Below are 57,671 nucleotides of genomic sequence, written 5' to 3'. Positions count from 1 at the left end.
CCACGTTGCTGGCTCGGCGCGGTTTCAGGGCGGAGTAATCCCAATCGCGGAAGAACAGGAAGTTATCCTCAATCCCGATGCCGCCAAAGACGTTGGAATAGCCTGCCCGCAGTGACAGCGCATCATTGACGTCATAGACGATGGAGAGATTGCCGCTCAGCCCGGAGCTGTCCTGCTCATAGGGGCGACCGCTTTGGCCAAAATCCTGCCCGGTGAAGGCATTCCAGTCATAGCGCAGACCGGCGGAGACCTTGAGCCGGTCACTGGGTTGCAGGCGGGCCTGCGCAAAGACGCCGATGGTCTGGCTGGTCTCGGAGGGGCGGTTGGTGCCCCAGTAGTCGCCGCTGGCGGAGCTTTTCTGGTCCTGAAAATCAATCCCGGCCGTGATGGTGTCGCTTTCCGACAGGTGGAAGCGGTTCTGGAAGGTCGCGGAATAGGTCCGGGTCACACCCACGCTGGTTTCGGTGGTGCCGATGCTGCCGATCTCATTCTCGGAAAAACCGATGGTGGCCGAGGGATCCCAGTTGCCGCCGCCGTTCACATCCTCGTAGCGCAGCGAATAGACGGTGCGCTTGGTGTCGTAGACCGTGTCCAGTGGGTTGAAGGAGGCGGTGCCGAAATTGGCGCGGCGGTTGCGCAGGGCGGTGTCCTGCATCTGCTGGCCGGAGAATTCAAACCGGTGTCCGGCGTCGGTCTCATAGGCCAGTTTCAGCAGGCCGGCTGTCAGGTCGCTGCGGGTGCCTCCCACGGTGTTGCCGGCACCATCGGTGTAGTCGTCACCGGTCATGCGCTTGCCGTAGAGCAGGATCTCGAAACCGTTGGATTGCCCTGCCAGCGTCAGCGAGGTGCCGAAGGTATCGCCATTTTCACCGTAGCTGAGGCGTGTTTTGCCGCCAATGGCCTGGCCTTCGGTCAGGATATCTTCGGCATCGATGGTTTCCATGACCACCCGGCCAGCCAGCGCACCGGGGCCTGCATCGGCGGGGGCCACACCGGGGTCAACCCGCACGGATTTCATCAGGCCAGGATCAAAGGCATTGGCGCTGGCGTGGTGAAACACGCGGTTGTTCTGGCTGACGCCATCCACCTGCACCGCCAGTTTCAGCATGTCGATCCCGTTGACATAGATTTTCTGCGCGACGGGAATGGCGCCGCCAACCGAAACGGAGGCGATGCCTGCAAACAGATCCTTGAGATCGCCCATCGCGGCGCGTTCGATTTCGGCATCTGCGACATAGACGGCGGTTGCGCGGTCTGCGGCGTCGCCGTCGGCATCGCGCTGCTTCACGATGATCGGGTCCAGTGACAGGACGCCGTCGCCCTCTGCGTGGCCTTTGGTTGCGGAAAACACCGTCAGGGCCGTGCTGCACAGCAGACCGGTCAGGAGGATGGATGATTTATGTGCTGTGGTATGTGCCATGGTAACCCGCGTGATAAACTGGAGTTAGCTGGGGTAACCTGGCTGCGCCCGCTTTGGGGCTGTCGGTCTCATAGTGAGCAATGGTCCCCCGCGCAAGCAGGGCGTTAAAATTATTTCCCGCTGTCGCCCCGGACGCAGCGTCACGGGTCACCTGCGACGGGGCGCGGGCGGGAATGGTCTCTGGACTTTTGCCGCCACCCGGCCTAACAAGCGGGCGATTTTGAGCCAGCCTGATTGCCAGCCGTTATCCATCTGACGGGATTGAACACATGGCAAAATGGACGCGATTGCAGCTGGCGGCTGCGCTGATGCTTGGGCTGGTCGGCCCGGCTGCAGCAGATCAGATCACAACAGACACAGACCGCGCCACGGTGCCTGTCATGACGGCTTTGGGCATGCGGGAGCTGCCTGCGCTGCCGCAGAAAATTGTGGTGCTGGACATCGCCGCCGCCGACACGCTGGCAGCGCTGGAGGTGCCCATCGCGGGGCTGCCGTCGCGGCTTTATGTGGATTATCTGAACAAACAGCAGGCCGAGGCGGCCCCAATGGGGACGCTGTTTGAGCCGGATTTCGAGGCGATTGCGGGACTGGCGCCGGACCTGATCGTAGCGGGTGGCCGCTCCTCCCGTCAGGTTGAGGCGCTGTCGGAGATCGCGCCCACCATTGATATGACCATCTGGGGCGCGAGCCACGTTGATCTGGCGCTGTCGCGGCTGCGCAGCTATGGCGCGCTGATGGAACGCTCTGCGACGGCGGCAGCCCTAGAGGCCGCGTTTCTGGCCAAGCTTGAGGCGGCGCGGGCTGCCGTTGATGGGCGTGGACGGGCGCTGATCGTGATGACCAACGGGCCGAAGGTGACCACCTATGGCGCTCAGTCCCGCTTTGGCTGGTTGCATGGCGCGCTCAACCTGCCGGAGGCGGTGATCGAGCAGCCCGAGGCGACCTCTGGCGATGAGGCCCAGACCGCAAAGGCGGCCGAGGCCGCAACCCATGGTGAGGCGATCTCATTTGAATATATCGCGCAGGCCAACCCCGACTGGCTGATTGTCATCGATCGGGCCAGCGCCATCGGGCAGGACAATCAGGCCGCCGCCGCCACGCTGGACAATGCGCTGGTGACCGGAACCGAAGCCTGGAAAAAAGGTCAGATCATCTATCTCGACTCCGCTGCGATCTACATTGCAGGCGGTGGAATCCAGTCGATGACAGCCACGCTGGAGCAGATCCGTGCGGGCTTTGCCGTCGGTGGCTGACGCTACGGGATCCGCAATCGGGCCGGGCAGATCCGCACGCGGCGCGATCTGCCTGTGCCTGTTGCTTTTGGTGCTGCTGGCGGGACTGAGCTGCGCAATCGGGGTCAATCAGACCTCACCGCTTGCGCTGTTGCAGGACCCAAAGGCGGCGCAGCTGCTGCTGATCAGCCGCATCCCGCGCACGCTGGCGGTGATCCTGACCGGGGCCACGATGGCGGTTGCCGGGGTGATCATGCAGCTCCTGGTGCGCAACCGCTTTGTCGAACCGGGCACCACCGGCACCAATGAAGCGGCAATGCTGGGGCTGCTGGGCGCAACCTTACTGGCGCCAGCGCTGCCGATCTTTGCCAAGATGTTATGTGCGGCGGTGGCGGCCTTGTTGGGCACACTGGTGTTTCTGGCGCTGGCCCGGCGCATCCCCCCGCAGCAGCCGCTGTTGGTGCCACTGGTGGGTCTGGTCTATGGCGGCATTCTGGCTGCCGCCGCCGGTTTCATCGCGTTTCAGGCCGATCTGCTGCAATATCTCGCGATCTGGATGAGCGGCGAATTTTCTGGCGTGCTGTCCGGACGGTATGAGCTGTTGTGGCTGGCGGGGGTGCTGGCGGGGCTGGCCTATCTGGTGGCGGATCAGTTTACCATTGCCGGGCTGGGCGAGATGGCCAGCCGGGGGCTTGGCCTGCGCTACGGGCAGGTGCTCGGCTTTGGCGTGGTGGTGGTGTCGCTGGTGTCGGCGCTGGTGATTGTCACGGTTGGGGTGTTGCCCTTTGTCGGGCTGGTGGTGCCCAATCTGGTGTCGCGGATCATGGGCGACAACCTGCGTGACAGCCTGCCCTTGGTGGCGGCGACAGGGGCGGGGCTGCTGCTGGTCTGCGACATGCTGGGACGGCTGCTGCGCGCGCCCTACGAGATCCCGGCCGGCACGGTTTTCGGGCTGTTTGGGGCGGCGCTGTTTCTGGTGATGCTGCTGCGACGGCCCGCCCATGGCTGAGGTAACCCTGTTGCGCAGGAGCGGGCGGCGGCTGGTGCCGCTGGACCGCCGGTTGCTGGTACTGGCGGGGCTGCTGATTGGGGCAGCCGCCAGTTTTATCGGCTGGGGTCTGCCGTGGACCGATGGGGCGCCGTCGGTCTATATCCTTCAGCTGCGCGCGACGAAGCTGGCGGGGCTGATCTGCGTCGGCACGGCCATTGGCCTTGCGACGGTGCTGTTTCAAACGCTGAGCAACAACCGGATTCTGACACCCTCGATCATGGGATTTGATGCGCTGTTTCTGTTGATGCAGTCGGTCATGGTGATGATGCTCGGGCTGGCGACCATGGCCCAGCTGTCGGGGTTTGCGGGGTTTCTGCTGAATGCGGGTGTGATGATGGTGGCCGCGCTGCTGCTGTTCACTGGCCTGCTGCGACGCACCCGCGGTGACATCCAGTTGATGATCCTCGTCGGTGTGGTGATTGCGGTCCTGCTGCGCACCCTGGCGGTGTTTCTGCAACGACTGATGGATCCTTCGGCCTTTGCTGTGGTGCAGACGCGGATGTTTGCGCAGTTCGGCAGCATCGACCGTGGCGCGCTGATGGCGGCTGTCGGGGTGACCGTGCTGGCAACGCTCTGGCTGCTGCGGCGGGCGGCGCTGCTGGATGTGGCGGCGCTGGGGCGCGATCAGGCCCGCAGTCTGGGGGTTCGATACGACCTGCTGCACATGCAGCTGCTGTGCATTATTGCCGCGCTGGTCTCGGTCTCGACGGCGCTGGTGGGGCCGATTGCCTTTCTTGGGTTGCTGGTTACCAGCCTCGCGCACAGCCTGATGCAAAGCCATCGGCACGCCCTGCTGCTGCCCGCCTCGGCGCTGATTGCCGCCATTGTTCTGGTCGCCGGACAAACCCTGTTTGAGCGGCTTTTACAGCTGCAGTCCAGCCTTGCGATCGTGATTGAATTCTGCGGTGGCCTGCTGTTCATCCTGCTGCTGCTGAAAGGAAAACTGAGATGATCGATGTGACGGGCCTGTCGTTCACACTGGGTGACAAACCGATCCTGGACACGGTGGATGCCTGCCTTCCCGCAGGTCAGATCACGGCGCTGATCGGACCGAACGGAGCCGGGAAATCGACACTGCTGAAGTTGATTGCGCAGCAGCTGACGGCCAGCTGGGGGCGGATCTGCCTGTCGGGATGTGATCTGCGCAGCATCACGCCGGAGCAGCTGGCGCGCCGAATGGCGGTGGTCGGGCAGCAGTTGGACGTCGCGAGCCGGGTGCGGGTGCGCGATCTCGTTGGTTTCGGACGCTGGCCGCACAGCCGGGGTCGGCTGCGGGCAGAGGATCAGGCCGCAATTGCCGATGCGCTGGCGCTGTTTGAGCTGGACGATCTGCGCGACAGGTTTCTGGATGAACTGTCTGGCGGTCAGCGGCAACGGGCCTTTATCGCGATGGCCTATGCGCAGGATACCGACTGGTTGCTGTTGGATGAACCGCTCAACAATCTCGATCTCAACCACGCGCGCAATCTGATGGCGCAGCTGCGGCATCTCGCCGATACGCGCGGCAAGAGCATCGTGATCGTGCTGCATGATCTCAACTATGCGATCAGCTGGGCCGATCATGTCGTGGCCCTCGCTGCTGGGCGCGTTGCCTTTGCCGGACCGGTGGCGGAGGTGGCGACAAGCGAAAGCCTCAGCGCGCTTTATCAGACGCCGGTTGCCCTGTGCGAGGTCGAAGGCCGCCCCATCGCCTGCTATCACGGCTGACGCGGCCCGTCTGTCGAAGGTTCTTGCGCGGGATTGACTGCACCGGGGTCGGTGCGGATAGATCCGGGGTAGCAACTGACATGGGATGACGCGCCCGGATGAGACGTATTTACGAACCCCTTGCCTATACCGACCGGCCTATCAGGGCCCGGTATTGGGACCGCTTCCTGCCGGATCCTGCGCCGTGTTATGAACCCCTGCAGGATGAGGTCACGGCAGAATTTGCCGTAATCGGTGGCGGTTATACCGGGCTGTCGGCGGCGCTGACACTGGCGGAGGCGGGGGCCGATGTGGTACTTCTGGATGCGCAGCGCCCGGGCTGGGGGGCTTCGGGGCGCAATGGTGGACTGGTGTCGGTTGGCAGCGCGAAGCTGGCGGATGATGCCATCCTGCGCCGCTACGGACAGGCGGATGCGGAACAGTTTTTCGCAGCAGAGCGCGCCGCCGTCGATCTGGTGGAGACTTATGTGGAGCGACTGGCGCTGGAGGTGGATCGCCACTCGCGCGGGTATACATTTGTGGCGCATCGTCCCGACCGTCTGACGGAGCTGCATGACTATGGGCAGGAGTACACCCGCCGCTACGGGCTGCCTTATGAGTTTATCCCGAAGGAAGAGATGGCCGCGCATGGGTTGAACAGCCCGGAGTTTCATGGCGCCGTCAACTTGCCGGTTGGCTTTGCTCTGAACCCGATGAAATTCGTGCTGGGCCTGACCCGCGCGGTGGAGGCAGCCGGAGTGCGGATGTTCTCCGACACGCCGGTGCAGGCGATCACCCCGGCGGCGGGCGGGTATCTGTTGCAGGGGCCGGCGGGGCAGGTGCGCGCCCGGCACCTGCTGATTGCGACCAATGGCTATTCCTCGGATGATCTGCCACAGGCGCTGGCCGGGCGTTATCTGCCGGTGCAGTCCAATATCATGGTAACCCGTCCGCTGAGCGAGGCGGAGATCGCTGATCAGGGCTGGTGGAGTGAGCAGATGGTCTGCGACAGCCGCACGCTGCTGCATTACCTGCGCCTGCTGCCGGATCGTCGCCTGTTGCTGGGGCTGCGCGGCTCGGTTCGGGTGAGCGAAGAGAATATCGCGGTCACTAAGGCCAGGGCCCGGGCAGATTTTGACCGTATGTTCCCAGCCTGGCGCGCGGTGGAGACGGCGCATTTCTGGTCCGGCCTCATCTGCATGACCCGCAATCTGGTGCCCTTTGCCGGGGCGATACCGGGGATGAAGAACGCCTGGGCCGCGCTTGGCTATCATGGCAGCGGCGTCTGTATGGCGCCTTATGCCGGGGCGTTGATCGCTGATCAGGCGCTGGGGCGCCACCAGCGACCGCACCCGGATCTGATGCAGCGGCCCCTGCGCCGGTTTGAGCTGGGCCGCTGGCGGCGGTTGTCGCTGCCGCTGGCCTTTGGCTGGTATCATCTTAAGGACCGGATCTGATCCGACGAAGGGCCGCGCGCGGTGATGTCCAGACGCGGCCCCTGTGCTGGCTGGCTTATTCGCCTGCGTCCATCACCTGTTTGATGCCGACCTCGCCGCAGCCTTCCTCAATATTCGGATCGGGCGCGCCGGACAGGCCGATGGCACCAATCAGCGCGCCGTCGTGAAAGATCGGCAGCCCACCGGTGAGCAACAGAATATCGTCTTCCATCTTGCCAAGCTGGCTATACCCCTCGGCCTCCGGCGCCTGGTTCAGGACTGAGGTCGGGATCTTCAGGCTGGCAGAGGTATAGGCCTTGCGGAAACTGGTGTGGATCGTATTGGCACCGGTGCCGTCGCCGCGCTGGAAATAGACCAGACGGCCCTGATCATTTACAACAGAGACGGAGACCACGGTTTCGGATTTGGCGCATTCGGCGATGGCGGCTTTCGTAATGGCCTCAGCCACGGCCACGGTCAGAACCGGGCGTTGGGGCAGCTCAACTGCGCTGCTGGCAAGCGGTGACAGGGCAATCGCAATAGAAAGCGAGAGGGCGGTTATTTTCATCGTGCTCTATCCTGTGTAGCTGATGGTCAGCAGGCTAATCGGCCCGGCCCTGTTGAGACGACAATCTGGATTGGTATTGCGATGAAAAACCTGACCTCGGACCGATGGCTCGACCAATGTCTGCCACAGACGCAGGCGGCGCTGCTGGCGCAGGGACGGTCCCGGCGGTACGGCAAGGGGGAGGGTATCCATCAGATCGGCGATCCTGCGACGGAGCTGTTTTTCATCCGGTCAGGCGCGGTGCGGTTTGGCGCGGTGAACAAAGAGGGCAAGGCGTTGATCGTGCGGGATCTGATAGCGGGCCACTGGTTTGGCTTTATTGGCTGCTATGGTTCCGGCACGCGGCCAAACGATGCCTCAGCGCTGACTGACACGGTGCTGGTGCATGTGCCGCTCAGCGCGGTGGAGGCGGCCGGCAAGGCGGATCCGCTGTTGTGGCGTGCGATCAGCGGTATTTTGGCAGGCTATGTCGGTCATTTCTACAAGACCTATGAAAACGCGGTTTTTTTGCCGTTGGAGCAACGGTTGCGCGTGGCGCTGGCACAGCTGTGCAAATGGCAGGGGACCACAGCGCTGTCGATCAGCCAGAGCGACCTTGCGGCCCTCCTTGGCGTTACCAAGGAGGCGGTGGGGGTCAATCTCAACCTGCTGAAGGCGGACGGTCAGGTGGACCTTGGCTATCGCTCGGTGCGCTGTCTGTGGCTGGAGACCTGAGGCCTGAATCGGAACGCTCCGGTGCAGGCCTGCCCGTTTACATCACCCGGCTGTCCGCCTGCGCGGTCTCGGCGTGACGAAACCGGCGCGGGCGCATGGTTTCGGGGGCCACGCCGCGAAAGGCGCTGCGGCGGATCACATCGGGGGAATGACCATAGGTTTCGCGGATGTGCTGGCTGAGGCTCTGATAGCTGCCAAACCCGGTGGCGACCGCGACCTGGCGCACCGGAATATCGGTCTGGGTCAGCAGCTGATGGGCGCGCTCCACCCGCAGCGCGCGATAAACGCTGAGCGGTGAGCGGTCGAAATGCCGGGTAAACCGGCGCTGCAGGCAGCGGGTGGAGACATTGAGGCTCTCGGCCAAGGCAGCGACCGAAAGCGGCGCCTCAATGTTGTCCTGCATCACCGCAAGACATTGGGTGATCAGCGTATCGCCTGCGGATTTCTGTTCAAGGTTGAGGGCAACGCGGCTTTTGGTTGGGCGTTTGCCGGTATCAAGGCCAAGGTAATGCGCCATGCCATCAGCGGCCAGCCGTCCGCAATCGGCGGCAACGATATCCAGCAGCATCCGGGGGGTAGCGAAATTGCAGATCGCCGAATGCACCGTGCCGGAGACAGCGGTTGCGGCGCCGTCCTGATCCTGACGCAGGCTGCATTCCCCGGCTGAGGCAAGGAAATTCGGGTGGATTGCCAGATCGTGATCCTGACCTCGGGCCAGTGCATCCAGCAGGAACACCGCGCCACCAACAAAGGCGCTGCGTTCGGCCAGTCGCATCACCTGATTGACGCGGGCGCGCTCCTTTGCGGACAGCTGCCAGCGGCTGTGAATATCGCCGAGAAACACCACCAGTGAGCGGGGGCGGGCACCGGCCGGACCGCTGGAGAGCATATCCAGACCACAGATGCGCACCCGATATTGCACCCCGTCCAGCAGCTCATTTGCGGCCTCGAACAGATCGAGAATGATCTGGGCGGAGGAGCGCGGCGCGCCTTCGGGAAGGACAACGTCGATGTGGCGCAAGGCGCGGCCATGGGCAAAGGCAAAATCGGTGTCGCCGTGGCGCGGGGCGTGGATGGTCATCTGTCTGCCTCTCGTACTCTACGTGGATTGGTCCGGACAGGAGGGCCGCCGGTCGTGTGACCGGCGACACCTCGGGTCTTGGGAGGGAGGCTTATTCAGCCGCCTCTGCGTAGTCCTCCATCGGAGGGCAGGTGCAGATCAGGTTGCGGTCGCCATAAGCGTTGTCGACGCGGTTCACCGCCGGCCAGTATTTATCAACGCCGAGGTTACCCGGAGGGAAGCAGGCCTGCTCGCGCGAGTAGGGGCGATCCCACTCACCGACCAGATCGCGCACGGTGTGTGGTGCGTGCTTCAGCGGGTTGTTTTCGGCATCGATCTTACCGTCGATGATATCCTGCGCTTCCGACCGGATGGACAGCATGGCTTCGCAGAAGCGGTCCAGCTCGTCCTTGGGTTCGGATTCCGTCGGCTCCACCATCAGGGTGCCAGCCACCGGCCAGGACATGGTCGGCGCGTGGAACCCGCTGTCGATCAGGCGCTTGGCCACATCGTCAACGGAGACGCCAGCCTCGTCATTCAGCGGACGGGTGTCCAGAATGCACTCATGCGCCACACGACCGGATTCCGACGTGTAGAGGATCGGATAGGCATCCTGCAGACGCGCGGCGATGTAGTTGGCGTTGAGGATCGCCACCTTGGTCGCCTGGGTCAGGCCAGCACCACCCATCAGCAGGATATACGCCCAGCTGACCGGCAGGATCGAGGGCGATCCGAAGGGCGCCGCCGAGACCGGACCCACGGCGGTGCCGTATTCCGGGTGACCCGGCAGGTGTTCGGTCAGATGCGCCTTGACGCCGATCGGACCCATGCCGGGGCCACCACCACCATGCGGAATGCAGAAGGTCTTGTGCAGGTTCAGGTGGCTGACGTCACCGCCAATATCACCCGGACGGGACACACCCACCATCGCGTTCATGTTGGCGCCATCGATATAGACCTGACCGCCGTGATCATGGGTGATCTGGCAGACCTCCTGAACGGTGGTCTCGAACACGCCATGGGTGGACGGGTAGGTGATCATGCAGCCCGCAAGGTGGTCAGAGTGTTTCTCTGCCTTCTCCCGGAAGTCCGCGACGTCGATGTTGCCGTTGTCGTCCGCTTTGATCGGAACCACTTTCCAGCCCACCATCTGTGCGGAGGCCGGGTTGGTGCCATGGGCAGAGGTCGGGATCAGGCAGACATTGCGATGCGCCTGGCCACGCGATGCGTGGTAGTTGCGGATCGTCAACAGGCCCGCGTATTCGCCCTGCGCACCGGAGTTCGGCTGCTGGGAAATCGCGTCATAGCCGGTGATCTGGCACAGCTTGTCGTTCAGATCGTCGATCATCTGGTGGTACCCCTGCGCCTGATCCTCGGGAACGAAGGGGTGCAGGTTGCCAAATTCCGGCCAGGTGACCGGGATCATTTCGATGGTCGCATTCAGCTTCATGGTGCAGGAGCCAAGCGGGATCATCGCGCGGTCCAGCGCCAGATCGCGGTCGGCCAGACGGCGCATGTAGCGGGTGATCTCGGCCTCGGCCCGGTTCTTGTGGAAGATCGGGTGGGTGAGATACGCGCTGTCGCGCAGCATGGCTTCGGGCAGACGGTACTGCTTGTTGGAGCTGTCGTCCTTGCGATCGATGCCAAAGGCACCCCAGACGGCCTCGATGGTTTCGGGGCGGGTCTGTTCGTCCAGCGAGATACCGACCTTGGTTTCGCCGACGCGGCGCAGGTTGATGCCCCGCTGAACGGCGGCTTCCATGACGGTTTTCTGCAGGTGGCCAACTTCGACGGTGATGGTGTCAAAGAACACTTCCGGTTCAACCTTGAACCCGGCCTCTTCCAGACCAGCCGCCAGACGCGCAGTCTTGCGGTGTACGGACTGGGCAATCGCCTTGATGCCATCGGGACCGTGGTAGACGGCATACATCGATGCGATCACCGCCAGCAGCGCCTGTGCGGTACAAACGTTGGAGTTGGCTTTTTCGCGGCGGATGTGCTGCTCGCGGGTCTGCAGCGACAGGCGATAGGCCTTGTTGCCGCGCGCGTCGATGGACACACCAATGATCCGGCCCGGCATCGAGCGTTTCAGCTTGTCCGAGGTCGCCATATAAGCGGCGTGCGGGCCGCCGTAGCCCATCGGAACGCCGAAACGCTGGGTGGAGCCGATGGCGATATCCGCGCCCATTTCACCGGGGGATTTCAGCAGCGCCAGCGACAGGATGTCGGCGGCCACAACCGCGATGCCCTTGTGTTCGTGCAGGGCGGCGATCTGGTCGCTGAAGTCGGTCACGTGACCATGGGTGCCGGGATACTGGAAGATCGCGCCAAAGACGGCGCCCGCGTCCAGCTCTGCCGGTTCGGCAACCACAACATCGATGCCCAGAGGCTCGGCGCGGGTCTTGATCACGGCGACGGTTTGCGGGTGGCAGTTCTTGTCCACGAAGAAGGCCGCGTTATTCGCCTTGGAGCGCGAACCGCGATGCGCCATCGCCATGGCTTCGGCGGCGGCAGTGGCTTCGTCGAGCAGCGAGGCATTGGCCACCGGCAGGCCGGTCAGATCGCTGACCATGGTCTGGAAGTTCAACAGCGCCTCAAGACGGCCCTGCGAAATCTCGGGCTGGTAGGGCGTGTAAGCCGTGTACCAGGCGGGGTTTTCCAGAATATTGCGCAGGATCGGCGCGGGCGTGGTGGTGCCGTGGTAGCCCTGACCGATCAGGGAGGTCAGGACCTTGTTCTTGCCCGCGATCTCTTTCATGTGGAAGAGCGCATCGCGTTCGGTCATCGCCGGGCCCCAGTCCAGCGCCTCTTTCTGGCGGATGGCGGGCGGCACAGTGGCGTCGATCAGCTCATCGAGGGTGTTGAAGCCGATCACCTTCAGCATATCAGCCATTTCACGCGGGCTGGGCCCGATGTGGCGGCGATTGGCAAAGTCGTAGGCTTCGTAATCAGTCAGTTTGAAGGCCATGGGAATGTCCTAATTCGTGGTGGTCCCGCCGGACCATACCGGCGGGTAATCAAGGGAGGGATCGGGCCAGCACGACAGCCGGCCCGGCCCATCAGCAGGATCAGCCGATCAGGGCCTTGTAGCCGTCCAGATCCATCAGATCTTCCAGCTGGGCGCTGTCGGAGAGCTTGATCTTGTAGATCCAGGCCGCGCCTTCGGGGTCTTCGTTCAGGGCGCTGGGGTTGTCGGCCAGATCTTCGTTCACGGCGGTGATTTCACCATCCAGAGGCGCGTAGATTTCCGACGCCGCTTTCACCGATTCAATGACGCCGATCTCGCCGCCTTTTTCGAATTCTTCACCGCTGTCCTGCTGCTCGACAAAGACAACTTCGCCCAGCTGGTCAGCCGCGTGTTTGGTGATGCCGAGCGTGGCGGTGTCGCCCTCGACGGTGATCCATTCGTGATCTTCGGAATAATAGGTGGTCATCTCGGGTACTCCTGGAGCTTAGCGTTTGTAATTCTGGGTGACGAAGGGCAGGGCGACGATTTCTGCGTCATGGGCCTTGCCGCGAATGATCAGTTTGACCTGTTCGCCGGCTTTGCCGTGCGGGGCTGCGACATAGCCCATGGCGACCGGGCCGCCGACGGTGGGGCCAAAGCAGCCGGAGGTGATTTCACCAATGGTGTTGCCTTCGGCGCATTGGATCTCGACGTGCTGACGGGCAGGGGCGCGACCGGAGGGTTTGATCCCGACCAATTTCTTCGCAGCACCGTCGGCCAGCTCTTTCTGGATACGGTCAGCACCGGGGAAGCCGCCCTCTTCCTTGCGGCGTTTCTGGATCGCCCAGGCCAGCGACGCCTCAATCGGGGAGGTCGACTGGTCAATATCGTTGCCATAGAGGCAGAGGCCCGCTTCCAGACGCAGGCTGTCACGCGCGCCCAGACCGGCCGGCTCACAATCCTCATGGGCCAGGAACAGTTTGGTGATGCGTTCGGCGTCTGCATCGGGGATGGAAATCTCATAGCCATCTTCGCCGGTGTAGCCGAGGCGCGACAGGCGGCATTCCACACCGTCGATATCGGCGACGATGGTTTCCATGAATTTCATCTCACGGGCAGCGGGGCACAGATCGCCCACTACATTTTCGGCTGCGGGGCCCTGAACAGCCACCAGCGCGCGGTCGAAGATCTCGGTCACTTCGACGCCGTCGAGGTGCGCCTTCATGTGGGGGATGTCCTGATGACGCAGGGCCGCGTTCACCACCACGAAATAATGGTCGCCAGCGTTGGAGACGATGAGGTCATCCATGATGCCGCCGTCTTCATTGGTAAAGAAACCATAGCGCGCCTTGCCTTCCTTGAGGGTGGCATAGGCCTGCGGGCAGATCGCTTCCAGTTTCTCGCCGACGTTGTCGCCGCGCAGGATCACCTGACCCATGTGGCTGACATCGAACAGCGCAGCTTTCTCGCGGCACTGCTTGTGCTCTCCCATGATGCCCATGGGATATTGAACCGGCATTTCCCAGCCGGCAAAGTCGACCATCTTGCCGCCGAGGGCGACATGCAGGTCATAGAGCGGAGTACGTTTCGGCGCGTCGGTCATAGCGTCTTGCCCTTGAATTGGAGTGTGAAAGGAACCGGGGCGCGACGCCTGCCGCGCCCCGATGTAGATTGATTTTGGTTATTCCGCAGCGCCTTTGCTCGGTTCTTCGGTCTGCCCGTTGGAGGCAAAAAACTCCTTGGTCACCTTGAAGACAACCGGGCTCAGCAGGGCGAGAGCGATCAGGTTCGGGATCGCCATCATGGCGTTCAGCGTGTCTGCCAGCAGCCAGATGAAGCCAAGATCAGCGGTCGCACCGAAGTAGATCGCCACGATCCACAACACACGGTAGCCGATCAGCACCTTGGCGCCCAGCAGGTAGCCGACGCATTTCTCGCCATAGTAGGACCAGCCCAGAATGGTGGTAAAGGCAAAGATCGACAGCGCGATGGCAATCACATAGCCGCCAAAGCCGGGCAGGGAGGTTTCAAACGCCAGCGAGGTCAGCGCAGCACCACTTTCGCCCGATGTCCAGGCGCCGGAGGCGATGATGGCCAGACCGGTGATGGAGCAGACGATGATGGTGTCGATGAACGTACCCAGCATCGCGATCAGACCCTGGTTTACCGGACCTTTGGTCTCAGCTGCGGCATGCGCAATCGGAGCGGAGCCAAGACCGGCTTCGTTCGAGAACACGCCACGCGCCACACCAAAGCGGATCGCAGCCCAGACAGCGGCCCCGGCAAAGCCACCTTCAGCAGCGGAAGGGGTGAAAGCATAGGTGAATACCAGACCCAATGCGTTGCCCAGCTGATCGGCGTTGATGATCAGTACCAAGAGACCGATGGTGATGTAGCTGACGGCCATGAAAGGCACCAGCTTACCGGCCACAGCACCAATACGGGTGATGCCGCCAAGGATCACAGCGCCGGTCAGCGCCATCAGCACGATACCGGTGATGGACGGGTTGAAGCCAAAGTTGGTTTCCAGAACCTGCGCCACACCATTGGCCTGTACGCCATTGCCGATGCCGAAGGCCGCGATTGCGCCGAACAGCGCAAAGGCAAAGCCCAGCCAGGCCCATTTCTGGCCAAGACCATTTTTGATGTAATACATCGGGCCGCCGACATAGTTGCCCTGACCGTCCTGCTCGCGGTATTTCACCGCCAGCACGGCCTCAGAATATTTGGTGGCCATGCCCACGAGTGCGGTCATCCACATCCAGAACAGCGCGCCGGGACCGCCGAGGAACACGGCGGTTGCAACACCGGCGATGTTCCCGGTGCCGATGGTGGCGGACAGTGCGGTCATCAGCGCGTTAAACGGGGTGATCTGGCCTTCGCCGTCGCCCGCCTCGCGACCTTTGAACAGCAGCGCAAAGCCGGTGCCAATGCGCAGGATCGGCATCAGCTTCAGCCCGATCTGCAAGAACAGACCGACGCCGAGAATGAGGACCAGCATCAGCGGGCCCCAGACGATCCCGTTGATATAGCCCACAATTGAATTCAGAACTTCCATATTTTTCCTCCCTTTAGGTGGTATTCTCTGGCCTTAGATTGCCTGTCCCGGCCTTTGCTGCGGTTCGCGACCGGTGACAAGTCATTTTCTGGGTTCCGCCCCTCCTGCCGCGACCGACCAGCCGCTGGGCGGACCCCAAATGCGGGAAATTATGCTGTGCCGTCTCCCCCTGCATTGACGCTGGCGAGCTGCCGGTTCCGGGCCTCTTTCAGCGCTGCAAAATCCTCATCCGCGTGGAAGGATGAGCGGGTCAGAGGCGTCGCCGAGACACCAAGGAACCCTTTGCTTCGGGCCATCCGCTCGATCTGCTCAAACTCCTCAGGGGTGACAAAGCGATCAATCGGATGGTGTTTCGGGGTGGGCTGCAGATATTGGCCCACGGTCAGGAAATCGACGTCGGCTGCGCGCAGATCGTCCATCACCTGACGCAGATCTTCCAGTGTTTCACCCATGCCAACCATCAGGCCGGATTTGGTGAACACCTGCGGATTGGCGCGTTTGGCATCATCCAGCAGGCGCAGCGAGCTGTAGTAGCGCGCGCCGGGGCGAACACGGGGGTAGAGGTGCGGCACGGTTTCCAGATTGTGGTTGAACACATCCGGTGCGGCCTCGAACACGATCTCTGCGGCGTTGCCCTTGCCGAGGAAATCCGGGGTCAGCACCTCAATCGTGGTGCCGGGGGTCTGGTGGCGTACGGCGCGGATGGTCTGGGCGATATGCTCGGCACCGCCGTCTTCCAGATCGTCGCGGTCGACGCTGGTGATCACCACATGGCGCAGCGCCAGTTTCTTCACCGCCAGTGCGACGCGACCGGGTTCAAAGGCATCCAGCGCATCGGGGCGGCCGGTGGAGACATTGCAGAAGGAACAGCCGCGGGTGCAGACCTCGCCCATGATCATCATGGTGGCGTGGCGTTTGGACCAGCATTCGCCGATGTTGGGGCAGGCGGCCTCTTCGCAGACGGTGGTCAGATTGTGATCCCGCATCAGGCGCCGGGTCTCGAAATACTCGGCGCTCTCGATTTTCTTGCGACGGATCCACTTCGGCTTGCGCGGGATCTCGCTATCGGCCTTCTTCGACTTTTCCGGGTGGCGGAGCCGGGGCATGGGAACGTTCATCTGGGGTACCTCCTCAGGGCGAGAGATCGGGCGCTATCAGGCGTGAATGGCCCGACCCATGGCATCAAGACAGGCTTCCTTCACCGCTTCGGCCATCGCCGGATGCGCGTGGCAGGTGGCCGCCACCTCGGCGACGGTGGCGCCTTTGGTCATCGCCAGCACCAGTTCGGCAATCAGATCACCGCCATGGGCGCCGCAGATATGCGCGCCCAGGATCTTGCCTTCCGGCGTTGCCAGCACTTTGACTGCGCCGTCGGTCTCGCCCTGCGCACGGGCGCGGGAATTGGCCATGAAGATGAATTTGCCGACAATGTAGTCAGTGCCTGCGTCTTTCAGAGCCTCTTCGGTCTTGCCAACCGATGCCACCTCGGGATCCGTATAGACGATGCCGGGAACGGTATTGTAATCCACATGCCCCGCCTGACCGGCGAGCATCTCGACACAGGCAACACCGTCTTCTTCGGCCTTATGCGCCAGCATCGGGCCGGGCACACAATCGCCAATCGCATAGATGCCTTCGACAGATGTGGAGAAACGTTCGTCCACCTCGACAAAGCCGCGCGCATTGACCGAGACGCCCAACGCCTCCAGCCCCAGACCACGGATCACCGGGCGGCGCCCGATGGCGATCAGCACCTTATCGGCGACCAGCTTTTCTTCTTTGTCTTTGCCGACCCGGTCCAGCGTCAGGGTCAGCCCCTCGTCGCTGCGGTCGATGAACTTCAGCGCGCGGCCCAGCTGGAACTTCAGCCCCCGTTTGGACAGGGCCCGCTGTGCCAGTTTGGCGATTTCGCCGTCAATGCCCGGCAGAATACGGTCGAGATATTCGACCACGGTGACCTTCGCGCCAAGCCGCGACCAGACCTGGCCCAGCTCCAGCCCGATGACACCGGCACCAACCACCACCAGATGCTTGGGCACCTCTGGCAGGGTCAGCGCGCCGGTGCTGGAGACCACGTCGCCCTCGTCGATTTCCACCCCTGGCAGCGGAGTGGGTTCAGAGCCGGTGGCGATCAGGATATTCTTGGTCTCGTGGATCTCGTCACCGACCTTCACCTTGCCAACAGCAGGGATGCTGGCCCAGCCTTCGATCAGATCAACGCCGTTCTTCTTGAACAGGAAGGCGATGCCCTTGGTGAGATCGCCGACAATCTTGTCCTTGCGCGTCATCATCGCGTCCAGATCCAGCCGGGCGCCATCAATAGCAATCCCGTGACCGGCCAAATGCGACAGGCTTTCGTATTTACCGGAGGAGGAGAGCATCGCCTTGGAAGGGATGCAGCCCACATTGAGACAGGTGCCGCCCAGGGTTCCGCGCCCTTCGACACAGGCAACCTTCAGACCCAGCTGAGCCGCGCGAATGGCTGCGACATAGCCACCGGGGCCACCACCAATAACGATCAGGTCATATAGGCTCATAATCTGCCCTCCAGTTTATCTGTCAGGGAACATATGTCCCTAACCCTCCCATGAGTTTCCTTTAAGAAACTTTTCCACCATAAGCAACTATTGGTTTCACATAGAAACTTTGACCTAAGTTTGGGAGGGAGTTAAACATTGGGAAACTCAGGAGATTGCACGCCAATGGAACCCATCAATCCGGAAGACGGTGCCCCCGTGACAGAGGTGGCCGAGGCCCCGGACGGCGATGCGCTGGGGAAAATGATTCGAGATTCGCGAAAAGATAAGGGGCTGACGCTGGAGGAGGCCGCAAAGGCCGCCAATATCGGGCGCTCCACCCTGTCGAAGATCGAGAACAACCAAACCCGCCCCAGTTTCGAGATCATCCGCCGCCTGATGCAGACGCTGGATCTGCAGACGCCGCAGCTCTTCGTGCAATCCGCCAAGAGCGATATCTCCGGTCGGCGCGACTACACCCGCAAGGGCCAGGGCGAGCATCAGGAAACCGAAACCTACGACCATGAGCTGCTCTGTACCGAGCTGACCAGCAAACGGATGCTGCCCTATTTCAGCCGGATCAAGGCGCGGGATGTGTCGGAGTTTGAAACATGGATCCGCCACAGCGGCGAGGAATTCATGTTGGTGATCAGTGGTGAACTGATCCTTTACACCGAACATTACCGCCCGCTGCCGATGAAGGCCGGCGATACGGCCTATTATGACAGCGGTATGGGCCATTGCTGCGTATCGACCAGCGCGGAGGACGCGCATGTCCTCTGGGTCTCGCTGGACTGATCCCGGCCTGCTGGCATCGGATCATCCACCACAAAAACGCCGCCCGCGAATCGGCCGGGCGGCGTTCCGGGTCAGACGGCGGGTGGCTCCGGCTACTCGGCAGCGATGCCAAGCGGGGACGCGGCGCCGGGGGCGGCGCCCCGATCAAACCGTGACCAGCTGAGATCCCCGTCATAGCGCCAGGCCAGCTGCCCGTGCTCATCCATCGCAATCAGATGCAGCCAGCCATTGTCGAACAGCGCGCGCACCTGCGGGTGGCGTTCCAGAATCTGGGTCATGGCCTCGCGCGGGGCTTCGATCACCACGGTCAGGCGCAGCGGGTCATGTTGCAATGCTTCGCCATCATGCACCGACTGCCAGGGCAGGCCGGGTTTCAGCGCACCACCATTGCCCTCCAGCACGCCGATACCGCCGACCACATTGTGCAACAGCTTGTTGCCGCCGCCGAACAGGGCCGGGGCCACGCTGGAGCCATAATATTGCAGGCTGATCCAGCTGGCGACCACCACCGGCGCCGTCATGATCAATTCCAGCACGCCAAACCCCTCATCCGCCCGCCAGTCATAGCTGTGCAGGAAGGACTGCCCGTCCAGCGCAGTGCCTTCGGTCCGGCTGCGTGGCGCGGCAACAAAGGCCCGGCACCCCGCCAGCCCCCATTCGGGGCGCAGCTCAGCCCAATCAGACGAGCGGCGCAGAATATCCTTGCCCGATTGCGCCCGCGGCAGCCGTGCCGCCCGTTCACTGCGCGCCAATGCGCCAGCAGCCTTGACCCAGCGGCGGATGCGGGCCAGCTCACGCGTGAGACGCACTGCGGACCCATCGGGCAAATCCTGTTCGAACAGGGTCACCTGATCGGTGGTGGTGTGGTGCAACGCAGGCAGGAATACTGTGTCTGCGGGGATCTTGATCCCCTGATCCGACAAGGCGGCGCGCACAGATGGATCGTTTAACAATCCCGCCAGCAGCCGCGCATTCACATCGCCCGCATAACCTCCGCAAGCACCACACTGCAGGGCGCTGGCATGGGGATTGTTGGTCACATCCGCGCCATGACCCGCCAGCAGAACCACAGGGGCAAAATTGTCGGTCAGTGACATCGCTGACAGGATCGTTTTTGCCATCACGACGCGGCTGTCCAGATCCACCGACGCGTCCAGTTGCGGCGCCGGATCGGTGGCGGCGCGACCGCTGACACCAAAGGCATCGCGCAGCAGCTTGCCCGCATAAACCGGCCCCGTCGCCTCAACAAAGGCAAAGGAAGACACCGCCGCCAGCTTGAACCGACCCCAGGCGCGTCTGGCCCGCGCTGCATAGCGCCGCGCCAGATCCAGGTTGTCCGCCTCAACCGCCGATGAGGTGACGCCGGGTTTTAACAGGACCGGCCCACGGGCCTCACACACATCGGATCCAGCCGCTGAGTGCGCTGCCGCAAGGCCAAAGAACCCGGCAAACCCGATGGTCTCGACGCCGCTATCCTGCGCCTCCAGCGCGCGACGGAACACTTCGGACCGCACATCAATGCAAAAGGCCGCTTGCACTGCGGGCCGCGCATTTGTGTCGTTGTCCTGCGCGGCATCCTGCGGGCTGCGCGTTGCCAATGTGTTGGCCAATTGCCGCTGCTGTGCCCGGTCGCCAGCCTCTTGCAGGATGGCATCCATCACCTGATCGCGGGTTGGCGTCACCGGGGCTTCATGGCTGGTGATCACCGCGTCCCAACGGGCAGTGATCTGATCGCGGTACTGATGGAACAATGCCTCGTCAAACACCATGCGGATCGCCAACAGCTCAACCGTGGTGGTGTCGCTACCGCCCTCCAGTTCGGCCTGCCACGACAGGTAGCGGCCATATTGCGCCCAGCCCTGAAGGGTGATCAGCCAGCGATGAAATGCGGTTTCGGCCGCGTCAAAACTGATGCCCAGCGTTTCGGAGGCGCGACCAATTGCGCGCCAATGTGACCGGTTGGTGGCGGCAACAAACCCGCCAAATCCCACAAGCCCGTGAATCTCTGGTGTCAGGTCGCGGGTGGCAAACTGCCGCCACGCGGCATAGGCACCTCCGGTCCGGTCGGGCTGCCACAGTGCCTGCCCCTGATCGAAATGGCTGGCGGCAAAGGCACTGATCCGATCCTCAATAAGGCCGGGCCAGTCGATGCCGGAAATATCTGCGGCCAGTTCCGCCACGGTTGGCACCGCGCTGAGTTCTGTAGCGCCTGCACCCGGGGTCTTTGACGTCAGGACAGCGATCAGATCCTGCAAGGTGACCGCCTCGGCAGGGCCATGTACAGCAGTCGCGAGGGCCGCGCGCAGATCATCGTCGCGCAGTGCGCCGCTATGATATTGCGCGGCCCAATGGCTGCGCTGCGGGGTGATGCGCTGGCCCGCTACCCGTGCCAGACGCGCCGAGGCCCTGGCCAGCGGTTCGTCGCTTTGGCCCAGAAACGGGTTCACGGCCACACTTGCGGTCAACGGAAACAGCGGCGGGATCTGGCGACTGGCGGTATTGGCCTTGGTGACCAGTTCCAGCAGGGCGGCGGGATAGGTTTCGTGTTTCATCAACATAAGGTCAGTCTCCCGGTTTCAGGCTGTTGTGCGCTTGGACCAGCCGTCCAGCAGCCGGTCAAAGATTGCGTTTGCATAAAGCCCGTTGGACAGGTGAACCCGCAGCCCCGCAGCCGCCGGATGCATCGCCCAGAGCGGGAAGGTCGCCTGCGCCACAGCCACCGCGCCAAAGCTGACCAGCGCCAGCAGGATCAGCGCCCATTCCAGCGGACCGGGGGCAGGGGTGGCGGGCAGGGTGCCTGCGGTCAGTTTCAGCGCCGCCAGTTGCAGCAGGAAATAACTGACCGAGGTGGCCGCCGCATAGATCACCGTGCGCCGGGTCAGCGCACCGGGGGCGGCATCGGCCAGCCCCTGCGCCAGAATATAGGCCACGCCAAAAATCAGGATCACCCCCAGCGCAATCGCCTGCACCGATTTGCCGTCAAAGCCAAAGACCGCCCCAACCAGTGCATAAATCACGATACCGATGCCAAAGGCCTGCATCACATTGCGTCCGCTTGGCACCGCGACGGGACCGGGGCGCCTGATCGCGGCAACATTGGCCACCGCCTCACCCGCGCTGAGAAACGCGTGCGCCTTGTAAAGCGAATGCGCCACGATATGCAGCAGCGCCAGCGGGAACAGCGCCAGACCACATTGCATGATCATAAAGGCCATCTGCGCGATAGTGGACCAGGCAAGCGAGGTCTTCACAGCCGGCTGCGTCAGCATCACCAACCCGCCGAACAGCGCAGTGAACCCACCCAGCATGACCAGCACCGCCATCACCGCAGGCGCGGCCAGCATCACATCGGCAAAGCGGATCAGCAGGAAGCCGCCCGCGTTGATCACCCCGGCATGCAGCAATGCGGACACCGGCGTCGGGGCCTCCATCACCTCGGTCAGCCAACCATGGGTCGGAAACTGCGCCGAGGCCAGAACCGCCGCCAGCGCGATCAGCACTGCGGCAGCACCGGTGAGCAAATCCGGCGCAGCGGTGGCCAGAATGGTGGCAATATCGCTGGTACCATAGGCCATGATCAGCAAGAGCGCGGCGACGGCCAGAGACAGCTCGCTGGCCCGCGCCACCAAGGCCTTCTTGCGGGCCGCGCGGCGCGCTGTGGTCCGGTCACGGTAAAACAGCAGCAGCTGATGCAGACACAGGCTGGTGGCAGTCCAGGCCAGCACCAGCTGCACCAGATTACCCGACATCACCAAGAGCAGAACCGCCGCCAAAGTGGCCGCCATCCAGCCGGTAAAGGCCCCCTGCCGCGCCTCGCCATCCATATAAGTGGCGCTGTAACGCAGCACGATCCAGCCGATGAAACTGACCAGACAAAGCATCACAACGCTGACCACATCCAGCCGCACCGACAGGCCAACTCCAAAAAGGCCAAGCAAAGGCGAGCTGCCCGGACCGGTCGTCATCAGCAAAACCGCAGACATCACCGAAACAGCAAAAGCGCCAAGCCCTGCATATTCCGCCAGACGTGGCAATGCAGCAGGGCGCCGACCGGGGCTGCGGCGGGCACGGAACGCCACCGCCAGCAGCAGGGCCGGGGCCAGAAGCGGCAGAAACAAATACAGCATAAGAGGCTCTCCCAATCACAGTGCAGCAAGCGACGCTGCGTCAGCGAAAGAGGTAACGCCGGGCGCATATTAATAAAAATTCATTGTTCCGTTCTTTTCGTTCTATTAAAACGAATGAATGCCACTGAACTATCATCACCTGCGCTATTTCTGGGCCGTCGCCCATGATGGCAATCTGACCCGCACCGCCCAGCGGCTGAACCTGTCGCAATCGGCGCTGTCTGTGCAGATCAAGCAGCTGGAAGAACGGCTGGGGCACCCGCTGTTTGACCGGCGCGGGCGACAATTGCATCTGACCGAAGCCGGGCGGATCGCGCTGGATCATGCGGATGCGATCTTTGCCACCGGGCAGGAGTTAATCGCCACGCTTGAGGACACTGGCCGCAGCCGCCAGGCGCTGCGCGTCGGCGCGCTGGCGACCCTGTCGCGGAACTTTCAGATCGGATTTCTGCGGCCAATGCTGGCGCGCAGTGATGTTGAGGTGATCCTCCGATCCGGCAGCCCGACCGAGCTGCTGGAAGGGCTGGCGACGCTGAACCTTGATCTGGTGCTGATGAACCGCGAACCCCCCAATGACAGCCTGACACCTTATGAAACCCATCAGATCGCGGATCAGGCGGTCAGCATCGTCGGCACGCCGGACCGGCTGAACCCGCGTCTGCCCATCCGGGAGCTGCTGACCACCCAGCCCTTTGTGCTGCCGACCACCGACAATACGGTACGCACCGCCTTTGATGCCATGGCCAGTCGCCTGTCGGTGGTGCCGCAGGTCGCGGCGGAGGTCGACGACATGGCGATGATGCGCCTGCTGGCCCGCGAGGATATCGGTCTGGCGCTGGTGGCCCCCATCGTGGTGCAGGACGAGTTGTCTTCCGGGCGGTTGCTGGAGGCAGAAGATCACCCCCGCATCCGCGAGACCTTTTATGCGATCACCCTGAGACGCCGTTTCCCGAACCCACTGGTCCAGGAGTTGCTGGCCGTCGACACATCCGTTCTGGATGAATGATGCCGCCGACCTGACCATCAAGATCGCGGACGAGATCCTGGCCCCGCCCTCAGCGCATCAAAGCTTGGGCGGCCTGCGGGGGCAGCGGGGCGGGGCGGGGGCAGCTGGTGGTGGTCGCGACCCAGGCGCGGGTCTCGCCTGCCTTCAGAATGGCCATCATCACATCAACGGTATGGGCTGCCAGCTCAATATCGCAACGATGGGGCCGGTTCTGGGTGATGGCGGCAACCATATCCGCAAGACCCGCAGCGCGGTAATTGGCCTGACGGCGCCCGTCGGGCCGCGTTTCGTTCAGCTGACCAAAGGGATGATCATCCGGTGCCAAGGGGGTCAAATCACCGTCCTCTTCGCTCATCCTGACCACGCCGCCGAAATAATTGGGGTCGGGCAGCCGCAGGGTGCCCTTGGTCCCGTAGAGTTCCATATTAGGGTGGCTGCTGGTCCAGACATCCCAGCTGGCCCCCAGGGTGATGATCGCGCCGGTGTCGAATTCCAGCAGCGCATGGATATTGGTGGGCGTGTCAACCGGGATCTCTTCACCGTGGCGCAGCCCATTGCCGATGGTGCGGGTGGGAAAACTGGCCGCCGTCATCGCCGCCACCGATCTGACCGGCCCCAGCAGCTGAATGAGATTGGCGATATAATAGGGCCCGAGGTCCAGAACCGGCCCGCCCCCCGGCTGAAAAAAGAAATCAGGGTTCGGATGCCAATGCTCCATCCCGCGTGACATGACATGGCAGGTGCCGCCGATCACCTGGCCGACCCGACCCTCATCAATCATGGCGCGGGCCAGTTGATGGGCGCCGCCCAGAAATGTATCGGGCGCGGATCCCACACGCAGGCCGCGCTGCCCGGCCAGATCCCGCAGGGCAATGGCCTGGTCCAGCGTCAGCGCCAGTGGCTTTTCCGAATAGGCGTGTTTGCCTGCCTCCAGAATACGGCGGGTCAGCGGATAATGCGCCTCCGGAATAGTGAGATTGACCACCACCGCGACATCCTCAGCCGCCAAAAGACCCTCAACGGTTTCGGCACGCAGCCCGTGTTCCGCCGCCCGCGCCTGTGCCGCTTTGGGGTTGATATCGGCCACCGCGCAAAGCTTCATCCCGCTGAAAAGGGGGATCATTTTCAGATAGGTGAGGGAGATATTTCCGCATCCGATGATGCCAATGCCCAGCTCTGTCATGATATCCTCTCAGAACGCCTGTACCGTCGCCAGCGACCGACGGGCGCACCGGCGATGATCACTGGGGTTGTCATGTTCGATCACGTAACGGCGCACACCGGCCTGTTGCAGGGCGGCGTGAACCGGGGCCCATGTGACCATGCCGTGACCCACATCGGCCCAGCCGTCCTCATCCGTGCAGGCGCCGACCGGAGCGACGTCCTTGATATGGGCGGCGTGGATCTGACCTGCGAAACGCTCCACCATAGCGACCGGGTCGTGACCCGCGCGGGCCGTCCAGCCCAGATCCAGCTCCAGTTTCAACTCGGGCGCAGCCCCGGCAATGATATCCAGCGGCATCACCCCGTCGCCCAGATCGATCAGCTCAAAATCATGGTTGTGCCAGCCAAAGACAAATCCCGCCTCCTGCAAAGGCCGCCCGGCGGCCACCAGTCGGGCGGCAAACGCCTGCCAGCCGGCAGGGTCCACAGGCCGATCCGGGGTCTGCAGCATCGGCGCAAAAATCGCCTCGGCGCCGACTGCGCGACCAAGATCAATGGCCGCCTGTGGATCCCGTTCCAGATCGTCCAGCCCGTAGTGCAGCGTCGGCATGCTCAGCCCAGCTGCGCGCAGATCCTCCGCAAGGGAGGGCGCCTGCGCAAACAGCGCGCCGTAGCCCTCAACATGTTTATAGCCAGCCTCCGCCAGCATGGAGAGCGTGTCAGCCAGCGGCCAATTGCGCGAGCCATAGAGTTGATAGGAAATTGCGGTCATGATGGATCCTTCTGGCGCCGTCACAGGCGCGCTTCGGTGTTGGGGTCAAAGAGAGAGGCACGGGCCGTGTCAAAGCCGATGCGCAGCCGGTCGCCTGCCGAAACCCGGCTGGCCCCATCCATGCGCAGGCGCAAATTCTGCGCGCCATGGGTGGCATAGACCAGCGTATCGGACCCCAGCCCCTCGACCAGATCCACCAAGACCTCGGCAGTGGCATCGGCGCGGGTGATCTGCTCTCCGGTCAGGATATGTTCCGGACGGATGCCAATCACGGCGGCACCATGGTGCGGCCCGTTCCGGTAGTCGTATCGCTGCATGGGCAGGGCCAGAGATCCGGCATGGAATACGCCATCGATCAGCACCCCCTCGATCAGGTTCATTGCCGGACTGCCAATGAAACCAGCTACATAGAGGTTCTGGGGCCGGTTGTAGATTTCATCCGGGCTGCTCAACTGCATGATCCGCCCGCCCTTCATAATGGCGATGCGATCGGCCAGCGTCATCGCCTCGACCTGATCATGGGTCACGTAGATCATGGTATTGGCCAGCTGCTGATGCAGCCGTTTCAGCTCCACCCGCAGATCGGCGCGCAGCTTGGCATCCAGATTGGACAGCGGCTCATCGAACAGGAACACATCCACATCGCGCACCAGCGCCCGCCCGATGGCGACGCGCTGGCGTTGCCCGCCCGACAGCGCAGCGGGCTTACGTTTCAACAGCGGCTCAATCTGCAAGACCTCGGCGGCGCGGGCCACGCGTTTGGCGATCTCCGCCTTGGGCAGGCGGGCGTTTTTCAGACCAAAGGAGAGGTTCCCCTCAACCGTCATCTGCGGATAAAGCGCGTAGGATTGGAACACCATGCCGATGCCGCGCTCCGACGGTTCCGCCCAGGTGACATTCTGGCCCTGAATAAAAATCTGCCCGTCGCTGATATCCAGCAGGCCCGCAATACAGTTCAGCAAGGTGGACTTGCCGCAGCCGGATGAGCCGAGGAGCACAAGGAATTCACCCTGCTCGATATCAAGATTCAGCTGATGCAGAACCTGCAACTCGCCGAAATGGAGGTCGAGGTCGCGGATCTCAACGGAGTGGGTCATAAGTGTCATGAGAGATCAGCCTTTCACGGCGCCAGCAGCGATGCCGCGCACAAACAGTTTGCCAGAGACGAGGTAGATCACCAGCGGCACCAACCCGGTCAGCAGGGTTGCGGCCATGTTGACGTTATATTCCTTCACGCCCTGGACGGAGTTGACGATATTGTTGAGCTGCACCGTCATCGGATAGGTTTCGGGCTTGGTGTAGATCACGCCAAACAGGAAATCATTCCAGATTCCGGTGACTTGCAGGATCATGGCCACGACGAAGATCGGGATCGACATTGGCACCATGACGCGCAGATAGATGCCCCAGAACCCGGCGCCATCCACCCGCGCCGCCTTGAACAGCTCCTCCGGCAGGGAGGAAAAATAGTTGCGGAACAGCAGCGTCAGGATTGGCATGCCAAAGATCGAATGCACCAGCACCAGCCCCCATAGCGATCCCATCAGCTTCAGCTCGCGCAGGATGATCACAATCGGGTAGAGCATGGTCTGATAGGGGATGAAGGCGCCAATGATCAGAATGGTGAAAAACGTCTCCGATCCTTTGAACCGCCAGTTCGCGAGGGCGTAACCGTTGACGCTGGCAATGGCGATGGAGAGAGCCACCGACGGCACCAGGATCTTGATCGAATTGCCAAACCCCCGGCTCAGCCCATCGCAGTTGATGCCGGTGCAGGCCTCTGACCAGGCCTTGATCCAGGGCTGAAATGTGATCTCGACCGGCGGGGAGAAGATATTGCCCAACCGGATTTCCGGCATCCCCTTGAGCGAGGTAACGACCATCACATAGAGCGGCAGCAGATAGTAGAGCGCGATCAGCAGCAGCGTTCCGTAAAGCATGACATTTCGCCGCGAAACTCTCGTCTTTGGCTTGGCGCCGCGCGGGCCCTCCAAAATACGAACCGGGCTACCTTTCGGGGTCTGTGGGGTCAAATCAACCACGTTTCTTTCCTCCGAATTCCAGATAGGCCCAGGGCACAAGGATGATGATCACCGACAGCAGCATCATGGTGGAGGCGGCAAAACCCTGGCCCAGGTTCTGGGCCTCAAACATGTAGTTGATCACATATTTTGCAGGCACCTCGGATGAGATGCCGGGGCCACCATTGGTCTGGGCCACCACCAGATCGTAAAGCTTGATAATGCCGCTGGCGATGATCACCAGCGCGGTGACAAATACCGGACGCATCATCGGGATAATCACGCGGACATAGGTTTTGGTGACGCCGATGCCATCGACGCGGGCGGCTTTCCAGATGTCCTCATCAATGCCGCGCAGCCCGGCCAACATGATCACCATGACAAAACCGCTACCCTGCCACAGCCCGGCGATCAGCACGCCGAAAATGACCGTTTCAGGGTTGTTCAGCGGGTCAAAGGCAAAGCTCTCCCAACCCCAGCTGCGCACCACATTCTGAATGCCGAAATCCGGGTTCAGGATCCATTGCCAGGCCAGACCAGTCACCACAAAAGACAGCGCAAACGGATAGAGAAAGATGGTGCGAAACGCGCCCTCAAAGCGGATTTTGCGATCCAGAAGCGCCGCCAGTGTGAAGCCGATCGCCATCGTCAGCATCAGCGAGCAGAGGCCATAGATCAGCAGGTTCTCGACTGAGATCAGCCAGCGATTGCTGGACCAGAGTCGCTCATATTGATCAAAGCCGACGAATTTCCACTTCGGCAGCAGCCGCGATTTGGTGAAGGAATGCGCAACCGTCCAGGCGGTGCCCCCCATGAACACCACCAGCGCGGTGAGGATCATCGGCACGGAGGCGATTTTTGCGTTGAGATTGCGCAAGGCGCGGGGCGGGCGGGGCCGGGCCGCGGGGCTGTGCCCGCTGCGGCCGGTTGGAGGGGCTGGTGTCATGATATGTCTCGTTCTGGATCAGCGTACCGATCAGGGGCAGACGTCAACCGGGGCACAGATCGCAGCGCGCCCCGGTTGACGTGCGGCTCAGTCAGCGTCCGCGATAATCTCGGCATAGCGCGCCTGCGCATCCGCCGCCGCCATATCGGAGGCCCAGAATTCCGCCATCAGATCCTGAATCTGCGCCTGGGTATCGGTTGAAAACGCCTGATCCATGCTGGGCAGCACATTGCCATCCGCAAGGATCGCGAGACCCTTTTTCATGCAGTCATTGGCTGCCGAAAGATCGACATCCCCGCGCACCGGCAAGGAGCCCTTGGTCAGGTTGAAAGCGACCTGAACCTCCTTGGAGATCAGCACCGACGCCATATCCATCTGCGCCTGTCTGACCTCGGCATCATCAATCGCCGGGAAGTAGAAGGCATCACCGCTGGTGTCGATGATCTGGTTCAGCCCCATACCGGGCAGGCAGGTGTAATCCTGTCCGGCCACCTGTTCAGCGAGGGTGAATTCCCCCTGCGCCCAATCGCCCATGATCTGCCCACCGGCCTTGCCGGTGATGACCATATTGGTGGCCAGATTCCAGTCCTGCACATTGCTGTTGCGTGCCAGTTCGCGGGCGTCGACCACCGCGTCGAAGACCTTGGCATATTGCGGCCCTGCGGCAACCCCGGCATCCCGCTCCAGCGACACTTTGCGCCAGCTGTCCTGATCAACCAGCCCGACGGTCAGCGCACCAAAGGCGATCCGCTGCTGCCAGCCCTGCTGCCCCATCGCCAAGGGCACGATACCGGCCTCGGCCAGCTTTGGCGCGGCGGCGACAAATTCATACCAATCCTGCGGCACGCTCATCCCTGCCTTGTCAAAGGCCTCATGGCTGAGCCAGAGCCACTGCGTGGAATGGATATTGACCGGCACGCAGTAGATGCGCCCCTCGTAGGTGCAGCTGTCCAGCAGCGACGGCGGGTTGACGATATCGCGCCAGCCTTCCTGCTCCGCCAGCTCGGTGAGATCGGTCATCAGCCCCGCCTCGATCAGCTCCTCGGCCTGGCGACCATGGGTGAGCTGCGTCGCGGCCATTGGATCACCGCCCAGAATACGGCTGATGATGATCGGACGCGCAGTGGTGCCTGATCCGGCGATGGCGCCATCAACCCAGTTATGCGTGGTCTGGCCATTGACCGCATCGGCAAATTTCGTGACCGCCGCAGCCTCGCCGCCCGAGGTCCACCAATGGGTGACCTCCAGATCGGCAGACTGGGCAATGGTGGCGCTAACACTGAGTGCTGTCGTCATCAGTATGGATGTTAATTTCACGATTTATCCTCCCTGACTAAATCGTTATAGATCGACTTATAACGATTTAGATTGACCTCGCAAGATGTTTTCTGCAACACGGAGATCAGGACGTGGGGTCGTGGATCTGATAGAGGTCCCAAACCCCGATGTGAGGAAGGCGAGGCACCGATGCCCAAATCAAATCCCCCGAGTGACGGTCTGCCCCGCGATGGCAAGAAGCCGACGCTCAAAACCATCGCCAAGGCCAGCGGCATGGCTGTGCCCACGGTCTCGCGGGCGCTTTCCGATGCGCCCGATATCAGCGAGGCGACCAAGAAGAAGGTACGCGAAATCGCCGATGCGCTCGGCTATGTGCCAAACCGCGCTGGCGTGCGGCTGCGCACCGGGCGCACCAATGTCATCAGTCTGGTGATGTCCGCAGAACGCGAAATGATGACCCAGACGGCGCGGTTGCTGACCTCGCTGGGGCTGGCGCTGCGCGAAACCCATTATCACCTCAATGTCTCGCCGGTGTTTCCAGACGACGACCCGCTGCGCGCGGTGCGCTACATCGTCGAGAACCAGACCGCAGATTGCGTGATTTTCAATCAGGTCGAACCAGAGGATAAGCGCGCGGAATATCTGATTGAGCGGAATTTCCCCTTTGCCACCCATGGGCGCACCAAATGGGCCGATCAGCACCCATATTACGACTTCGACAATTTCGCCTTTTCCGAATTGTCCCTCGCCGAACTGGCAGCGCGGGGCCGCAAGAATATCGTACTGCTGGCGCCGCCTCTGGCCCAGAACTATGCCAATGACATGGTGAACGGCGCGCGCCACGCCGCCAAGGCGCTGGGGATCCAGCTGCATGTGGCCCGTCAGGTCCAGAGCAACGGCCTATATAAGGATCTGCGCAACTGGGCAGCCGAGAAACACCGCGAGGATCCGACAATCGACGGCTTCCTCTGCGCCTCCACCAACGCCACCATGTCGGTGGTTGCCGGCATGGAAAGCTGCGGCTGCACCGTCGGGCAGGAATTCGACGTCGTCGCGAAGGAGGGGCTGCATATGCTGAAATTCGTGCGCCCCGAAATCATTGTCGTTCAGGAAGATATCGAAGCCACCGGCGTCTTCCTCGCCAAGGCGGCACTCCAGGCGATCAAGTCGCCGGACCTGCCGCCGCAGCAGTTTCTGGAAGTACCAACCGAATTTGTCACCTGGGAATGACCCAGGTCTGAGGGAGAGCAGACGTGAAGACGCAGATCAAAGGCCCGGCGCTGTTCCTGGCGCAATTCGCCGGGGATGAGGCGCCGTTCAATTCACTGGACACGATCACCAAATGGGCCGCTGGCCTTGGCTATCGGGGGGTTCAGATCCCGACATTCGACAGCCGTCTCTTTGATCTGGAGCGCGCCGCCGAAAGCCAGACCTACTGCGACGAGGTAAAGGGCATCTGCGCCGATGCGGGCGTTGAGATCACCGAACTGTCGACCCATCTTCAGGGGCAGCTGGTCGCGGTGAACCCGGCCTATGATCTCGCGCTGGATGCCTTTGCGCCGGAGCAGTGTCGCGGCAACCCTGCCAAGCGGCAAGCCTGGGCGGTGGATCAGATGCACAAGGCCGCCCTCGCCAGCCAGCGGCTTGGCCTGTCGCATACGGTCAGCTTTACCGGCTCGCTCGCCTTTCCCTATCTCTACCCCTGGCCGCAGCGCCCGGACGGGCTGATTGAGGAAACCTTCGCCGAGCTGGGCCGGCGCTGGACGCCGATCCTCAATCATTATGCTGACTGCGGGCAGGATATCGGATTTGAACTCCACCCCGGCGAGGATGTCTTTGACGGGGCGACGTTTGAGATGTTTGTGGAGGCCTGCGGCGGCCATGCGGCGGCGATGATCAACTATGATCCCAGCCATTTCCTGCTGCAGCAGCTGGATTACCTCGCCTTCATCGACCTCTACCATGATCGGATCAATGCCTTTCATGTGAAGGACGCGGAGTTCAATCCCGACGGGCGGCAGGGGGTCTACTCAGGCTATCAGAACTGGACCAACCGTGCCGGCCGGTTCCGGTCTCTGGGCGACGGGCAGGTTGATTTTTCAGCGATTTTTTCCAAGCTGACCCAATATGGCTATGACAGCTGGGCGGTGCTGGAATGGGAATGCTGCCTCAAATCGCCCGCACAGGGCGCCGCCGAGGGCGCGCCATTCATCAAACGCCACCTGATCGAGGTCACCGACAAGGCCTTTGACGATTTTGCCGGGGGCGAACGGGACAACAATACAATCCGGGAGATGCTGGGACTATGACGACAGATCGCAAGACACGCCTCAAATTGGGCATGGTCGGGGGCGGACAGGGCGCCTTCATCGGAGCGGTGCACCGGATCGCCGCGCGGATGGATGACCGGTTTCAGCTGGTTGCCGGGGCACTGTCCTCTGATCCCGCGCGCGCCTCCGCCAGCGCCGCCGAGCTGGGGATTGACCCGGATCGCAGCTATGCCAGTTTTGAGGAGATGGCCGAGGCCGAGGCCGCCCGTGAGGATGGCATCGATGCGGTGGCCATCGTGACCCCCAACCATTTGCACGCAGGTCCCAGCATCGCCTTTCTCAACGCGGGCATCCATGTGATCTGCGACAAGCCCCTTGCCGCCAGCGTGGCGGAGGCCGAGGCGATCAAAGAGGCGGCGCGCAGCAGCAGCGCGCGGTTCTTTCTGACCCATAATTACACCGGCTATCCGCTGCTACGGCAGGCCCGTGCCATGGTTGCGCGCGGCGATCTGGGCCGGATCCGGCTGGTGCAGGCGGAATATGCGCAGGACTGGCTGACCAACGTGATTGAACAGGAGGGCCACAAACAGGCCGCCTGGCGCACCGATCCCGCACAATCCGGCGCCGGGGCGATTGGCGATATCGGCACCCATGCCTTTAACATCGCCTGTTTTGTCAGCGGTCTGGCGCCAGAGGCGCTCTCGGCTGAGCTGCACAGTTTCGGGCCCGGACGTCAGGTTGATGACAACGCCCATATCCTGCTGCGCTATGCCGAGGGCGCGCGCGGGATGCTCTGGGCCAGCCAGATTGCGGTCGGCTGCGAAAACAGCCTGCGCCTGCGCATCTATGGCGACAAGGGCGGTCTGGAGTGGGAGCATCAGGACCCCAATCAGATGCGCTTCACCCGTTTTGGGGAACCCAAACAGATCCTGACCCGCGGCGGCGCTGGTGTTGGCCCGGACTGGACCCGCGTTCCGCCCGGTCATCCGGAGGGATATCTGGAAGGCTTCGCAACGCTTTACACCGATATCGCCGAGGTGATCGAGACCGGCACCGACAATCCGATGCTGCCCGGTCTTCAGGCGGGGCTGGACGGGATGTGGTTCATCTCTGCCGCACAGACCTCCTCTGCCGAAGGGGGGGCCTGGATCCCCCGATAGCCGCCACGGCTCATCCGTTCCGGCCAACCAGAAAGAACGCCATCCAAGGGGGACACCCCCTTTGGATCCCGCACCTGTGCGCGCCCGGCGCCATGTCATCACCCCATTCGATCCAACCCGAGGCTTTTCCCATGACATATTCCCCCTCCGATCTGACCCACAGCTATATAGATGGCCGCTGGACACCAGTAACCGGCACCCAGTGCAGCCCCGTCATCAACCCTGCCACCGAGACGCCAGTGGCCATGCTGCATCACGCCGGTCCTGCGGATGTGGAGGCCGCTGTGGCGGCGGCCAAACGCGCCCATCTGGCGGAAGCACTTGGCAGCAAAGACAACCGAGTCGTCCTGTTGGAGCGGATCAGAGCCGGTTTTGACAGCCGCCGGAAAGACCTCGCGCAGGCGATTTCGCTGGAGATGGGGGCGCCGATTGATCTGTCCCGCAACGCGCAGGCCGAAACCTTCCTGATCCAGCTGGATGCCACCCTTGATGCCCTGCGCGGGTTTGACTTTGCCGAAACACTGCCAAACGGCGATCACCTGATCCGACAGCCCACCGGCGTCGCCGGGCTGATCACCCCCTGGAACTGGCCGATCCACCAGATCAGCCTCAAGGTCTTTGCAGCCCTCGCGGCCGGCTGTCCTGTCGTCCTGAAACCCAGCGAGCATACGCCGCTCAACGCCCGGATCTTTGCCGAAATTCTGGACGCCGCTGGCCTGCCGCCCGGTGCCTTCAACCTGATCAACGGCGATGGGGCCTCGGTCGGGGCGCAGCTCACCGATCATCCCGATGTGGCGGTGATGTCCTTCACCGGTTCGACCCGCGCGGGGCTGGAGATCGGCGCCAGCGCGGTCCGCCGTGGTGCCCGCTGCGCGCTGGAGATGGGCGGTAAATCCCCCTGTCTGGTGTTCGAGGATGCCGATCTGGATCAGGCCATGGAGAAAATCCTTGCCAAGACCTTTCCCAACTCCGGGCAGAACTGCAATGCACCAACCCGCATCCTGATTGAAGCCAGCGCCTACCCCGCCGCCAAAGAGGCCGCGCAGCGTGCCGCCGCACTCTGGGCTCTGGGGGATCCCGCCCAGTCCGGCGATCACCTCGGGCCGGTGGCCAATGGCCGACAGTTCGACCACATCCAGACCCTGTTGCACGGGGCGATGGCTGCCGGGGCCACGGTGCTTTGCGGTGGCGCGGGGCGCCCCGACGGCATGGAAACCGGCTATTTCGTCAAACCGACGATCCTGGCGGATGTCGCGCGCAAAGCCGAGGTTGTGCGGCAGGAGATCTTTGGCCCGGTGATCGTGCTGCAACCCTTCGAAGATCTCGACGACGCCATCGCGATGGCCAATGACAGTGAGTTCGGGCTGGCCGGCTACGTCTATTCCAATGACCCCGCCATCCAGTCCGCAGTGATCCGGCAGCTGGACTGCGGCATGGTCTTCGTCAACGGCGCCGACCTCGCCCCCGGCAGCCCCTTCGGCGGCACCAAGAAATCCGGCATCGGCCGCGAAGGCGGCACCTATGGCATCGAGGAATTTCTGGAACTGAAACTGGTCGCCCACCCCGCATGACGGGAGTGGGGCCACCGGCCTGCAACATTATACTGTAATGTGGATTATGTTAAGAATACAGCGACAGCACATCACACATGCTTTGACCGCCGACCAACCTCAACAAGGAATGACCGTCAGGTGGGGCGGCTTGCGCGGTTGAGCCACTCACGCACCAGCGCATATCTCCGACGGCTGACGGGTACCGCGTCGCCGTTGCTCATCTCACAGACATAAGCACTGCCGCAGGACGAAATCCAACGGCAGTGTTTGAGACGTACCCAGCGGGAACGATGGCATTGGACCCCCTCCAGCGGTTTGAGTTTTTCAACGCAATCAGAAAATTTCAGCATCACCAGATCCCACCCGGCGGTTGTCACGATTTCCACGTAGTGATCCTGCGCGTGAACGCGGATTACCTCTTCTCCCAGCGAGCCTGGCAGCCATCAATCAACTGGTGCAGCGTCGGAACAGGGCGGGCGCTCGTCCGCTGCGCCAGACGGTCTCGCACCTTAGGAGCGTATCGGCTTACATCTTGGTCATGGTGCCTTGCTACCGTCGCGCCTTGTGGTGACACTTCTGCTTTGCAAACCCTGTGACATTTCCGAATGGTGTTAATACCACCCTCCATCACGTTCTAAATTGAATAGTTCTTTGATATTGAACAACAAAAAATTTAAGCCGTTTCTTGGATTATACCCTATTTTTGTTATCGTAAAATACTGGATACCAGAGGAGGAGATGCTTGTAGGTCTAGAATTAGGTGTACACAGCATGCTCCTTGGTGGACCTATCTACTTGCTATACCTCGTCATATCAGAACATAAAAAGTAGCGATGCTGCAACCAGACCAAGGTCTGGAGCCACATCGCGACACGCGACAACAGGCGCCCTAGGTACTCCTATCAACACTCGTTCTCGCGGCATGAGCCATCTACCGGCTGTGAATCTTGACCCTAGGCCGACGCCCCGTGACAGCCCAACACGCAGGCGCTAGCATCAGATCAGCCGCATAACCGGAGGCACCGATGGCCGCCCCTCTTCTGCTCAGAAATCGCAATTATCGCCTGTTGTTCACCGCCGGGGCGCTGACCAATCTGGGGGATGGTTTCATCCTGTTGGCGCTGCCCTGGCTGGCCACGCTGATGACCCGCGATCCGGTGGCCATTGCCGCTGTGGCCGCTGCCGGGCGGCTGCCGTGGTTGTTCTTTGCGCTGCCGGCCGGGGTAATCGCGGATATGACAGACCGGCGCAAGCTGATCGCCCGCGCCGATCTGTTGCGCGCGGTGATCGTTCTGGCGATCCTGATGCTAGCGCTCAGCGAACCGGTGCCGGGGGCAATCTGGGCGCTGGCCGGGCTGGCCTTTGTGCTGGGGGCGGCGGAGGTGATCCGCGACAATGCCGCCCAGACCATCCTCCCCGATATCGTCGCCACCACCGATCTTGAGGCGGCGAATGGCCAGATGTGGACGGCCGAGCAGCTGACCGGCCAGTTCATCGGCCCGCCTCTGGCAGGCCTGCTGATTGCGGCCGGCATTGCCATTCCCTTTGGGCTTGATGTGGTGGCGCTGGTTCTGGCCGCGGGCTTTGTCTGGCTGATCAGCCTGTCGCCCCGCGCCCCGGTACAGCAAGGGTTTCGCAAGGCGCTGATGCAGGGCATCCGCTTCATGCGCAGCGATACCCTGCTGTTGCGTCTGGCGATCGTGCTCGGCATCGCCAACTTCCTCGCCACTGCAACCATCACCGTTCAGGTGCTCTTCGCGCAGGAGGTCCTCGGCCTCAGCGCGACCGAATACGGGTTTGTCCTGTCGGTTGCCGCTCTGGGGGCCGTAACCGGCAGCCTGATTGCACCGCGCCTCAGTCGTCTGATCGGGGTGCAGCCCTGTCTTTATCTGTCGATTGCAGGCTGGGCGGTCGGCTATGCGCTGATCGGGATCAGCAGCAGCGGTGTTGTCATGGCGCTGGCGATGTTTGGCGTGATGACGGCGGCCATGGTCTGGAATGTGATCACTGTGTCCTGGCGGCAGCGCCGCATCCCCTCCGAGCTCCTGGGCCGGGTCAACAGTATCTACCGCTGCTTTGGCTGGGGATCGATGCCTCTGGGCGCGTTGGCCGGTGGCACAGTGGTGGCCTTGATGGAAACCGATCTGGGCCGCGATCTTGCCCTGCGGATGCCATTCCTGATCGCCGCAGGCTGCTGCCTGCTGTTGCTGATCTACGCCACCCTCCGGCTGCGACTGGACTGACGCGGCCAACCAGCCGCCGCGCGGCTGTCTGTTCCTGCGCATAAGGTCTGCACGACAAGATGGCCGCAGCGGTTCCCCGCCACGGCCATCTGCGCTTCAGGCGACGCCCAGATCCTCGGCCGGGCCGAAGAACTCGAAATGGATCCGATCCATATCGACATTCGCCGCCCGCAGACCTGCGATGGCCATCGCCATGAACCCTTTGGGACCGCAGATGTAGTAATCGGACAGCGCCGTATTGGTGTTCGCGGCCAGCCAGTCCGGGGTAATCCGCCCCTCGACATCATAGCGTGCCGCCGCACGGTCCGCGTCGCTCGGGGTTTCCAGGAAGATCACACTCCGCTTGGCCAAGGATTTGCTGAGACCCTCCATAGCCAGATTGTCACCATCAACCGCCGCATGAAGGTAGGTGGCGCTGCGATCATTGGCCGCCAGTGTTTCCAGCATGGCAACCATCGGCGTCAGCCCGACCCCGGCAGACAGCAGCACCACTTCGCCCTCTGGCCGGTCCTTCAGCACAAAATCCCCCGCCGGGGCGGCAACCCGTAGCACAGTGCCCTCGGTCGCCACCTCATGCAGCCAGCCACTGATCACACCGCCTGGCTCTCGCTTAACGGAGATCCGGTAGTATTCGCCATTGGGCGCACAGGAGATCGAGTAGTTGCGCCGCGCCTTGCCGGTGTCCGGGTGGTCGAAATCAAAGGCCAGATACTGTCCCGGCTGATGCCGCAGAACCGGCCCGCCATCCACTGGGCGCAACACGAAGGATTTGACCGAGGCGCTTTCGCCTATGATGCCGACGATGACAAAATCACGCCAGCCCTTCCAACCGCCTTCGGCATTTGCGATGTCGTCATACATCTTGCGCTCTGCCTCGATCAGCAGGTTTGCCAGGAACCAATAGGCCTCGCCCCATGCATCCAGCACCTCGCGGCTTGCGGCCTGCCCCAGCACCGCCTCGATTGCGCCCAGCAGTGCGGTGGCCACATGGGTGTAGTGTTCAGGCTTGATCTGCAGACTGACATGTTTGTTGACGATCCGCTCCACCACGCTCCGCAGCGCGCCCAGATTATCGATATTGCGGGCATAGCCGAGGATCGCATTGGCCAGCGCCGCGTGCTGGCTGGAGTCGCCCTGCTGGTGCGACTGGTTAAACAGCGCCTTGATATCCTCATCCGCCAACAGGCGGGTATACATCTCCGCCACGATGGCGCCGCCGTGGGCCTCCAGCGCGGGAACGGTTGCGGTCACAATCGCCTTGCTCTGCTCTGACAGGGGCTGTGCCATAGGTCTAATCCTTCTCTGCATTTGCCAAATCCGGGACGTCCGGGCGGCTTTAAAACATTCATCTCAAGTGAATGTATATTTGCGCTATACAAACATTCAACCAGAATGAATATTAAACCCCTGCAGACCCCGCCATCCGGAGCCGAAAATGAAGCTCAATCTGAAAACAGACTATGCCCTCAGGCTCCTTATTTTATTGGCTACACGGCCCGATCAGCAGTTTGAAATTGAGACATTGAGCCGCATGCACCAGCTGCCTGCCAGCTCGGTCATGAAGATCATCAGCGAGCTGGTCCGTCACGGCTATGTCCATAGCATTCGCGGCCGCTCCGGCGGGGTACAGATCGGTCGGGAGCCGTCAGAGATTCGCGTCGGAGACATTGTCCATGCGATGAATGAACCGATGGAAATCGTCGACTGCAGCAGCTGCCTTCTGGTCGGAAACTGCCGTCTGAAAGGCGTCCTGTGCGAGGCAGCGCAGGCGTTTACAGAGGTGCTGATGGCATATCGTCTCAGTGACCTGATTGAGGCCCCTGCCCCGGTACTGACACCGCTATTGGACCGCGATAACGGCGCCGATCCGACGTCTCAGACGTGACATGTGTACAGAGAGACGGCACGCGGATGCGCATCATCAGATCGCAACCCCCTGCGCCGCCGCCCTGGCGATGTCCGCCAGACCGGGCTGACCTTCGGGACCAATCAGAACAAACTTACCGCCCTCGCCGTTCCAGCTGATGAAATCAAACCCGCGCAGGGTCCGGGCGGCAAACCCATCCTCCTGAGGCATCGCACCATCCTGAAGGCACAGGGCAATCACCGTGCCATCAGCCCCCCGGTACATCAGCTGACCCACTGGCGCACCATTGGCCACCAGCAGGCGCCCGCCCTCAAATGTCAGCCCGAACGCCGACAGGTCCGGTATGGCAAAGGTGACCTCAACCGTCTTGGTCAGCCAGCTCCGCAGATGATCCGCCTCAGTAGCAGGCACCTCCACCAGATGGCGCGTCTCTCTGGCGTAGATCGCATGGTAATCGGCAATATCCGACAGCCAACCCGCCGAAGCTGACTGCGTGGGTGTCATCACAGCAGGTGCGGCGACGTCCTTCAACCAGTAGCCCCCGATCCCGCCAAGGACAAAAACAGCCAATCCAGCCGCAAGACCGGACCGCAGCGGCAAAGCGTATCGCCAGCCCGGCGCCAAGGGCCCCTCCGTATCATCCGCCCCTGTACCGGGCACAGGCTCCTGAGGCCTAGGCATGGGCATGGGCGCGGCGCGGATGGACTGCGCCAGTGACAAGGGCACCGGATCGCGCAAAACCGCGTCAAATCCGCTTTGCGCCAGCGCATCCGCCTCCAGCAACGCATCAAATTCAGCCTGCGTAGCCGCGTCCTGCGCCAACAGCGCCTCAATCTCTGCCGCGGCATCCGCCGACAGCTCCCCGTCCAGATAGGCGCTGAGTTTTTCCGATAGATCCATCATAGCTCGGCGACCTCTTGAGGAGACAGGCTGGAAATCAACAGTTTGCGGGCACGGTGGATCCGGCTCATCACCGTTCCGATGGGCACATCCAGCAGCTCCGACACCTCTCGGTAACTGTAGCCTTCGGCACAGACCAGCAGCAGAGGCTGCGCCAGCGCCGGGTCTAGATCGGCGATACGGCTCTGCACCTGTCGCGCTGTCAGGGTTGTCTCCGCAACATCTGCACCGGACACCCCCGAAACGGCCAGTTCCCTGGCCTCTTCCACCGGAACCACACCGGCCCCCTGTCGCACCCGACGCTTGCGGATCTCGCTGATCCAAAGATTGCGCAACACCCGAAACATCCAGCGATCCAACGGTTGCGCAGGATCGTACTGCTGCCATTTCTGCAAGGCCAGTGCACAGGCTTCCTGCAGCAGGTCATCCGCATCCGCACCCGAGCGTGTCAGGCTCAGCGCAAAGCGCCGCAGCCGGGGCAGCAGGCCAATCATTTCGGATTTGAATTCGTCAGGGGACATCTGGGCCTGGCTATCGAACAGAAACGAGGAAATCACATTACGGCGTGACGTCCTGTCAAACATAAAGGACTGCCGCGGGCACGACGACAGGTTTCGCCGCACCCGTTGTCATCATGGCCTCAGTGGGCCAGATGCCAGACACCCCCGACACCGTCACCGCTGGTATCACCCGGCGCCTTGTCGCCCTGCCAGAAATATAGCGGCGCGCCATCCTTGGCCCATTGCATCGCGCCATCTTTGCGCTTGATCTTTGTCAGACCATCCTTTGCACCAGTGCTCTGCCCCACCAGATAAGGCGGCCATTTCACCGCACAGGTGTCATAACAGACGGATGTATTCTTCTTGTCCTTGTCGAACGTATAGAGCGACATCCCGTTTTCCGCGAGCAGCGGCTCAGCGGAATGGCCAGCCGCATAGGCATCATCACAGGCCGTCAGGATAAGTCCGGCGGCAACAACAGCAAATAATTTCATCTCAAGCTACTCCTCAGGTTTGACCGGGCTGCCCATGCCGGGCCGCTCACCTAAGGGTTACGCGTCAGGGTCTCAGTTTATTCTCGGCGCCCGTGCTTTTTATTCCGGAATAAAAACCCCGCCCGGCATCAACTGCCGGACGGGGTTGCGTTGTGTCTGCGGCGATCAGTGCAGATCGAAGCGGTCGGCGGTCATCACCTTGGTCCAGGCGGCGATGAAATCTTCGACGAATTTCTCGCGGTTGTCGTCCTGGGCATAGACCTCGGCATAGGCGCGCAGGATGGAGTTGGAGCCGAATACCAGATCTACATTGGTGGCGGTCCATTTGACATCACCGCTCTGCCGGTCGGCCACCTCATAGACCTCATCGCCCGCCGCGCGCCAGACATTGCCCATGTCCAGCAGGTTGACGAAGAAATCGGTGCTCAGCGCGCCTTCGCGGTTGGTGAAAACCCCGTGCTTGCTGCCGCCATGGTTGACGCCCAGCACCCGCAATCCGCCTAGCAACACGGTCATCTCCTGCGCCGTCAGCCCCATCAAATGGGCCCGGTCCAGCATCATCTCCACCGCTGAGGCGGCGAAATCACCCTGCAACCAGTTGCGGAAGGCATCATGCACCGGTTCCAGCACCGCAAAAGAGGCAACATCGGTCTGCTCGGCACTGGCATCGCCGCGACCGGGCGCAAAGGGCACCTCGGCGGCGAAACCGGCAGCCTCGGCGGCGGCCTCAATAGCGACAGCCCCCCCCAGCACGATCACATCGGCCAGGCTTGCACCGGTCTGTTCGGCGATCACCTCATAGCTGCTCAGCACCGTCGCCAGACGCTCCGGTTCATTGCCAACCCAATCCTTTTGCGGTGCCAGACGGATGCGGGCGCCATTGGCCCCGCCGCGCAGGTCAGATCCACGGAAGGTCCGCGCGCTGTCCCAGGCGGTGGCGATCATATCGGCCTGCGACAGACCGCAGTTGCGCAGCAGCTGCTTGGTCGCGGCCACGTCATAGCTGGTGCTGCCTGCAGGGATATTGTCCTGCCAGATCAGATCCTCCTGCGGCGATTCCGGGCCGATGTAGCGATTGCGCGGCCCCATATCGCGGTGCAGCAGCTTGAACCAGGCGCGGGCGAACACATCCGCAAAATAGGCCGGATCCTTGTAGAACCGTTCGGAGATCTTACGATATTCCGGGTCCTTGATCATCGCCATATCCGCATCGGTCATGATCGGGTTGTGACGGATCGAGGGATCCTCCACATCCACCGGCTTGTCCTCTTCCTTGATATTGACCGGCTCCCACTGCCAGGCGCCTGCCGGGCTTTTCTTCAACTCCCAGTCATAGGTGAACAGCAGGTAGAAATAGCCGTTGTCCCATTTGGTCGGGTTGGTGGTCCAGGCGCCTTCAATGCCGCTGGACATGGTGTCACGCCCATGGCCGGTGCCGTTGCTGTTGCTCCAGCCCAGACCCTGTTCGGCCAGTCCGCCACCTTCGGGATCAGCCCCGATCGCATCGGCGCGGCCATTGCCGTGGGCTTTGCCGATGGTGTGGCCCCCTGCGGTCAGCGCCACGGTTTCCTCGTCGTTCATCGCCATGCGCTCAAAGGTGATCCGCACATCCTGCGCCGTGCGCAGCGGATCCGGTTCCCCGCCGACACCTTCGGGATTCACATAGATCAGACCCATCTGTACGGCCGCCAGCGGGTTGGAAAGCGAGTCACGATCCGCGCCATCCTCATAGCGCCCGGCAGCCAGCCATTCCTTTTCCGCGCCCCAGTAGACGTCCTTCTCCGGCGACCAGATATCCTCGCGGCCAAAGGAGAAGCCATAGGTTGGCAAGCCAACGGACTCATAAGCAATATTGCCCGCCAGTGCGATCAGATCGGCCCAGGACAGGCTGTTGCCGTATTTCTGTTTGATCGGCCACAGCAGACGGCGCGCCTTGTCCAGATTGACGTTATCCGGCCAGGAATTCAGCGGTGCAAAACGCTGGTTTCCGGTGGTCGCCCCACCCCGGCCATCCGCCGCGCGATAGGTGCCGGCCGAATGCCAGGCCATCCGCACCATCAGACCCGCATAGCTGCCCCAATCGGCGGGCCACCAGCTTTGGCTGTCGGTCATCAGCGCGGTCAGATCAGCCTTAAGTGCCTCAACATCCAGCGATTTTACTGCCTCGCGATAGTCAAACCCCTCCGCCATCGGATCGGTCATCCGGTCGTGCTGGTGCAGAATGTCGAGGTTCAGCGCATTGGGCCACCAATCCGCCACACCCGCGCTGGTGTTTGTGTTGCTTCCGTGCAGAACCGGGCATTTTCCGCCTGTGTGTCCGTCACCTTGCTGCATGTTGTCTCTCCTGGATCTTGGATCATGATGAGCCGGTTGTATCCCCCTGGCAGAACGCTGGGACCGGATCTCTCGGGCAAAGGCTAACAGGGGGGTGTGATTATCAGAAATGATAAATCAGGATTTCTTATATAGAAAATAGCTATTACCAAATCCCCGTCCCCTGCTGTCGTCCACCCTAGCACATGCCATCTGAGTCGGGGTGAGAACCTGATCGGCACCGCTTGCCTGCCCTCGTAAAACCGGATTAAAAACTGCAACATGATAGACGCACCCTATAACACCAGCCTCACCCTCCGGCAGCTGCGCTTCCTTGTGGCCGTCGCGGATGAGCTGAATTTTTCCCGCGCGGCAGAGAGATGCTATGTCAGCCAGCCCACCCTCAGCGTCGGATTAAAAGAGCTGGAAGACCGGCTGGGCGTCACCCTGGCAGAGCGCACCAAACGCTCGGTCATCCTGACCCCGGTGGGGGCTGAAATCGCGGAACGCGCGCGCAAGCTGTTGCAGGACAGCCGAGAGATTGAGGAACTGGCCGCCGCACAGGCCAGCCCCGAGGGCGGCACTCTGAGGATGGGCGCAATCCCGACCATCGGCCCCTTTCTGATCCCGCGCGCCATGCCTGCGTTGAAATCCAGCTTTCCCGATCTGCAACTCTACCTGCGCGAGGAAATGACCGGCCAGCTGCTGGAGGGCGTCCACAGCGGGCGGTTGGATCTGGTGATCTATGCCGAACCCTATGCGCCTGCCGGGCTGGACACGCTGCATCTGTTTGACGATGGCTATCATCTGGCCGCCCCGCCTGCGGTCAGCCCGCTCTCTCCGCGTCCCAGCCAGCCCGATGTGGGCCTGCGCGGCGCGGATCTGGACGGGCGACAGCTCATGCTGCTGGAGCAGGGCCACTGCCTGCACCGCCACGCGCTCAGCGCCTTTCCCGAGCGGGATATCCAGCAGGACGAAAGCTTTGCCGCCACCTCGCTCTCCACCCTGATTTCCATGGTGAGCGAGGGGTTGGGGATCACGCTCTTGCCTGATCTGGCGATTGATGCCGGGGTGGCAGCGGGTCAGGATGTGGTGATGACGCCCTTGGCCGATGCCTGCCCCCGGCGCGTCACCCTGGCCTGGCGGCCCACCAGCGTGCGCGCCGATCTCTTCCGCAAAATCGGGGCGGTTCTGCGCACGGCCCGCGGATCGCTCGTGGCCCCTTAGAAACCGGGGTATTCCGTCGCAGACTGCGCGCCGGATCTTACCCCCACCGGGCAAAGCCGCTAGCCTGCTGCGCAACAGCCACGGCAGCCACTCCCCTGCCCCGCCAACAGCTGACCAGACACCGGTGATCTCATGACCTCGCACACCTGCCCCATCCGCCTCAACCGACGCCGCGCGCTGCAACTCGGGGGCAGCGCCGGAGCACTGGCATCGTTCGGGCTGGCGGGCGCGCAGCTCACCACCCCGGCCAAGGCGAAGACCAGCGCCCAATCTTCTGCGACGCCCCTGCCACTCCACATCCAGCGTGCCCGCTACGCCATCGCCGATCAGCCCACTGATGACCTGATCTCGACCCGCCCTGACGGGCCGCCGCCGGTTATTCGCCTAAAACAAGGCCAGCCCTTTGCCGCGCGGGTCACCAATACCCTGCCCGATTACACGGCGATGCACTGGCACGGCATCCGGCTCGACAATGCCATGGACGGGGTGCCCTATCTGACCCAGTTCCCCATCGGCGAGGGGGAGAGTTTCGACTACCACTTCACCCCGATGGACGCGGGCACCTATTGGTATCACCCGCACTGCATGACGATGAACCAGATGGCCATGGGGCTGACCGGCGTGCTGGTGGTGGAAGAGGCGGAAGACCCCGGATTTGACGCCGATATTGCCCTGAACCTGCGGGATTTCCGACTGCGCCCCAGTGGCGAATGGCTCAAGCTCTGGACCGCGCGCGGGGCCGCACGCTCCGGCACCTTTGGCACCATCATAACCGCCAATTGGGACAGCGATCCGATCTATGAGGCGCCCACCGGCGGGTTGGTGCGACTACGACTGGCGGCCACCGATACCGCGCGGATTTACAAACCCTATGTGACAGGCGTCCCCGGTCAGGTGATCGCCGCTGATGGCCACCCGCTGCGCGAGGCCATCGACTGGCCTACCGATAAGGCCCCTGCCCTACTGTCACCCGGCCAACGTCTGGATATCGCGGTGCAGATGCCCCGTATCGAAGGCGCTTATGTTGACGTGATGACCGCCTTTCCCGGCGGCCCCCGCCGTCTGGCCCGGATCCGCGCCATCGGTCCCAACCTTGGGCGGGAGCTGGCCGAGCTGCCACCCCTGCCCGCCAATAACGTGCCGGAACCCGATCTCGCCAATGCGCGGGTGGAGGATCTGGTGTTTGGCTGGACGCCCGAAGGCGGCGCGCCGCAAAACGGCTATTGCGGCTCGCTGGGCTATACGTTCTGGTCGATCAACCGCAAACCCTGGCCCGGCGATGCCGCCGACCCGGATACCCCCGGCGCCGGCCCGCTGGCGGTGCTGAACCGCGGCGAAAGCGTGATCCTGCGGCTGCGCAATGAAAGCCCCAACGCCCATCCGATCCACCTGCATGGTCTGGTGTTCCGCCCGCTGCGCTCCAACAAGCGCAGGCTGCCGTCGAACTGGACCGACACCGCGCTGCTGCTGCGGGACGAGATCATCGAGGTGGCACTGGTCGCCGATAATCCGGGGGACTGGGCGTTTCATTGCCATGTGATCGAACATCAGAAAACCGGGCTTGCAGGCTATATCCGGGTGCTGGCCTAACCGGCGCTGTCAGGTGTCCTCCAGATAGGGGGACAGCAGCGCCCGCACCGGCACCCGCGCGCCAAGTCGGCCAGCCAGCAGCACCATGCCCGCCAGCTTGCGCTGGATGAACAGCACATCCATCGGCACCGCAGGGGGCACCATGCCCTCTTCCGCCAGAGCCAGGCCTTCCGCCTGCATCTGTTGCAGCAGACTGGGATCGGCGAAATCGTAGCTCTCAGACGTGCGCAGCACGTCAAACACCTGCGTGATCATCACCAACACGCGCCGCTGGTGGTCGGCGCGCATCGTCCCCGCATCCGCCATCCCATCCGGCGCAACCAGCCCCAGATCTGCGGCGGCTGCGGTCAGCGCCGCCGCATCGCCGCTCATCCCCGCGCGCAGCAGCGCGCGATACTGCGCCACCACCTGCGGCGCGAGCTGGCGCGTTGCGCCGAAATCCAGAAGAACGATGGCCGCGCTCTCCCGATCAAACAGGTAGTTGGCAAAATTCGGATCACTCTGCATCAGGCCAAACTCAAACAGCTCCTGCAGCATCAGCGCCATCAGATCCCGCATCACCCGGTCGCGCACCTCCTGCGGGGCCGTCTGCGCATCTTCAACCGGGCGCCCCCTGGCATAGGACATGGCCAGAACCGCGCCCGTGGACCAGTCGGGATGGAACTCCGGCACCAGAAACCGCGGCTGATCCTCCAGCTGCGCGGCAAATTCTGCCAGACAGCGCCCCTCCCGCGCATAGTCGACTTCCTCATGCAGCTGCCGCCGCGCTTCCTCCAGATAGGGGGCGATGTCAAACCCCCTGGGCAACAGCCGCGAGGCCCGCAGCAGGCTGCCCAGATTGGCGACATCGCTGTCAATGCTGCGCGCAACACCGGGATATTGCACCTTGATCGCCAGATCGCGACCATCGCGCAGCTGCGCGCGGTGGACCTGCCCGATCGAGGCCGCCGCCATCGGGCGCACATCGAACCGTGAGAACTGGCGCCGCCAGCCCTCGCCCCAGGCCGCATCCAGCACCTGACGCAGCTGTTTTGGCGGCATGAAATCCGCCTCCGCCCGCAGCCGGGACAGGATCTGCGACAGCTCCTGCGGCAGCAGCGCGCCGCTCTCCATCGACATCAGCTGACCCAGCTTCATCGCCGCGCCGCGCATCCGCGCCAGTTCGGCCGTCAGGCGGCGGGCGTTGGCGGGTGTCAGCAGCAGATCGCGCAGCTGTGGGCGGTGCCCCTGCGACAGCGCCTGCACCCCGCCAACCACGGCGCTGCCCGCAACCTGCGCGGCCAACCCACCCATCCGCGCCAACCGCGAGACACGCCCACTGGGCACGGCAACCGCGCGTGCGTCCGCCGCTATGGGTTGCCCGGACACTGGCCGTATTTCATCCGGCCCTATGTGATCCAGCTTGGTCTCATCTGGTGAAGAGGTCATCGTGCTGCGGCCCTTGTTCCCGGTTGCGGCAGCTGGTCGGATCCCGCTGCCGCCCTGCTCGACCTAAGGCGTGGGTCGCGCAGGTCAATGCGACCGGGACGACAGCCCTAGCTGTCAAAAGCCTCCGGCTCCAGCTCCTGCCAGAAGGCGATGATCGCCCCGGCATTCAGCGCCGAACGCCAGCCGTGCTGGCGGAAATGCTCGCGGTCCAGATCGCTGTCCAGCCCCGACAGGAACAGCCGTTTGTCGGCGTCGCGCTGGGTCGGGTTTCGCCGCGAAACCAGAGTTTCGACGATATCCAGATGCCGGGCACGGTCGCGACGCGCGGCGGCGCGCGCGTCAAAGGCCGCGGCCTCGGCTGCGGCGTCGGCCTCGCGGCGCGCCTGCGCCTCACGAATGCGGGCCTCTTCCTCAGCTGAAATCGGCGGCGCGACTGGTCCATCCGGCGACAGGCTGTAATCACCGTCAATCGCCGCGCGCAGATAGCCAAGCGGTGATTTCACCGCCCCCTGCCCGGCCACGTAATCCAGTTTCTGCTGAACGTAATCCGGCCCGTGTTCGGTGATCCACTGCCGCGCCAGACGGTCTGAGACCCCCTGCCCGCGCAGCGCCTTATAGACCGGTTGCTGGCGCAGACCGTCACTGTCGTCGATCTGGAACATCGCCATCTGCGGATTTTCACGGATCAGAAAGCGGATTTCGCTGACCGCGCGGCCTTTCTTGCGGGTCTGCGGTTCGATGATGATGTCGGAGGATTTATTGACCTCGGCCACCGCCGGTTTGATGATCTTGGCGTTGAGATGTTTGAAACTCTCGTAATAGGCGGAGCCATCAACCCCCATCAGCTTGCGAAAGATATCCAACCCCCACCAGCCGGTGGAGCCAGTGCGCACAAACCGGTAACAATTCTCATAGAGCGCCAGCCCGTGACCGGAACTGAAGTTGCGCTGAATCTTGACGTTGATCAGGGCAAAAATCTTGGGGTCATGCAGTTTCTTGGCCAGCTCTGGCGAATAGGCATATTCGCAGACGCCGTTCTTCAGCTTGGCAAAACTGAGCAGCGAGGAAACGCCCCATTCCTGATGGCCCTGCTCATCCAGCATATCCCATTCCGCGACGGTCTCCGCCAGCGCCCGGAGGCTGGCGCGCAGGCTATCTATATCGTTGGAGTTATACCCGACCATCATCGCCAGAGTGCGCGCGTCAATCGTATGGCTGCGCGCCGAGGTCAGCGTGTCATAGGCATTGAGCAGCAGCACATTCGACAGCTTGCGCTGCAGCAGCGTCAGCTTGCCGCTGATATGGATCGCGGCGACATTCTTCTTCACCGTTTCGCGGGTCAACGCGCCGGTCAGCCGCTCTTCGTCAAAGCCGGGCTCTGCCATGGAATCACTGCCTGTCATCATCGCTCTCTTTTGCGCCATATCCTGCCACAAAAGGAACCCAAGCGACAACCGCGCACGGGTTCCTTTTACAAAGCCACCCCAGTCTGCATCGGAACTGGCACGCGCGGCGGGCGCCGGCTAAAAGGTACCCGTTCACGGGACGCCGGATGGATCAGGCGTCCCGCTTGCGAATCGCAGCGCAGTCCCAAGCATCGCATAATCCCGCCGGGTGTTGCGCCGCAGAGCCGCTGAGCGCGCGCCCAGTGCGCACCACGTATTTTGCTCAATCAGTGTCAAAAATGGCGCTACAGGCTCTGTATTGCGCTCCTGTAGCGGTCTATCATGGGGTCAGATCTGAGTGGATTGCAGGCCCAGGCAGACCGGATGGTCGGGAAGCGCCATCCCGAGAATCGGCGCCTTTTGCCCCGCTTTCAGGGCCCTGTTATCCCGTTGGCGGGTCCCTGTTATCCCGTATCTGGGTGCCAATGAACCCGGAATCGGGTCCCCAAACTGGAGTAAGTGACTGTATTCAGGAAGCTAATCCACAGCAAAGATTCTAAAGATTCTAAAAAATATAAACGTTTAGCTGTGATCTATTTTTGAGTTTTGGAGGGGAAACAGGAACGTTTCGCGACGAAACCTCCCTCTGTGCTGATAAGGCACCTGGAAAAATTCGCGCTTGGGGTCCATCCCACCTATGCAGCGCAGAAGATGTTCCCTATTCTCTGGCATATAAGCGAAAATAGAAAACACGCGCCCAGACCCAGCATAAATTATGCACAGAGATCGAGCACCTTCATGACCTCTCCCACCTTGCCCCCGTATTTCAATCTGGACCCGGAGCAGGCCGCGGCCAAGCTGCCGGATCCGATCCAGACCACCCGCTTTGCCAAGGCGGCTGCCATGTGCAGCAAGGGCCGCGAAGATCTGGCCCGGCGCGGCTATGCGCCAAACGGCGAAAAGCGGCTGCGCAAATTCTCGACCTGGGAGATCACCCGGTACCTGATCCCTGTGGCACCGCAGCACCTGCGCCGCGTGTTGAAGAACCATCCCGACCTGCCCCAAGGCGAGGGTGAAGGCGGCTCCAAATGGTTCACGCTGGAGGAAGTGTTGGCGCTGCGACAGCATTTCGCCTCCGAAGGGATCTCAACCAAGGAATACCTGCCCTACCGCCCCAAGGGCGTGCCGGCGAAGGTGACGGCGGTTGCCAATTTCAAAGGCGGCGTTGGCAAGACCTCGACGGCGGCGCATCTGGCGATGTCAGCCGCGCTGGATGGCTACAAGGTGCTGGTCATTGATCTAGACAGCCAGGGGTCGATGACCTCCATCCTTGGCGGCACGGTAGAGGACGAATGGTCCACCGTCTTTCCCCTGATCGCCAAGGATTATGCCAAATCCGTGGTCGCGGAGAACGCCGTGCGCGCCGCCGCCGGAGAGCCGGAACTGCCGCTGGATGAGACATTGAACGAGGCGCTGCGGGTTTCGTCGCGAAACGTCATCCAGAAAACTCATTGGTCGAACATTGATCTGATCGGCGCGCAGCTGAACCTGTATTGGGCAGAGTTCCAGATCCCAGTCTGGCGCATGGGGCTGCGCAGCTGGCCGCTGTGGGATGCGCTGAGCAATTTCCTTGAGCAGGAGGGTATTCTGGACGACTACGATATCGTCTTTCTCGACACGCCCCCGGCGCTTGGCTATCTGACCATCAATGCGCTGGCGGCAGCAGATATCCTGCTGGTGCCGCTGGGGGCGTCGTTTCTGGAGTTTGACTCGACGGGGCGGTTTTTCGACATGCTTTATTCCACCTTCGCCTCCATCGAGGAGGGCGAGAATATGGCGCAGCGCGCGGCGGGTTTGCCGGAAATTAAATTTGAATGGGATGTAGTAAGGGCGCTGATCACGCGCTTTGACGCCAGTCAGCAGACGGACATGGCGAATGTGATCCAGGCCTATTTCGGAGATTTCATGAACGCCTACCGTCAGGATGTCACCGCCCTTGTTGGGCAGGCGGGAGAACAGGTGAATGGGATCTACGAAGCAGACTATCGCGACTTCAACCGCGATACCTATGTACGCGGTCGCGAAACCTTTGATCGGACCTATGCGGAGTTCAAAGAGCTGCTCATCGGCAGCTGGTGGCGTGACACCCAGATGGAAGAGGCGGAGTAACATGGCAAAACGCAGACGGCTGAGCGCCCCCGACGCATCCGAGATCGAAGCCATTGAGGAGGGTTTCGCGACGAAACCCGGCATCAACCCCTTTGACCCGTCGCCCGGTGGCGTTCCCGCCAGTGCGCCGCCGATCGCCAAAGTCTCGGCCGAGGCGGCGCAGTTGCATGGCATGGCGGCGGTGGCGGACAGGGTTGAGATGGCGCGTGACAAGGCGGACGCCGAACGCTGGCGCGCGGCAGAGGATGCCGGTGAAACCGTGTTGCGCATCCCGCTGGCAGAGATTGACCGCGACTATCTGCGCCGCGACCGGATGCAGATCGATGAGGAAGAGCTGGACGAGTTGATCAGCTCCATCCGCGCCCATGGTCTGCGCAGCCCGGTTGAGGTGATTGCGCTGGAGGATGGCTACGGTCTGGTGTCGGGCTTTCGCCGCCTGGAAGCCTATGCGCGGCTGAACCGGAGCGAAGACGGCTTTGTCGAGATCCCGGCGTTTCTGCGGCGGGGCGCGGACAGCGCGGGCGCCTATGTGGCGATGATCGAGGAAAACGAGCTGCGCGCCAATCTGACGCCCTATGAACGCGGACGCATTGCGGTGCTGGTGGCGGGGCAGGGGGTGTTTGCCTCGGTCGAGGCGGCGGTGGATGCGCTGTTCGGCGCGGCTTCCAAGGCGAAACGCTCCAAGGTGCGCAGCTTTGCCGCCGTGCATGAGGGGCTGGGCGATCTGCTGCGCTATCCCAATGCGCTGTCGGAGAAGGCCGGGCTGAAACTGGCGGCGGCGCTGCGCTCGGGCGGGCAGGGGGCCTTGCGCACGGCGCTGGCCGGGGCGGATCCGGTGGATGAGCGGGCCGAGTGGCGGTTGCTGGAGACCGTGCTGGCAGATGCGGGTCCAGCGGCTGAAATCAAACCGCGTGGCGGTCGCCCGCGTCAGGTCACCCGACTGGCGGCGCGGCGACTGGCCTCCGGTGGCGATCTGTCGGCAGAAGTCGCCCCAACAGCAGTGCGGATTGATCTGAAGGGCCGCAGCCTAGACCCCGATCAGGTGGAGGCGCTGCTTGCGCTGATCGAGGCGCGGCTGAGCTAACAGCGGCGGATGGCTTACGTCGCGGTTCGCAGACGCAGATACACACGTATAAGCATATCAGGCCCGCCCCTCACGCTCACTACGCCCCCTGTGTCGATCAGAGCCGCACGGGGGGCGGAAACCGCCCGCATATCCATCGCCAAGCAAGCAGCGCAATCCGGCAGAGTGGCGGTGTTCTGATCATTGGTTGATCCGCAGCAGGCGCAACAGCTGTCCCGCCACCGGTCGAAAAAATCAGTGTCACTGGGAACTAATATTACGCTGGTCGAGTTATCCCACCAGTAACAGCAACGATATCGCTGACAGCACAAGAGGATGAAAACAATGAAAAATCTGCTTCTCTCCACCGCAATCGCCCTGTCTCCTGCAACGGCCGTTCTGGCTGACGGTCATGGCGATATGTTCCGCGCCGAGGCGGACCCGATGGCGATCCATGCCTCCGAATTCATTGGTATGCGCGTCTACCGTGCCGAGGGCGGCCAAGATGCAACTGAATATGCTGGCGTGCAGAAGGAATGGGACGATATCGGCGAGATCAACGATGTGGTGCTGAACCGTGACGGCACCGTGGACTCCGTTCTGGTTGATATCGGCGGCTTCCTCGGTATGGGCGAAAATCAGGTTGCCGTGGATATGAAATCGGTGAAATTTGTCGCCGACAGCTCCACCGCCGAAGATCTGAGCGACTTCTTCCTGGTCATGGAAGCTTCGGCTGATGTGCTGAAAGAGGCGCCGACCTATGACTGGACCCGCCAGGCGGATGCTGCCACCGACGACATGAAGCAGGACGCAACTGCGGCCGCTGGCGAAATCAAGGATGACGCCGACGCATTGGCTGAGAACACCGAAGAGACCGTCAAAGACGTCTTTGCCCGTGACGGGTTTGCCAATGTCGTGGCCACTGATCTGACCAGCGAGGAGCTGACCGGCGCGCCGCTCTATGACAGCAAGGATGAATGGATCGGCGAAGTGTCGCAGATCAATCTGACTGACGATGGCAAGGTGAAGTCGATTGTGGCCGATATCGGCGGCTTCCTGGGGCTGGGTGAAAAACCGGTCGAGCTGGAGCTGAGCAAGATGGACATTCTGCGCGCCGATGAGGGCGACGACCTGCGCGCCTATGTGTCGATGAGCAAGGAAGAACTGGAACAGCTGCCCGACTATGAGCAGTAATCCGATTGCGAGAGATAATCAGCGGCACCCTGCGGCCCGCTGATCACCTTCAGGGGCGCGGAGCATCAGCTTCGCGCCCCAAGTCTTGCAATGGTTCCCTGCCTGGATCACTTTTTGTGCTGATTAATGTTTAAAGTTATATCTACCGCCGAACTTTAACGATCGGTTTAGCATTTCTTGGCCAGATGGGGGTCACTCGCGGCACGGATGACTGGACCACACTTGCAGGCTCTCTACTCTCTCATGATCAGGCAAATTTTGCTTGTGATCCTATTCGTGACAGGTTCGGCGGCTGCGACCGTGGCGATGGCGGAGCCCATCCGGATGACCTATGAGGAGTTTCACCCCTATTCCTTCACTGACGGTGCGGGAGAGCCGCAGGGGGTGTCCATTGATATCATGCGCCGGATTGCCGATGCGGCGGGGTATGAGGTGCTGTTTCAGCCCACCCAGAACCCGGCCGGCATGCTGGAGGAGCTGCGCAGCGGTGCAGCGGATGTGACCTCGCTGCTGGCGCTGACCCCGGAACGGCTGGCGGCGGGGCTTGCGACGGAGAAGCTGGGCGCCTTTGAACTGCGCGCTTTTGTGCGGGGCCATGGCTCGGTTGCAAATCTCGGCGATCTCACCGGCACCACGGTTGGCGTGGTGCGCGGCAGTTTTGCGGTCTCCGGTGCGCGGCTGATCCCCTTTACAAGACTGGTGGAATTTGACACCACCGATGATCTGATCCTGCCCCTGCTGACCGGTGAGATTGACGCCGTGGTGTCGGCGCATAACGGTTTTCTGCGGCGCCTGCGGATGGCCGAAGTTGAAGACCAGATTGTGGCGCTGGATCCGCCCCTGGTGACCAGCCCTTACGGGTTTGTGGTGGCAGCCGAAAATGAGCCGCTGCGCACCGTGCTGAATGCGGCGATCTACAGCAGCATTTCGTCGGAATATCTGGCCGAAGTGGAACAGACCTGGTTTGGTCGCTCGCGTACGCTTTGGGACAATGTGCTGGTGCGGTGGGGGCTGCTGATTTCGGCGGTGATGCTGGCGGCGATCCTGGTGCTGGGCTACTGGTTCTTTCATTATCGAAAACGCTCGGCCGAGCTGTCGCGGGACCGGGCCAGTGACCAGCTGCTGATCGGCGCACTGGATGAGGTGGCCGCTGCAATCGTGATTTATGACGACAATCTCAAAGCGATACACTGGAACCACGGGTTTGAGCTGATCTTTCCCAGCATGGTGCCCGCCCTGAAAAAGGGCGCGACCATGCGGCAGATGATCGTGCAATCTTATGTTGATGGCACCATACAGAATGACCTCAGCGATGTGGAAATCTTAGAAAAGGTCGATCTGTTTATCGAGGATATGCGGCGTGGCCGGGCAGAGGTGCGGACCGTGCGGACGCAGGATGGCCGGGTATTTCAGGCCCGTGATGTCAAACTGGGCGCGCGGCATTTCGCATCACTGCGGGTGGATGTGAGCCAGTTGCAGAAACAGCAGGACACCATCGCGCAGCAGGCGGTCTCACTTGAGGCGGCGAATGAGGATCTGCGCACCTTCTCCTCCATTACGGCCCATGATCTGAAGGCGCCGCTGTTCAGCCTGCTCAATCTGATTGAATTCATGGCTGAAGACATGGAGGCGGCGGGGATTTCGCTGCCGCCGGAAATTGAGGACAACTGGTCACAGATGGAACGGCTGTCCCATCGTATGATGCAGCTGGTGCAGGATTTGCTGGTCTATTCCACGACCCAGAGCGAAAGCCACCGGTCCGAGATGATCGAGCCGTCACCGCGCCTGCAGGAGGTACTGGATCTGGCCGGCCCGCGCGAAGGCTTTGAGGTGATTATCGAGCCTGACATGCCACGGCTGCGGGTCAATCCCATCGCCTTTGACATGGTCATGCGCAATCTGATCGTGAATGCGCTGCAGCACCACGACCGGGATCACGGCACCATTATTCTCAGCGCGCAGAGCACAGACGACGCGGTGATGCTTTCGGTGTGCGATGACGGGCCGGGCATTCCCGAAGAGCACTACGAGCAGATTTTTGCCCCGTTCCACCGGCTGTCTGCCTCGACCGAGGGCAGCGGGCTGGGGTTGGCCTTCATCAAGAAAACGGTGGAGAGCTGGGGCGGGACGGTGCAGGTTTCGGCCGCACAGCCACGTGGCACGGTGTTCACTGTCAGCTTTCCGCAGTCCGTCGCGCAGCAGGATGGGGACGCAGAGCAGCAGTTGGCAGGCTAGGCTGCGGACGGCGGTGCTGTCTGATGCGGCGCACCGCACCCCAGAGGCCGGAAATAGGCTCTAACACACGCCAAATCACGGGCAGCAGCCGGGGTATCTGCCCGGCTTTCCTGTTGCTGCGGTGGCGGTGATAGGCCGGAGATCGCCGATCCTGCTGCGCTGAACACGTGGGTTGCGCCCCGGTGCATTGACTCTCCTTTCGGGCGCTCGCTACAGAAAGGACAAAATTGGGACAAAACTAAGACAAACACCGCGGCAATTCTGCGGGGTGGGTCTTCCGGTTCAGCGGTCGCAGTTTCGGCTGGGACGACGGCGCCGGTGCCACCTATCACGCAACAGCCCCGGGGCGGAGTTGGATATGACAGAACAGCAGAGCCTTTCGACCGCGCCCGCGCAAGGGTCGGAAGAGCTGACCGTTGCGCTGCATATCGGCGCGCCGTTCACGGATGAGGATCAGCTGGTCTGGTCCCTGCGCAAGGATGCGGGGCGGCTGCTGAAGGAGGGTGTGCTGGTGCGGCGTCCGGGCACCTATATGAAGGAGCTGACCGATCTGAAAGGGCGCGCTGCCAAAGCGGATGTCAGCGAGGAAGACTGCGGTGCGTTTCTTGACGGGGTGCTGCGCGAGGCGGATGCGTCGCGGGTGGTGCTGTCGATGTCGAGCATTCTGGGCGTGCCGGCCTGGATGCTGAACGGGGGGCGCCTGTACAAGAATGCCGGGGCCAATACCGCTGCACTGCGATCGGTGTTTCCGCAGACGCGCTGCGAGTTTTTCCTCGGCTTGTGCAACCCGGCGACGCTGGTGCCCACCGCCTTTGGCGCGCAGACGCAGAAGGACTGGTACGATTTTGCAGGGGATACGGACCTGATGGCCCTGCGCTGGTCCGAGGTGGTCGGCGATATTCTGAATGCCAATCCGGAGTGTGGCATCACCGTCTGGTGCAATGAAGAAACCCCGGTGGTGTGGCCGCAGGTACTGGGACAGGTCACCGGGCAGGGGGCGGGCTACCGCTTTGCCGGTGAGACAGATATCCTGCGGCAGGCGATGACGGAGGAGGGGACCCGGCGGCTGGAGGCGTATCTTACTGCGCGCCCGAAGCTGAGCGAGGCGCAGCGCGATCAGGTGCGGGAGCTGTTCCTGTCCTATTTCCATTCCGAAGATGCGGTAGAGGAAGAAATTGATCTGCCCGGCTGGTCGCAGGGCTTTGTCGATACGATGACGGATCGCTATTTCGAGGATGTCGAGCTGATCCGCAACATTCCCGGTGTCACGGTGATCGGCTGATCCACCCACGGCGGCGCCGAGCCGCGCGCCGGGAGCAGATCGCCATATGTCTCTTCGCTGGTCAGCCCTCGTGGGCGGAGGTCCGCATGCGGGCCAGATGTTCGTCCCATCCCTTGTCCAATGCCAGCAACAGATCGAAGGCTTCCACCCCCTGCGGCAGGCCAGTGTGGGTCAGCGACAGGTTGGTGCCGCCGGGCACCTCCGTCAGGGTCCAGGATACGGTGCTGGTCTGATCGCCCATCGGGGCGATGGTGAAACTGTACTCAAGCCTGGTGTAAGGCTCGGCCAGATGCACCTCACCCCACATCAGCCTTTTGCCGCTCTCGGTGCCGAACATTTCATAAGGGCCTTCGACAAGGGGGGTCTTGGGCTTGTGAAACCAGATCTCCAGTTTCTCCGGTTCGGTCAGATAGGCCCAGACCTGGGCCGGGGCAGCCCGAAGGTAGATGGATTTGCGCAGGATCGTATCGGTCATTGGGTGTCCTTTTCGATTTCGGATTTGAGCGTCGCAAGGCGGTCGTCCCAGAAGGCATCGAAGAAGCCGAACCAGTCGAACACCTGTCGCAGCCCATCGGGATTGAGGCGATTGAGGCGGGCGCGCCCCTCGGTGCGGACCGAGATCAGATTCCCCTCGTCCAGAATGGTGAGATGTTTTTTCACCGCCGCACGGGTCATTTGAAAATTTTCGGCCACCTCGGCGATGGTTAGGCTGTCCTGTGCCAGAAGCCGCAGAATCTGGCGGCGGGTCGGATCGGCGAGGGCGCGAAAGGCCATCTGTTCTGGCGGCTGAACGGCCGGTTGTGTCGGCGACGGGTGCGGTGGCGCGTGAGCCATGGCGGTCTGTGCTCCCTTTCGTGATACCTTATGGTATCCTTTTATATGAAACCGTTCGGTATCATGTCAAGCGAGTCGTTGGCTGATCTGCGCTGAGATCGTCGATCTGCAGGCCAAAATGCGTTGTTGGTGCCCTGTCCGGCGTCCTGTCCTGCCGGGACGGG

48 protein-coding genes (1 of these 48 running past the window's edge) are annotated in these 57,671 nt (G+C 62.2%); 21 read left to right on the top strand and 27 right to left on the bottom strand.

All coding sequences use genetic code 11. From position 1 onward, the window contains the following. On the bottom strand, positions 1–1,420 hold the 5' portion of the coding sequence (locus INHI_RS0103230) for a TonB-dependent receptor plug domain-containing protein (protein WP_027246704.1). 575 nt of this gene lie to the left of the window's left edge; 1,420 of the gene's 1,995 nt are visible here — the first part of the coding sequence; the start codon lies at positions 1,418–1,420; the stop codon falls past the left edge of the window. Between the two features lie 269 nt (positions 1,421–1,689). Between INHI_RS0103230 and INHI_RS0103225 the strand changes: the two genes are divergently transcribed. The 5 genes from INHI_RS0103225 to INHI_RS0103205 all read left to right on the top strand — a co-directional run bounded on the left by INHI_RS0103225 (position 1,690) and on the right by INHI_RS0103205 (position 6,846). Beyond that, entirely contained in the window at positions 1,690–2,673 is a 984-nt protein-coding gene (locus INHI_RS0103225; RefSeq protein ID WP_027246703.1) for a siderophore ABC transporter substrate-binding protein, read from the top strand. After that, complete coding sequence (locus INHI_RS0103220) at positions 2,666–3,661, top strand: ABC transporter permease (RefSeq protein ID WP_014876568.1); 996 nt, start codon at positions 2,666–2,668, stop codon at positions 3,659–3,661. Before INHI_RS0103225 ends, INHI_RS0103220 begins: the two co-directional genes overlap by 8 nt. Next, a complete protein-coding gene (locus INHI_RS0103215; RefSeq protein WP_051338937.1) occupies positions 3,654–4,655 on the top strand; it encodes an iron chelate uptake ABC transporter family permease subunit in 1,002 nt (333 codons plus the stop codon). Before INHI_RS0103220 ends, INHI_RS0103215 begins: the two co-directional genes overlap by 8 nt. Beyond that, positions 4,652–5,410: an iron ABC transporter ATP-binding protein gene (locus INHI_RS0103210; RefSeq protein ID WP_027246700.1), complete on the top strand. Its 759-nt coding sequence runs from the start codon at positions 4,652–4,654 to the stop codon at positions 5,408–5,410. The genes INHI_RS0103215 and INHI_RS0103210 overlap by 4 nt, the downstream gene beginning before the upstream one ends. A gap of 98 nt (positions 5,411–5,508) precedes the next feature. Next, positions 5,509–6,846 (top strand): NAD(P)/FAD-dependent oxidoreductase, encoded by a 1,338-nt coding sequence (locus INHI_RS0103205; protein WP_027246699.1) that lies wholly within the window; start codon positions 5,509–5,511, stop codon positions 6,844–6,846. Between the two features lie 55 nt (positions 6,847–6,901). Here the strand turns inward: INHI_RS0103205 and INHI_RS0103200 are convergent, their stop codons facing one another. Beyond that, positions 6,902–7,393: a GlcG/HbpS family heme-binding protein gene (locus tag INHI_RS0103200; RefSeq protein WP_027246698.1), complete on the bottom strand. Its 492-nt coding sequence runs from the start codon at positions 7,391–7,393 to the stop codon at positions 6,902–6,904. An 81-nt stretch (positions 7,394–7,474) separates the two neighbouring features. Here INHI_RS0103200 and INHI_RS0103195 point away from each other — a divergent pair, with 81 nt between their 5' ends. Next, positions 7,475–8,107: a Crp/Fnr family transcriptional regulator gene (locus INHI_RS0103195; protein ID WP_027246697.1), complete on the top strand. Its 633-nt coding sequence runs from the start codon at positions 7,475–7,477 to the stop codon at positions 8,105–8,107. A gap of 37 nt (positions 8,108–8,144) precedes the next feature. On the opposite strand, the gene INHI_RS0103190 is transcribed toward INHI_RS0103195, so the two are convergent. The 7 genes from INHI_RS0103190 to lpdA form a co-directional block, all read right to left on the bottom strand. After that, complete coding sequence (locus INHI_RS0103190) at positions 8,145–9,188, bottom strand: helix-turn-helix domain-containing protein (protein WP_027246696.1); 1,044 nt, start codon at positions 9,186–9,188, stop codon at positions 8,145–8,147. 91 nt (positions 9,189–9,279) lie between these two features. Beyond that, the gene (gene gcvP, locus INHI_RS0103185) at positions 9,280–12,135 is read right to left on the bottom strand and encodes an aminomethyl-transferring glycine dehydrogenase (RefSeq protein WP_027246695.1); all 2,856 of its coding nucleotides are present in this window, start codon (positions 12,133–12,135) and stop codon (positions 9,280–9,282) included. A gap of 100 nt (positions 12,136–12,235) precedes the next feature. Then, positions 12,236–12,601: a glycine cleavage system protein GcvH gene (gcvH, locus tag INHI_RS0103180; protein WP_014876560.1), complete on the bottom strand. Its 366-nt coding sequence runs from the start codon at positions 12,599–12,601 to the stop codon at positions 12,236–12,238. Between the two features lie 18 nt (positions 12,602–12,619). Continuing rightward, positions 12,620–13,717 (bottom strand): glycine cleavage system aminomethyltransferase GcvT, encoded by a 1,098-nt coding sequence (gcvT, locus tag INHI_RS0103175; RefSeq protein WP_024099566.1) that lies wholly within the window; start codon positions 13,715–13,717, stop codon positions 12,620–12,622. Positions 13,718–13,795: 78 nt separating this feature from the next. After that, positions 13,796–15,172 carry an alanine/glycine:cation symporter family protein gene (locus INHI_RS0103170; protein WP_014876558.1) on the bottom strand — a complete coding sequence of 459 codons (1,377 nt, stop codon included), beginning with the start codon at positions 15,170–15,172 and terminating at the stop codon, positions 13,796–13,798. A gap of 149 nt (positions 15,173–15,321) precedes the next feature. Then, complete coding sequence (gene lipA, locus INHI_RS0103165; protein ID WP_014876557.1) at positions 15,322–16,290, bottom strand: lipoyl synthase; 969 nt, start codon at positions 16,288–16,290, stop codon at positions 15,322–15,324. Positions 16,291–16,326: 36 nt separating this feature from the next. Then, the gene (gene lpdA / locus INHI_RS0103160; RefSeq protein ID WP_027246694.1) at positions 16,327–17,709 is read right to left on the bottom strand and encodes a dihydrolipoyl dehydrogenase; all 1,383 of its coding nucleotides are present in this window, start codon (positions 17,707–17,709) and stop codon (positions 16,327–16,329) included. A gap of 165 nt (positions 17,710–17,874) precedes the next feature. Here lpdA and INHI_RS0103155 point away from each other — a divergent pair, with 165 nt between their 5' ends. Beyond that, positions 17,875–18,486 carry a helix-turn-helix domain-containing protein gene (locus INHI_RS0103155; RefSeq protein WP_027246693.1) on the top strand — a complete coding sequence of 204 codons (612 nt, stop codon included), beginning with the start codon at positions 17,875–17,877 and terminating at the stop codon, positions 18,484–18,486. A gap of 92 nt (positions 18,487–18,578) precedes the next feature. Here the strand turns inward: INHI_RS0103155 and INHI_RS0103150 are convergent, their stop codons facing one another. Further along, positions 18,579–21,044 (bottom strand): YbcC family protein, encoded by a 2,466-nt coding sequence (locus INHI_RS0103150; protein WP_027246692.1) that lies wholly within the window; start codon positions 21,042–21,044, stop codon positions 18,579–18,581. 18 nt (positions 21,045–21,062) lie between these two features. Continuing rightward, the gene (locus INHI_RS0103145) at positions 21,063–22,613 is read right to left on the bottom strand and encodes a proton-conducting transporter transmembrane domain-containing protein (protein ID WP_027246691.1); all 1,551 of its coding nucleotides are present in this window, start codon (positions 22,611–22,613) and stop codon (positions 21,063–21,065) included. A 118-nt stretch (positions 22,614–22,731) separates the two neighbouring features. Between INHI_RS0103145 and INHI_RS0103140 the strand changes: the two genes are divergently transcribed. Continuing rightward, entirely contained in the window at positions 22,732–23,619 is an 888-nt protein-coding gene (locus INHI_RS0103140; RefSeq protein ID WP_014876552.1) for a LysR family transcriptional regulator, read from the top strand. A gap of 49 nt (positions 23,620–23,668) precedes the next feature. On the opposite strand, the gene INHI_RS0103135 is transcribed toward INHI_RS0103140, so the two are convergent. From INHI_RS0103135 to INHI_RS0103110, 6 genes are all read right to left on the bottom strand, one after another. After that, entirely contained in the window at positions 23,669–24,802 is a 1,134-nt protein-coding gene (locus tag INHI_RS0103135; protein ID WP_027246690.1) for a Gfo/Idh/MocA family protein, read from the bottom strand. 9 nt (positions 24,803–24,811) lie between these two features. After that, positions 24,812–25,555, bottom strand: coding sequence for a sugar phosphate isomerase/epimerase family protein (locus INHI_RS0103130; protein WP_027246689.1), 744 nt, complete (start codon positions 25,553–25,555; stop codon positions 24,812–24,814). Between the two features lie 20 nt (positions 25,556–25,575). After that, positions 25,576–26,661: an ABC transporter ATP-binding protein gene (locus INHI_RS0103125; RefSeq protein ID WP_081698677.1), complete on the bottom strand. Its 1,086-nt coding sequence runs from the start codon at positions 26,659–26,661 to the stop codon at positions 25,576–25,578. A gap of 6 nt (positions 26,662–26,667) precedes the next feature. Beyond that, positions 26,668–27,495, bottom strand: coding sequence for a carbohydrate ABC transporter permease (locus INHI_RS0103120; RefSeq protein ID WP_415837538.1), 828 nt, complete (start codon positions 27,493–27,495; stop codon positions 26,668–26,670). Positions 27,496–27,589: 94 nt separating this feature from the next. Beyond that, a complete protein-coding gene (locus INHI_RS0103115) occupies positions 27,590–28,522 on the bottom strand; it encodes a carbohydrate ABC transporter permease (protein ID WP_027246686.1) in 933 nt (310 codons plus the stop codon). An 87-nt stretch (positions 28,523–28,609) separates the two neighbouring features. Next, on the bottom strand, positions 28,610–29,839 hold the full coding sequence (locus INHI_RS0103110) for an ABC transporter substrate-binding protein (RefSeq protein ID WP_027246685.1): 1,230 nt from the start codon (positions 29,837–29,839) through the stop codon (positions 28,610–28,612). A 150-nt stretch (positions 29,840–29,989) separates the two neighbouring features. Here INHI_RS0103110 and INHI_RS0103105 point away from each other — a divergent pair, with 150 nt between their 5' ends. From INHI_RS0103105 to INHI_RS0103090, 4 genes are all read left to right on the top strand, one after another. Beyond that, on the top strand, positions 29,990–31,030 hold the full coding sequence (locus INHI_RS0103105; protein WP_014889443.1) for a LacI family transcriptional regulator: 1,041 nt from the start codon (positions 29,990–29,992) through the stop codon (positions 31,028–31,030). 23 nt (positions 31,031–31,053) lie between these two features. Next, positions 31,054–32,109 carry a sugar phosphate isomerase/epimerase family protein gene (locus INHI_RS0103100; protein WP_027246684.1) on the top strand — a complete coding sequence of 352 codons (1,056 nt, stop codon included), beginning with the start codon at positions 31,054–31,056 and terminating at the stop codon, positions 32,107–32,109. Further along, a complete protein-coding gene (locus tag INHI_RS0103095; protein ID WP_027246683.1) occupies positions 32,106–33,230 on the top strand; it encodes a Gfo/Idh/MocA family protein in 1,125 nt (374 codons plus the stop codon). The genes INHI_RS0103100 and INHI_RS0103095 overlap by 4 nt, the downstream gene beginning before the upstream one ends. A gap of 131 nt (positions 33,231–33,361) precedes the next feature. After that, entirely contained in the window at positions 33,362–34,801 is a 1,440-nt protein-coding gene (locus INHI_RS0103090; protein ID WP_027246682.1) for an aldehyde dehydrogenase family protein, read from the top strand. A gap of 116 nt (positions 34,802–34,917) precedes the next feature. Here INHI_RS0103090 and INHI_RS0103085 read toward each other — a convergent pair whose 3' ends face one another. After that, positions 34,918–35,196 (bottom strand): LytTR family DNA-binding domain-containing protein, encoded by a 279-nt coding sequence (locus tag INHI_RS0103085; RefSeq protein ID WP_275937427.1) that lies wholly within the window; start codon positions 35,194–35,196, stop codon positions 34,918–34,920. A 612-nt stretch (positions 35,197–35,808) separates the two neighbouring features. Here INHI_RS0103085 and INHI_RS0103080 point away from each other — a divergent pair. Then, the gene (locus INHI_RS0103080; protein WP_027246680.1) at positions 35,809–37,026 is read left to right on the top strand and encodes an MFS transporter; all 1,218 of its coding nucleotides are present in this window, start codon (positions 35,809–35,811) and stop codon (positions 37,024–37,026) included. A gap of 96 nt (positions 37,027–37,122) precedes the next feature. Here INHI_RS0103080 and hmpA read toward each other — a convergent pair whose 3' ends face one another. Then, positions 37,123–38,313 carry an NO-inducible flavohemoprotein gene (gene hmpA, locus INHI_RS0103075; RefSeq protein ID WP_027246679.1) on the bottom strand — a complete coding sequence of 397 codons (1,191 nt, stop codon included), beginning with the start codon at positions 38,311–38,313 and terminating at the stop codon, positions 37,123–37,125. Between the two features lie 148 nt (positions 38,314–38,461). On the opposite strand from hmpA, the gene INHI_RS0103070 reads away from it, so the two are divergent. Beyond that, complete coding sequence (locus INHI_RS0103070; protein ID WP_027246678.1) at positions 38,462–38,911, top strand: RrF2 family transcriptional regulator; 450 nt, start codon at positions 38,462–38,464, stop codon at positions 38,909–38,911. Positions 38,912–38,947: 36 nt separating this feature from the next. Here the strand turns inward: INHI_RS0103070 and INHI_RS0103065 are convergent, their stop codons facing one another. The 4 genes from INHI_RS0103065 to katG all read right to left on the bottom strand — a co-directional run bounded on the left by INHI_RS0103065 (position 38,948) and on the right by katG (position 43,121). Continuing rightward, a complete protein-coding gene (locus tag INHI_RS0103065) occupies positions 38,948–39,796 on the bottom strand; it encodes an anti-sigma factor family protein (RefSeq protein ID WP_027246677.1) in 849 nt (282 codons plus the stop codon). Further along, positions 39,793–40,377 carry an RNA polymerase sigma factor gene (locus INHI_RS0103060; protein ID WP_254656828.1) on the bottom strand — a complete coding sequence of 195 codons (585 nt, stop codon included), beginning with the start codon at positions 40,375–40,377 and terminating at the stop codon, positions 39,793–39,795. The genes INHI_RS0103065 and INHI_RS0103060 overlap by 4 nt, the downstream gene beginning before the upstream one ends. Positions 40,378–40,433: 56 nt before the next feature. Further along, complete coding sequence (locus tag INHI_RS0103055) at positions 40,434–40,787, bottom strand: COG4315 family predicted lipoprotein (protein ID WP_027246675.1); 354 nt, start codon at positions 40,785–40,787, stop codon at positions 40,434–40,436. Positions 40,788–40,952: 165 nt separating this feature from the next. After that, positions 40,953–43,121: a catalase/peroxidase HPI gene (gene katG / locus INHI_RS0103050; RefSeq protein WP_027246674.1), complete on the bottom strand. Its 2,169-nt coding sequence runs from the start codon at positions 43,119–43,121 to the stop codon at positions 40,953–40,955. Positions 43,122–43,382: 261 nt separating this feature from the next. On the opposite strand from katG, the gene INHI_RS0103045 reads away from it, so the two are divergent. Then, on the top strand, positions 43,383–44,327 hold the full coding sequence (locus INHI_RS0103045) for a hydrogen peroxide-inducible genes activator (RefSeq protein ID WP_027246673.1): 945 nt from the start codon (positions 43,383–43,385) through the stop codon (positions 44,325–44,327). Positions 44,328–44,459: 132 nt separating this feature from the next. Further along, positions 44,460–45,917 carry a multicopper oxidase family protein gene (locus INHI_RS0103040; protein WP_027246672.1) on the top strand — a complete coding sequence of 486 codons (1,458 nt, stop codon included), beginning with the start codon at positions 44,460–44,462 and terminating at the stop codon, positions 45,915–45,917. A gap of 9 nt (positions 45,918–45,926) precedes the next feature. Here the strand turns inward: INHI_RS0103040 and INHI_RS0103035 are convergent, their stop codons facing one another. Both INHI_RS0103035 and INHI_RS0103030 read right to left on the bottom strand, forming a co-directional pair. After that, positions 45,927–47,345, bottom strand: coding sequence for an ABC1 kinase family protein (locus tag INHI_RS0103035; protein WP_027246671.1), 1,419 nt, complete (start codon positions 47,343–47,345; stop codon positions 45,927–45,929). Between the two features lie 107 nt (positions 47,346–47,452). Beyond that, the gene (locus INHI_RS0103030; protein WP_036766877.1) at positions 47,453–48,730 is read right to left on the bottom strand and encodes a replication initiation protein; all 1,278 of its coding nucleotides are present in this window, start codon (positions 48,728–48,730) and stop codon (positions 47,453–47,455) included. 798 nt (positions 48,731–49,528) lie between these two features. Between INHI_RS0103030 and INHI_RS0103025 the strand changes: the two genes are divergently transcribed. From INHI_RS0103025 to INHI_RS0103005, 5 genes are all read left to right on the top strand, one after another. After that, positions 49,529–50,899: an AAA family ATPase gene (locus INHI_RS0103025; RefSeq protein ID WP_027246669.1), complete on the top strand. Its 1,371-nt coding sequence runs from the start codon at positions 49,529–49,531 to the stop codon at positions 50,897–50,899. A 1-nt stretch (position 50,900) separates the two neighbouring features. Beyond that, positions 50,901–51,983, top strand: coding sequence for a ParB/RepB/Spo0J family partition protein (locus INHI_RS0103020; RefSeq protein WP_027246668.1), 1,083 nt, complete (start codon positions 50,901–50,903; stop codon positions 51,981–51,983). 324 nt (positions 51,984–52,307) lie between these two features. Next, on the top strand, positions 52,308–53,156 hold the full coding sequence (locus tag INHI_RS0103015) for a PRC-barrel domain-containing protein (protein WP_027246667.1): 849 nt from the start codon (positions 52,308–52,310) through the stop codon (positions 53,154–53,156). A gap of 276 nt (positions 53,157–53,432) precedes the next feature. Continuing rightward, positions 53,433–55,391 (top strand): ATP-binding protein, encoded by a 1,959-nt coding sequence (locus INHI_RS0103010; protein WP_254656827.1) that lies wholly within the window; start codon positions 53,433–53,435, stop codon positions 55,389–55,391. 358 nt (positions 55,392–55,749) lie between these two features. Then, complete coding sequence (locus INHI_RS0103005; RefSeq protein WP_036766864.1) at positions 55,750–56,673, top strand: hypothetical protein; 924 nt, start codon at positions 55,750–55,752, stop codon at positions 56,671–56,673. 61 nt (positions 56,674–56,734) lie between these two features. Here INHI_RS0103005 and INHI_RS0103000 read toward each other — a convergent pair whose 3' ends face one another. Both INHI_RS0103000 and INHI_RS0102995 read right to left on the bottom strand, forming a co-directional pair. Next, positions 56,735–57,148 carry an SRPBCC family protein gene (locus INHI_RS0103000; RefSeq protein WP_014889479.1) on the bottom strand — a complete coding sequence of 138 codons (414 nt, stop codon included), beginning with the start codon at positions 57,146–57,148 and terminating at the stop codon, positions 56,735–56,737. Continuing rightward, positions 57,145–57,507 (bottom strand): ArsR/SmtB family transcription factor, encoded by a 363-nt coding sequence (locus INHI_RS0102995; protein WP_027246664.1) that lies wholly within the window; start codon positions 57,505–57,507, stop codon positions 57,145–57,147. The genes INHI_RS0103000 and INHI_RS0102995 overlap by 4 nt, the downstream gene beginning before the upstream one ends. Positions 57,508–57,671 lie beyond the last annotated feature (164 nt).

It is taken from the genome of Phaeobacter inhibens DSM 16374 (assembly GCF_000473105.1).
Classification (GTDB): Bacteria; Pseudomonadota; Alphaproteobacteria; order Rhodobacterales; family Rhodobacteraceae; genus Phaeobacter; species Phaeobacter inhibens.
The sequence above is the reverse complement of the archived record's forward strand: the minus strand, read 5'-3'. Positions and strand labels throughout refer to the sequence as shown.

Bases quoted from the DNA above. Each gene is read 5' to 3' on its own strand.
- INHI_RS0103225 (WP_027246703.1), top strand. From the start codon at position 1,690: ATGGCAAAATGGACGCGATTGCAGCTGGCGGCTGCGCTGATGCTTGGG.
- INHI_RS0103215 (WP_051338937.1), top strand. From the start codon at position 3,654: ATGGCTGAGGTAACCCTGTTGCGCAGGAGCGGGCGGCGGCTGGTGCCG.
- INHI_RS0103210 (WP_027246700.1), top strand. From the start codon at position 4,652: ATGATCGATGTGACGGGCCTGTCGTTCACACTGGGTGACAAACCGATC.
- INHI_RS0103205 (WP_027246699.1), top strand. From the start codon at position 5,509: ATGAGACGTATTTACGAACCCCTTGCCTATACCGACCGGCCTATCAGG.
- INHI_RS0103200 (WP_027246698.1), bottom strand. From the start codon at position 7,393: ATGAAAATAACCGCCCTCTCGCTTTCTATTGCGATTGCCCTGTCACCG.
- INHI_RS0103195 (WP_027246697.1), top strand. From the start codon at position 7,475: ATGAAAAACCTGACCTCGGACCGATGGCTCGACCAATGTCTGCCACAG.
- INHI_RS0103190 (WP_027246696.1), bottom strand. From the start codon at position 9,188: ATGACCATCCACGCCCCGCGCCACGGCGACACCGATTTTGCCTTTGCC.
- gcvP (WP_027246695.1), bottom strand. From the start codon at position 12,135: ATGGCCTTCAAACTGACTGATTACGAAGCCTACGACTTTGCCAATCGC.
- gcvH (WP_014876560.1), bottom strand. From the start codon at position 12,601: ATGACCACCTATTATTCCGAAGATCACGAATGGATCACCGTCGAGGGC.
- gcvT (WP_024099566.1), bottom strand. From the start codon at position 13,717: ATGACCGACGCGCCGAAACGTACTCCGCTCTATGACCTGCATGTCGCC.
- INHI_RS0103170 (WP_014876558.1), bottom strand. From the start codon at position 15,172: ATGGAAGTTCTGAATTCAATTGTGGGCTATATCAACGGGATCGTCTGG.
- lipA (WP_014876557.1), bottom strand. From the start codon at position 16,290: ATGAACGTTCCCATGCCCCGGCTCCGCCACCCGGAAAAGTCGAAGAAG.
- lpdA (WP_027246694.1), bottom strand. From the start codon at position 17,709: ATGAGCCTATATGACCTGATCGTTATTGGTGGTGGCCCCGGTGGCTAT.
- INHI_RS0103155 (WP_027246693.1), top strand. From the start codon at position 17,875: ATGGAACCCATCAATCCGGAAGACGGTGCCCCCGTGACAGAGGTGGCC.
- INHI_RS0103150 (WP_027246692.1), bottom strand. From the start codon at position 21,044: ATGTTGATGAAACACGAAACCTATCCCGCCGCCCTGCTGGAACTGGTC.
- INHI_RS0103145 (WP_027246691.1), bottom strand. From the start codon at position 22,613: ATGCTGTATTTGTTTCTGCCGCTTCTGGCCCCGGCCCTGCTGCTGGCG.
- INHI_RS0103140 (WP_014876552.1), top strand. From the start codon at position 22,732: ATGCCACTGAACTATCATCACCTGCGCTATTTCTGGGCCGTCGCCCAT.
- INHI_RS0103135 (WP_027246690.1), bottom strand. From the start codon at position 24,802: ATGACAGAGCTGGGCATTGGCATCATCGGATGCGGAAATATCTCCCTC.
- INHI_RS0103130 (WP_027246689.1), bottom strand. From the start codon at position 25,555: ATGACCGCAATTTCCTATCAACTCTATGGCTCGCGCAATTGGCCGCTG.
- INHI_RS0103125 (WP_081698677.1), bottom strand. From the start codon at position 26,661: ATGACACTTATGACCCACTCCGTTGAGATCCGCGACCTCGACCTCCAT.
- INHI_RS0103120 (WP_415837538.1), bottom strand. From the start codon at position 27,495: ATGCTTTACGGAACGCTGCTGCTGATCGCGCTCTACTATCTGCTGCCG.
- INHI_RS0103115 (WP_027246686.1), bottom strand. From the start codon at position 28,522: ATGACACCAGCCCCTCCAACCGGCCGCAGCGGGCACAGCCCCGCGGCC.
- INHI_RS0103105 (WP_014889443.1), top strand. From the start codon at position 29,990: ATGCCCAAATCAAATCCCCCGAGTGACGGTCTGCCCCGCGATGGCAAG.
- INHI_RS0103095 (WP_027246683.1), top strand. From the start codon at position 32,106: ATGACGACAGATCGCAAGACACGCCTCAAATTGGGCATGGTCGGGGGC.
- INHI_RS0103090 (WP_027246682.1), top strand. From the start codon at position 33,362: ATGACATATTCCCCCTCCGATCTGACCCACAGCTATATAGATGGCCGC.
- INHI_RS0103080 (WP_027246680.1), top strand. From the start codon at position 35,809: ATGGCCGCCCCTCTTCTGCTCAGAAATCGCAATTATCGCCTGTTGTTC.
- hmpA (WP_027246679.1), bottom strand. From the start codon at position 38,313: ATGGCACAGCCCCTGTCAGAGCAGAGCAAGGCGATTGTGACCGCAACC.
- INHI_RS0103070 (WP_027246678.1), top strand. From the start codon at position 38,462: ATGAAGCTCAATCTGAAAACAGACTATGCCCTCAGGCTCCTTATTTTA.
- INHI_RS0103065 (WP_027246677.1), bottom strand. From the start codon at position 39,796: ATGATGGATCTATCGGAAAAACTCAGCGCCTATCTGGACGGGGAGCTG.
- INHI_RS0103060 (WP_254656828.1), bottom strand. From the start codon at position 40,377: ATGTTTGACAGGACGTCACGCCGTAATGTGATTTCCTCGTTTCTGTTC.
- INHI_RS0103055 (WP_027246675.1), bottom strand. From the start codon at position 40,787: ATGAAATTATTTGCTGTTGTTGCCGCCGGACTTATCCTGACGGCCTGT.
- katG (WP_027246674.1), bottom strand. From the start codon at position 43,121: ATGCAGCAAGGTGACGGACACACAGGCGGAAAATGCCCGGTTCTGCAC.
- INHI_RS0103045 (WP_027246673.1), top strand. From the start codon at position 43,383: ATGATAGACGCACCCTATAACACCAGCCTCACCCTCCGGCAGCTGCGC.
- INHI_RS0103040 (WP_027246672.1), top strand. From the start codon at position 44,460: ATGACCTCGCACACCTGCCCCATCCGCCTCAACCGACGCCGCGCGCTG.
- INHI_RS0103035 (WP_027246671.1), bottom strand. From the start codon at position 47,345: ATGACCTCTTCACCAGATGAGACCAAGCTGGATCACATAGGGCCGGAT.
- INHI_RS0103030 (WP_036766877.1), bottom strand. From the start codon at position 48,730: ATGGCAGAGCCCGGCTTTGACGAAGAGCGGCTGACCGGCGCGTTGACC.
- INHI_RS0103025 (WP_027246669.1), top strand. From the start codon at position 49,529: ATGACCTCTCCCACCTTGCCCCCGTATTTCAATCTGGACCCGGAGCAG.
- INHI_RS0103020 (WP_027246668.1), top strand. From the start codon at position 50,901: ATGGCAAAACGCAGACGGCTGAGCGCCCCCGACGCATCCGAGATCGAA.
- INHI_RS0103015 (WP_027246667.1), top strand. From the start codon at position 52,308: ATGAAAAATCTGCTTCTCTCCACCGCAATCGCCCTGTCTCCTGCAACG.
- INHI_RS0103005 (WP_036766864.1), top strand. From the start codon at position 55,750: ATGACAGAACAGCAGAGCCTTTCGACCGCGCCCGCGCAAGGGTCGGAA.
- INHI_RS0103000 (WP_014889479.1), bottom strand. From the start codon at position 57,148: ATGACCGATACGATCCTGCGCAAATCCATCTACCTTCGGGCTGCCCCG.
- INHI_RS0102995 (WP_027246664.1), bottom strand. From the start codon at position 57,507: ATGGCTCACGCGCCACCGCACCCGTCGCCGACACAACCGGCCGTTCAG.